This is a genomic window from Streptomyces sp. NPDC058289 (genome assembly GCF_042880975.1).
In the GTDB taxonomy this organism is placed as follows: Bacteria; Actinomycetota; Actinomycetes; order Streptomycetales; family Streptomycetaceae; genus Streptomyces; species Streptomyces stoeckheimensis.
This window is the reverse complement of sequence record NZ_JBHVYI010000058.1, coordinates 1-55,031: the sequence shown is the minus strand read 5'-3', so window position 1 is coordinate 55,031 and position 55,031 is coordinate 1. Positions and strand designations below refer to the sequence as shown.

Genomic DNA, 55,031 nt, shown 5'->3' with positions numbered 1-55,031 from the left:
GCCCCGGGCCGATGGCCCGGGGCGCCCCTCTGTTTTCGTTCCTTCGTCTCAGATCCTGACCTGCACGGCGCGGCTGAGGCGGTCGTGCAGCCCGCGGCCGTCGCGGTCCCAGACGAGGGCCGGGATCAGCAGGGCGAGCAGTGCGGTACGGAGCACCACCCGGCCGAATCCGAGCGGGCCGCCATCCTGTGAGACGACCCGGAGGCCCAGGATCCGCTTCCCGGGGGTAAAGCCCACGGTGCCGACCGTCAGGATCACCAGGGTGACGAAGACCGCCAGCGTCCAGTTCCCCGAGCCGTTCCAGTCACGGCCCGTGATCAGGCCGTACGCGATGAGCTGGCAGGCCACCCAGTCGATGGCCACGGCGCCGAGCCGGCGGCCGAAACGGGCCACCGAGCCGGACCCCTGCTGCGGCAGGCCGAGCTGTTTGCCGGGGTACCCGAAGTCGGCACCCATCTCCTCGGCGGCCTCGCGGGGGCCGGAGAGCCAGGATCCGATTGCTTGCCTCTTGTCCACGCGAACACGGTACCTGTGCCGCTCGACGCCGTTCCGGCGGGACCCTGGTTAACTTGTGCGAAACAAATGGGTCATGCTTGAGAAACCCCGTCTGCTTATGGTCGGGTCAGCGTGCGGCACCGCACTGACGCACCACTAGCTATAAAACCCGCCCCTGCCCCGGGGCCGGGAGTAGGAGGAGTTGGATGTTCAAGAACGCCGACGAAGTGACGCAGTACATCCAGGAGAACGACGTCAAGTTCGTTGACGTCCGCTTCTGCGACCTGCCTGGTGTGATGCAGCACTTCACCATCCCGGGGCGGGCGTTCGACCCGAACGAGGAGCTGGCCTTCGACGGCTCCTCGATCCGCGGCTTCCAGGCGATCCACGAGTCCGACATGGCGCTGCGTGCCGACATCACCACCGCGCGCCTGGACCCGTTCCGCAAGGACAAGACGCTCAACATCAACTTCTTCATCCACGACCCGATCACGGGCGAGGCCTACAGCCGTGACCCGCGCAACGTCGCGAAGAAGGCCGAGGCGTACCTCGCCTCCACCGGCATCGCCGACACCGCGTACTTCGGCCCCGAGGCCGAGTTCTACGTGTTCGACAGCGTGCGCTTCGCGACCTCCGCGAACGAGAGCTTCTACCACATCGACTCCGAGGCCGGCGCCTGGAACACGGGCTCCGAGGAGAACAACCGTGGTTACAAGGTCCGCTACAAGGGTGGTTACTTCCCCGTAGCCCCGGTCGACCACTTCGCCGACCTGCGCGCCGAGATCTCCCTCGAGCTGGACGCCCAGGGCCTCCAGGTCGAGCGTCAGCACCACGAGGTCGGCACCGGTGGCCAGGCCGAGATCAACTACAAGTTCAACACGCTGCTCGCCGCGGCCGACGACCTGATGCTCTTCAAGTACATCGTGAAGAACGTCGCCTGGCGCAACGGCAAGACCGCGACCTTCATGCCGAAGCCGATCTTCGGTGACAACGGCTCGGGCATGCACGTGCACCAGTCGCTGTGGGCGAACGGCGACCCGCTGTTCTACGACGAGGCCGGCTACGCGGGCCTGTCGGACACCGCCCGCTACTACATCGGCGGCATCCTCAAGCACGCCCCGTCGCTGCTCGCCTTCACCAACCCGACGGTGAACTCGTACCACCGCCTGGTCCCGGGCTTCGAGGCGCCGGTCAACATGGTGTACTCGCAGCGCAACCGCTCCGCCGCGATGCGCATCCCGATCACCGGCTCGAACCCGAAGGCCAAGCGCGTCGAGTTCCGCGCCCCGGACCCGTCCTCGAACCCGTACCTGGCGTTCGCGGCGCTGCTGCTCGCGGGCCTCGACGGCGTGAAGAACAAGATCGAGCCGATGGAGCCGATCGACAAGGACCTCTACGAGCTCTCCCCGGACGAGCACGCGAGCGTCCCGCAGGTCCCGACCAGCCTCGAGGACGTCCTCAAGGCCCTCGAGGAGGACCACGAGTACCTCCTGGCCGGCGGTGTCTTCACCCCCGACCTGATCGAGACCTGGATCGACTACAAGCGCACCCACGAGATCGCCCCGATCGCGCTGCGCCCGCACCCGCACGAGTTCGAGCTCTACTTCGACCTCTAAAGATCAACAGGCCTCTGACCTGCTAACTCTCTACGCGGACTGATCGCGAGTCCGCAGAGGGTCCGCAGGAAACGTGATCTTGCGACTCATGAACCGCTCCAGAGCGGTCCGCGTCGTCTCATCCGAGTCGGGCCACAGGTGACCGTAAGTGTCCAGCGTCGTCTTTGCCGAGGAATGGCGGAGGCGATGCTGGACCACTTTCACGTCTGCCCCCGACGCGATGAGCAGGGACGCATAGAAGTGCCGCAGGTCATGGAACCTGAATCCCTCCGGCAGCCCCTTCACGTTGGCCCGGATCCGGCGCATCTCCCGCTCGACCTGCCAGGGCCCCACCTGTTCGCCGGCCTCGCTTACGAGGACAGTCGACGTGGCCGCCCTGCCAGCCACCACCTGTGACAGCGCCTTCACAAGCGCGTCCGGGATCGGCAGCGTCTCCTGCGACATCTCCGTCTTCAGCGGATCCGCCGGGTACTGGACTGCCGGCTTGATTTCCCGCTGCAGGAAGTGCACGTCGGAGATCCTCAGCCCGCAGGCCTCCGCGGTACGCAGGCCAGCGAACGCACCCAAGAGCAGGGCCGGGCGGTACGCCTCGCCTGCCTCCTCGTACAGCGCCCACAACTGCGCCTCTGTCGCAACGTAGGCCCGCGCCTTACCCGCGCCAGGGGAGGTCCGACGCGAGCAGGGGTTCGTCGCGACCAGACCGTCGATCGCCGCATCGGTCATGACCTGTGACAGCCGGCCATGCAGGGCGAACAGATACGACTGAGCCCGCCCCTGCTCACGGAGGCGGGCCAACCACTGCTTGACCATGCTCGGCCGGATGCCCCCCAGAGGGAGCGGGCCGAACTCATTCCTGATCTGCGCCAGGTGCACCTTCGCCTGCCGCACCGACGATGCGCGCCGGGATCCGTAGCCCTCGATCCACCGGTCGCACCACTCGTCGACCGTCACCTTCCGCGCCTTCGGATCCACGTAGCGGCCAGTCACCAGACTGGCCGTTTCTTCGTCTAGCCACCTCTGCGCGTCGACCTTCCGGTCGAAGTGCCGGGCGTGCTCCTTGTTGGCCTGGTCGCGGTACCGGGCCCGCCACTTACCGTTCGGGCGCTTCGCGATGCTCGCCACTCGTGTCCTCCTCGGACTTCGGGCGGAAGATTTCCTCGATCTCCTCCGGCTTATACCGGAACATGCCGAGGCCGGGCGGCTGCGCCCGCGTCTGGAAGGCGTTGAAGGACTGGTCATCGTCGTGGCCCTCGAGGGGGCTGGCGCCGTTGGCCCAGCGCCAGGCCTTGTAACCGGGGACCGTGAGCGTCTCGGCCAGCTGGATCTCCTTGGCGATCGTCATAGGCAGCAGAAGTGCGTCGGGGCGGGTCTCGAGGGCCAGCGCCAGCGCCACGAGGTCGTCGACGTCTACACGCCGCTGCTTCTTCTCCATCCGCGTGATCGTGTTCGCGTGCATGGGCCGGCCCAGTCCTGTCATGCGCTCTGCCAGCTGCTCCGTCGTCAGGAGCAGAGACGCGCGCAGGGCCTTCAGGTTCGCGGCGACATGGGCGCCGACGGGCCCTAGATCATTCGCCCGGCGCTCCCGCTTGCCCGACTTCTCTCCACTCTCAGTTTCTACCATGACTGGAGAATAACGTCCGTTTCTTGACAGCGCAAGCAAACGTTGCCAGACTTCAGGACTACAGTCACAGCCTCTTTTCTACAGAGATGGAGGAATGGTGAGCGTAGTCACCGTTTCCCTCGGCGAGACCGCATGGCTGACCACTGCCGACGTTGCCGTCCGCTTCCGCACCGTGCCCGGAACCGTCCGCTACTGGCGCCACATCGGCTACGGGCCCAAGAGCGTCAAGGTAGGCCGGAAGGTGCTGTACACCGCCGCCGAGATCGCGCGCTTCGAGGCCGAGCTGCTCGCCACTGCCGCCTGAAACGCAAGCGGCCCCCACCTGGACGCCAATCCAGACAGGGGCCTGAACCACCCACCGTCAACCGGACAGCAAAACGGCCGCGCGGGAGTGCAATCCCATATGCGCGGCCGTGAAGGGGTTCCCTTGCAGCCTACGGCCACACCACCAGAGATCGCCACCCACGACCCCAACGAGATCGCCGGCCTCTGGGCCGACGCCAAACGCCTGTACCTCGCCGAGGAATACCCGCCCTACGCCAGCCCCGCCTGGCAGGCACTCCACCCCGACGACCCCCGCCGCCTCGCCAGCGTCCTCGAGGCCGCCGAACTGTGGCGCAAGCAGTGGGACGCCCTCGAGCACCTGCCCACCGCCGACTGGTACGCCCACGTCTACGGCGACGCACGCCGCCTCACCTCACAGGTCATCGCCGCCACCAACCGACTCCGCGCCTACCGCGAGATCCAAGCCGCGCGAGCCAAGCGAGAGCCCTACACCCTCGAGGCCACCCCCGGGTGGCCGCCCATCGCCATCCCCGGACAGCCCGGACGCTGGCTCACCCACCGTCAGGAGATGGCGGCTTGACCACCTTCCATGAAGCAGGCGCGCCGCCGGGGATTCACGTCCCGGCGGTCCGTCTGCCGTTCCAGTCGATGCCGCCTGACACCAGCCCGTGGCCGCCGGAGCCGCCCGAAGACGCCCCTCCGGCCCGCGCGATCGTGCTGCAGCCCGCATCGAAGATCCGCATCCGGCCCGTTCGGTGGCTGTGGGACACCACTCCCGAAGGGGCGCCGCCCACCTCGCATGGCCGAGTCCCCATGGACTCGCTCGTCATTGCGGCCGGCGGGCCTGGTATCGGGAAGTCGCAGTTTGCGGTGTGGGCGACTGCCCGTATCACCACGGGCACGCTGCCCGGCGAGCTGTGGGGGAAGCCTCGCGGAGTCATCTATGCGGCCAGTGAGGACTCCTGGTGCTACACGATCGCACCGCGTCTCATCGCGGCTGGGGCAGACCTTGACCTCGTCTACCACATCACCGTGAAGGACGACGGCCAGCTCAGCGCCCGGCTCACCCTGCCCACGGATACGTCGATGCTCGGCAAGGTGGCCGAGGAGTACAGCATCGGCCTGCTGGTCGCGGATCCCCTGCTCTCGCTCATCGACAAGGGCATCAACGACTACCGGGCTGCGGAAGTACGCCAAGCCCTCGAGCCGTTGGTCGCGGCGGCGGAGCGGCACCGCTTCACCATCCTCGGCCTGGCCCACTTCACCAAGAGCGGCGTGGCCGACCCGCTCGCCCGCGTCGCCGGTTCCGGCGCCTTCGGTCAGCTCATCCGCTCGCTGATCGCGTTCGCGCCCGACGAGGACAGCGGTAAGGACCAGTTCATCCTCTCCCTCGAGAAGAACAACCTCGGCCGCGTAGGTCTGCCGTCGTACCGGTACACGATTCAGCCCTTCACGGTGAAGACGCCCGAAGGCCCGTCCTACGTCTCCCGGTTCGTCCTCGGGCCAGAGACGGACACGTCTGTTCGCGATGTCATGCGCGAGGAGATGGCCGCTGGAGGAGTCGACCGCACCGAGCGGACCGAAGCAGCTGAGTGGCTCTACGACTACCTCACCGACGAGGACCGCGGCGGGGAAGGCCAACCGAAGGAGACTCAGGCGGCAGCAGCGCAGGCCGGCATCAGTCCGAACGCGCTGAAGGCAGCCAAGAAGGAGCTCGGGGTTCGCAGCGTCAAGCCCAAGGGTGTCAAGAACGCCCAGTGGAGCTGGCAGTTGCCCGCAGCAGAACAGGAGGAGCCCGAGGGGTAGCCCCTCCACACACGAGAGCCTCCCCTTCCTCCTCTTCTGCCTGACCTGCACTTATACCCCCCTCTTCTTCTCCTCCTCTTCTCCCTCCACTTCAAAAGAAGCCTCCCCTTCTCCGAGAAGGGGAGGGGAAGGGGAGGCGGAAGGAGAGGGGAAGGGGAGGGCGCATAACCGCAGGTCAGCCGGAAGGCGTGGAAGGGGAGGCGTGTACACGCGCATAGTCGGGCGATCACTCACTGAACGGAGACCAACATGACCGACCTCATCCCCGCCCAACCCGGCTGGTACCTCCAGGAGATCGACGATGGCGGCATCTACCTCGACCCGATCATCGCCTGGACGCCAAGCGTCGACAGCGACGGTGACGGCATCCTCCTGCCCTACGTCGCCGGCGGGCCCGGAATGCCGCCCATGTTGATGACCACCGACTCGTTCAAGCACTGCTTCCGCAACGTCGTCTACCAGCCCGACCACCGGCCTGAGCCCATCGATCTCAACGCCAAGGCGCCGGTCGACAGCTGACGGCCCCGGGGCTGGACGTGTGTAACGCACGTCCAGCCCCCGTGTACACCCAGCCGTTACACCGAGCCCTCTGGAGAGGCCGTGAACGTCGACGACATAGTCCAAGCCAAGATCGAAGCCGCACGGCGCAAAGCAGCAGCAGAGAAGGAAGCCCGTGCCGCTTTTGCTGCTGCCCGTTCTAAGGGTCTGGCCCGCCGGCACGCAGCCAAGCTCCGACACCTGGCCGAGGCGAACCCTTCTGCGGTGAACGCCGAAAAAGCCGCGGACATGACGAAGGCCCCGGAGCTTCCCAGCTCCGGAGCCTCTGACCCGTCGACCACACACCAACCCATAACCCACACCTATGGATCTGAAGATAACGATAGGTCACGCTTATGGAAGTGACAACGTTGTCGCCCCCGGCAACACCTACCACGACAACATCCACCCGCACCCCACCTCGAGGAGCACAGCCCGTGACCGACTACCCCCGCAGCTGGCGCATCAACGCCCGCGCCGGCACCAACGTCCCCGCCCCGCCAACCGGCCGCGACTGGTACCGCATCCGCAACGCCACCAGCACCACCGCAGAGATCCTCATGTACGACGAGATCGGCTACTACGGCGTCACCGCCAAGGACTTCGCCTCAGCCCTGTCCGACGTCACGGCCTCGAGCATCGACATCCGCATCAGCTCCCCCGGCGGAGATGTGATGGATGGGCTGGCCATCTACCAGGCCCTGCTGCGGCACCCCGCGAAGGTGACCGCGTACATCGACGGCATCGCCGCATCGATCGCGTCCGTGATCGCGATGGCAGGGGACCGGCGGGTCATCGGCCGGAACTCCTCGTTCATGATCCATGACGCGTCGGCGCTCTGCGTGGGCCAGTCGAAGGACATGCGGGAGACAGCCCAGCTCCTCGAGAAGATCTCGAACAATATCGCCGACGTATACGCCCACCGCACCGGTGTCGAGGACGCCGAGCACTGGCGCTCCCTCATGAAGGCCGAGACCTGGTGGACCGGCGCCGAAGCCGTCAAGGCCGGCCTGGCCACCGAGGTCGACGACGGCAACAGCGCCCAGACAGAGGACGCGTGGGCCACCGTCACCGCCAAGTACAAGGGCGGCCTGGCCGAGCAGACCGAATGGGCCCGACTGACCGCCCACCTCACCAGCAGCCGCGGCCGTGACCAGGTCGCCCAGCACACCGAGCTCGAGCAGATGACATCCCACCTCTGGAGGAACCAGTGACCACCCTCAACCTCACCGGCTACCCCGCGGAGACCGGCTACTGGATCGAGGTCTCGCAGCCCCGCCTCGACCTGCCCCAGGACCTCATGACGTTCTTCGGCCGGATGGGCAAGTGGCTGGAGTCGCCGCCCGGACGGGTCGTCACCCAGCAGCTCTGGCCCGCCCTCGGCGGTGGCGTCACTGACGCGGGCTGGACGCCTCCCTCGCCGACGGTCTCCATCAACCTGGCCAGTCTCACCCGGCCGGAGAAGGCCACCCTGGCCCGCCACCTCGACGAGTTCGCCCGGTCCTACCCGAACACCGGCATGATCCGCGCTCTAGTCGCCTCGATCGTCGCCGAGGACGAGGCCGCGCGGACCGACCCGCATGCGCCCAGTCTGCTCGGCTGACCCCCCCACCCCAAAGAAGGAGACCTGTCATGGCCACACAGCAGGACATCGCACGCGTCACCCTCGAACTACATGACGCCCAGGCTGCGGTCGAGAAGATGCGGGCGAAGCGGTTCTTCAGCTTCGAAGCCGGCGGCGCCTACTCCGCGGCGAAGCTGCGAATCGAGCTGGCAGAGGAAGAGCTCGCCGAGCTGACCGCCGAGTGGGAGGCCGAGCAGGAGGCGCTGGCCAACCGGCCGGGTGTCGAGAAGTCCGTGGCGAAGGACATCGACGCCGCCGAGAAGCAGCTCGAGGCATCCCGTAAGAAGCTCACCGAAGCAGCCACACGCGCCCAGCAGGCCCTCGTAGACGTTGGGCTGGCAGCCGAGGCCCACAACGCACTCATCGCCCAGCAGAGCGCCGCCCTGGCCGTCCGCGGCCTGCGCTTCGAGGACAAGCACGACCACCAGACCGGCGCCAACCAGGCAGGGGTCAGGATCCGTGGAGCCTGGTGGCTGCCCGTGGACTCCTCCACGCTCCTGGTGTGGGTCATGCACCGCGCCGCCACCGCGTTCCTCCCGTCCCGCCACCGGCTCATCGAGGCCCTCAAGTACGGGTACGGCCGGCACCTGCTGGACCGACGCGGCGACCGGCCGCTCGCAGGCGTGCCGGACCTGCCGCAGCGCGTGCACGTGCGGGGGCTCCGGCCGGAACCTGTCGACCTGCGGGGCCCGTCCTACATCAAGTCCCGACAGGTTGCCGAGGAGCAGATCAGGCGGCAGCTGACGGGCTACACCCGTCCGATCCTGGGCGACGACGGCCTGCTCTACGCCGAGGCCTGCGAGGCCCCGGAGGGCGTGAAGCAGGTGGTCGAGCAGGAGATCCAGACCCTCCGCGAGAACATCAAGTCCGGTCGCATCGTTGCGAAGTACCCGTGAGCGCCGACGAGCCCACGTACAGCGTGGTCCGCATGGCCGCCGGCGTGGGCAAGGGCCTGCCCGTCCTGCTGATGCACGTCACGGACGAGGACGTCGCCGCGGCCCGCGAGCAGGTACGCGTGGGCAACCCCGACCACCTGGCAGTCATCATCGTCGTCGTCTCGTTCCTGCACAGCCTTGACGTGGATCCCGCCGCCCACGACTGGAGCAGCGCCGAGTACATCGAGCTCCTCGAGATGCTGGGCATGCCGCCCTTCGAATGGTCCCCGCTCGACGACGCCGCGCTGACTCGACTCCTCGCCGAGGCGGTGAGCTCCAGTGGCGAATGACATCGAGATCAAAGTCAAGGTCGCGAACCAGACCGGTGCTGGCCTGGCCTCGATCCAGCGGTCAATGGACGGCCTGCGGCAGCACGCCCGGACTGCCAGCACCGCCCTGACCGGGCTGGCCCCCCGGGCGACAGCTACGGCGGCAGCCCTCGAAGTGCTCGCCCACTCGGCTGATGAGGCGGGCGAGGCACTGCGGACCCTGCAAGGCCGGGCATCCCTGGCCGGCGTTGCGCTGGCAGAGGTTCGGACGTCCAGCCAGGGAACCTCGACGTCGCTCCGGAGTGTTTCCCGGAGCGCGGCGAGTGCCGACACACAGATGGAGGCGCTCGCCGGTCGGACGCGGACGGTCCGGGAGAACATGGACGAGCTTGATGGCACGTTCCGGCGGGCCGGGGCCAGCATGGGCGCGCTCCGCGGCAACCTCGGAACGCTCAGCTCTTCAGCGGGAGGGGCCGCAGACGGGCAGACCAGGCTCATCCAGGCCGCCATAGCCCTGGCTCCTGCCCTCATCCCCATCGCTGCCTCGATAGCGCCGGTAGCGGCCGGGCTGGGTGCTGCCGCAGTTGCGGCCGGGGCGTTCGGCGCCGCGCTTGCTCCGCAGCTGCTGGCGATGGGGAAGGTCACCGAAGCGCAGAAGGCGTACAGCGAGTCCCTGGAGGAGAACGGCCGGCACGCCACCCAGACGGCACAGGCTGAAAACGAGTGGCTGAAACAGGTCCAGAGGGCCTCTCCCGAAGTGCGGCGGGCAGCCGAGTCCCTGTCCATCCTGAAGGACCAGTACAAGGCTTGGACGGATGGGCTGGCCACCTCGACGCTGCCCGTCGCCACGAAGTCCTTCGCCGCATTCGGCGCCCTGTTCCCGAAGCTCACCCCCCTCGTACAGGGTGCCTCCGGTCAGCTCAGCCGGTTCGTGACGCTGGCGACGGGCGGCATCCAGTCGGCTGGCTTCGACCGGTTCATGACCACCTTCAGCACCTTCGCGACGGAGACGTTGGCCAAAGCGAACAGCGGTCTCGTCAAGTTCGCGACGAGCATGGACGCGGGGAAGATGTCCAGCGGCATCGCCGAGTTCATGCGGTACGCCAAGGAGAACGGGCCACTCGTCGCCGAGACCCTCGGCAACCTCGGCGAGGTGCTCGTCCGCATCGTGCACGCTGCAGCGGACACGGGTGTCTCGGTCCTCTCGCTGGTCAACGCGTTCGCCGGCCTGGTCAACGCGATACCGATGGGTCTGCTGACGGCGCTCGTGCAGACTGCCGTCGCCCTCAACGCGGTGAAGCTGGCAGCGGCAGGGTTCGCCGTGGTGGGGCCTGCCATGGTTGCCGCGGCAGCCGGGATCCGTACCTTCATCGCGTCCGCCCGGTTCGCCGGCGTCGCGATGGCCATCTCCGGTGTAGCTGCCAGCCTGACGGCGCTGCAGAAGGCGTCCGTCGTCGTGGCCGTGGTCGCCGGTATCGCGCTGGCTGTGAACGCGCTGGCGGAGAAGGCGCGCGGTGCGCCGCCGGACGTCGACAAGCTCACCGTCTCGCTGAAGGAGCTCGGCGCCACCGGGAAGTTCGGCGGCGAACTGAGGAAGTCGTTCGGCGACATGGACGGCCTGGTCCAGAAGATCGGTCAGCTCCAAGAGGCGACGAAGAAGGCCGGCGAGGCAGGGAAGGGAGCGTTCGGTTTCAAGATCCCCGTCCTTGACGACATCGGGAACTGGCTGGGCACCAAGTTCACCGAGATGACGAAGGGGGAGAAGTCCCTCGCGTCGCTGAAGGACTCGTTCAAGGGCGTCGATGCGGCCCTGTCCGACGTCGTGAAGGGCGGCCATGCCGACCTTGCAGCCGCCGCCTTCGACGAGGTCGCCGAAGCGGCGCAGAAGAATGGGCACTCGCTGCAAGAGGTCAAGGACCTGATGCCGTCTTACGGCGAAGCGCTGGCCAACCTAGCCGCCGAGCAGGAGATCACGGCACGCGCGATGGGCATGTTCGGCGAGCAGGCCATCGCTGTCCAGGCCAAGCTTGACCTGCAGAAGCAGTCCGCTGACGGGCTCCGCCAGGCTATTCAGGCCCTCAACGACGTTAACCGGCAGGCTCTCGGCGGGATGATCGGCTTCGAGGCCGCCATCGATGCCGCGGCGGAGGGGGCCGCGAAGAACGCCGGCGCCCTCAACATGGTCAACGGTGTCCTCGACCTCAACGGCGAGAAGGCACGAACCGCCGCGTCACTGCTCTCTGACCTCGCGACCAAGACTGACGAAGCCGCTGCTGCAGCTCGCGACAACGGTGCCGCGTGGTCATCGATCAGCGGTATCTACGACCGTGGCCGCGAGCAGCTACTGGCGAGCGCCCAGGCTATGGGTCTGACCAAGGGTGAGGCGAAGGCTCTGGCGGATCAGATCCTGTCGACGCCCGACAAGACGGCCTACCTGCACGGGGACATCAGCGACTTGCAGGCGAAGCTGAAGGATGCGCAAAGCCGTCTGGCGAGGACTCCGTTGGACAAGCAGGCGGCCATTCGGGCGGAGATCTCCGACCTCCTCGCGAAGATACGGCAGGCGCAGACGGCGGTGAACTCGCTGGACTCCCGCACGGTCTTCATCAACACCGTGTACCGCACCTTCCGGGAGCAGCACCCGGGCGGCCAGGCCCAGGCGCATGGCGGGATCATCGGCGCTGCCGGCGGCGGCCCCAGGTCTCGGATGACGCTCGTCGGCGAGCAGGGTCCTGAGCTCGTGGATCTGGCGCCCGGATCCCGCGTGCGCTCTAACCCGGACAGTAAGCGCATCGCGGCTGGGATGGCCGGAGCCGGCGGCACTGGGGGGCCGATCGTCGTGCAGGTCATGCTCGACGGTCGCCAGCTTGCCGAAGTCCTGATCGATCCGCTGCAGGCCCAGATAGGGACTCGCGGAGGAGACGTGCAGTCGGTACTCGGACGGGGCAGCAGGTAGCCGGTGACGCTGGCATGATGGACACCGTCCGGACATGACGAAGCCCCGCCGCAATTCTCCTGCGGCGGGGCTTCGTGCTGCTCACACCTGGTGCGTCTTGGCCCAGTCGACGAGCTCGTACCAGGCCGCCGGAGCCAGACCGACCCGCGGGCCGGCTGGACGCTTGGAGTCACGTACCAGGATCCCCTCAGCGGGGCTGGCCACCTCGACGCAGTTCCCGGTGTCGGTGTAGCTCGACTTCACCCACACCAGAGGGCGCTCTCCACCTTCTGACACAGCTCTCTCCTTGCCGTATCGATCAGTTCCAACGACGCGGCAGGGCCTTGTGCGTTGGCTTGCAGGTGATCGTATGCGGCGGTGAAGACCGCGATGTCGTCCGGCCTTGTCGAGATCACCGAACCGGCGAGGGTCTCCGTGAACACGGCCCGCTGTCCGGTGACCTGGTACATCGTGAAGCCGCCGGCGAGCCCCGGGTGCATGGCCACCTCGGCGGGCAGTACCTGCAGCGTCACGGACGGCCGGAGCGAGGCGACGTTCAGGAGGTGCTCCAGCTGCTCGAGCAGGACAGCCTCGCCGCCGAGGGGGGACTTGAGAGCCTGCTCCCCGATGATGAACCAGGCCCGCCGGTCGGCCGCGTACCCGAGGCTGTCGATACGCCGCATGCGGAGGTCTGCCCGCTCGGCGACTTCCTCTATGGGCAGGGCCGGCGTCGTGGCTTGGATGGCTGAGATGGCGTACTGGTAGGTCTGCAGCATGCCGGGCACCATGAGCGGCTGCCACGACCGGATGTTGCTGGCTACGCGCTCGAGGTCAACGAGACGCTGGATGTGTTCTTCAAGGGAGTCGGCTGGGGCTGCTCGCCACCAGCCGGCTTTGGATGGGTCTCGTGTGCCGCGCAGGATCTCGGCGGCTTCCTTGCGGGTGGTCATCGGTTCTCCTCCGATGGGACCTTGATTGTCGGGCAACGCTACTCCTCGTGGCTAAGTGATCACAGCTACTCGATCGGGTTGGGTACCCGGCTAACCCCCGCCTATGACCCGACTATTGGCCGTCTATGGCCCGTCTATGGATCTCTGGGCGCCACGCGGTAGCCGGGCGATAGTCGGCCCATAGACGGGGGCTAGTCGGGTCATAGACGGGCGACAAGACGGGGCATATGGCACGGATCGGTGACTGATCGGCGCTGCTCACGACTGCTCCGTCGCAGGTCACAGCCGCTCAGGTTGCTGCTCAGGCCCTGCTCGCCGATCTTCCTGAGCAGCCCGTGAGCAGAACTCTGAGCGGCTGTGACCTGCAGTCGAGCAGTGGTGAGCAGCCCTGAGCAGCGCTTGAGCAGCGGACATATAGGCCGGAATCACCCCGGACACTGTCCCACTTTGCCCCGGAACGCGGGGCGGACAGAGGGCGGAAAAGCCTGGACAGCGCCCGGACACTACCGCCCCCATTCCGACCCCTTTCCGGGGTCTGTCCGGGGTGCAGTCCAGGACATACCGGGACACTGTCCGGCCCGTTTCCGCCCCATTTGAGGGTCACACCCGGGTTACGCGTGGACACGCAGGTCAGCAGCCTGCAAGCCCCTAGGGGTCACGTTCGGGCCCGCGATGGCCACGCAGGTCACGCCCTCGACCCCGGGCTGTCTAGGGTCCGTCTTCACCCCGTCTATGACCCGTCTCGGGCCCGTCTATCTGACGCCAGGCCCCCGCCCCGCAGACGGGCGAAAGACGGGCCCTAGACGGGGCCAAGACGCCCCATAGACGGGTTCGTTCACTCGTTCATTCACTCGGGGTAGACGTGAACGTCGTCCTCTACTACGCGCGCACGTGCGCGCAGGCGCGCGGCGGCGCGTTGGAGGTGAACGGCTCACCCCGGACGGCTTGAGCCGAGCCGTTGAGCCGTCCCCTCGGTACCGGTACTGAGGGCGAAGTGGGGGCGCCCTGAGAGCGCCTCCCGGGGCGCCCCGGGACGTGACGACGACGACGCTCTCGGGGCGCCCTCATGACGACGACGAGAGCGCCACCAGGACGGATGTCGGGGCGCCTTCGTCGTCGTCATCGTCGTCGTCATCAGGGCGCCCTGCCTACCGTCCCCGGTGGAGTGCGGGGGCGGGCGACAGGGCGCCATGGTGGAGCGTCAGCGCCGGTTGCGCAGCTCGGTGTCGACGGCCGCGAGCAGGCCGCGCATCTTCGCCAGGCCATCCCGGTACCGGTCGAGCTCGGCGAGCAGGCTGTCGACGCCGGCCACGTCCAGCTCGAGGCCGTCGGCCTTGTACTCCGAGAGCTGCAACCACACGCTGGCCGCGGACGGGATGACGCAGGTCGAGTGAAGGCTCAGCTCGGCGCCCAGCAGAGGCGGCGTAACGGGCGCCGGGTAGTTCGCCCGGTCTCGCGGCAAGGCCACCTCGAGAACGGCGCTCTTGTGGAAGCAGTCGTCTGCCTTGTCGTCCCAGTAGGCGTGGTCGACCACGCACCAGTCGGGGCAGGCGATGGTCATGCTGCCGCCGAAGACGGTCGGGCCGGTGTACGTCTTCATCGGGCTTCCTCCGGGGTGACGCGGTTGGCGGCGATCCACTGGTTGCGTTCCTCGTTCACGGCGCCGAGCAGACCGGCCTCCTCGCAGGGCACGTAGGTGGCGCGGTCGCCGTAGTCGGTGCAGCAGAGCAGGCAGTAGCTGGGGGTGAGGGGTTCGTCGGAGCTGTAGGTCCAGGAGTGGCCGCGGCTGTCGGCGATCCGGGGGGTGGGGTCGATCCAGATGTACGGGCGGCCGGGGACGTGTGACCGGACCAGGACGGGCGGCAGGGGCAACGCGCTCTGCGGGTGGATGATGTCCATGGTTCTACCTCTCCAGGGTGGGAACCGGGGCCGGTCCGGGGTGCGATCCCGGGCCGGCCGTTCTCGTCTTGCGATGCCGCCCCGAGCCCTTGGGAGGCTTGGGCGGGAAGGGCTCTGAGGCCTTGCGAATATTGGGCGCGGAGCCCTACGGGGGATTGGGGCCGGAGCCCTTTACCCCCAACGGTTCGGGGCGCCCCGAAGGGTGGGGAGCATTTGCCATGCACGCTGGCATGACAGCCGCTCCGCACCCTCTGGGCATTAGGGATTCGACCTGCGGTTCGGTACCCCTCTAGGGGCCTTGATTTGGATCGCACGCTGCACCGTTCCCCCCTCCTCGAGGAGGGGGGATAGATCGGTAACGACCTGCGGTGTTACTCGCCGACGCGACCGTCCCGTGCAACGCGCTGAACGAGCCGCCGGCAGAGCAGGGCGCCGTACTGGTCGCCCGCGCGTTCGGCGACCGCCAGGCCGTTGAACGCCGCCCCGAGGGACGGGAGCTTCACCGTGACGCGCCCCAACGCGGCGGCCTCCGTGGGCCTGCGAACGACCGCGGTCCCCATCACTGGCCACCCTCCTGCAGCGACTGCAGGCGAGCCCGCAGCGGCAGCAGCCCGTACAAGGCGTGCGCGGTGATCGAAGCGGCCAGGTCTCCGAGGCCGGCCGCGTCGAACTCCGGGTGTTCCCCGTCGATCTCGACCACGACCTTCACGTCCCGGCTGCCGGACTCGGAGAACGGGAACTGCGTCAGGTTCGCCCGCAGCAGCTCCACCCGCCGGCCGTCGACGTCGACCACCGCGGTGTGCTGTACGCCGTCGTGGCGGATCCCGGACCGGTGGTTGCCCGCCGGGTGGTCCACCACGCACCACGAGGGCTCCTCGAGGACGATCGGGCCGTAGTCGAGCGTCTCCACCGCGACCGTGCGCGGGGTGCTCACAGCTGCACCCGGCCCTGCTCGCGCAGCTCGGTCAGCTGGGCGTGCACGTCACGGAACTTCGCGAGCTGGGCCTCAAGCGTGAGGATGACCGTGGCCAGCCCGTCCGGGTCGAGGCTCTCCATCCAGTGGTCATCGACGATCTCAACCTGGGCGTGCGGGACGCGCTCGTGCAGGTGGCGGGAGAACGGCTCCTGCCGGATGAACGCGCCCAGCACCCGGAACTCCTCGACCTTGTTCGCGCCTTCGGTGACGGGCAGGTACACGTCGGTGCTGGTGGTGGCGCACCAGATGTCTTCGGGGTGCTGCGGCGTCTCGCGGTCCTGCGTGTGGTCGACGGTGCAGCCCTGCAGGCAGGTGACTTCCTGCAGCTTGCTGGTCGTGCGGTCCAGGAACGACCACGTGCGGGGGGCGGGGATGGTCTCGCGGGTCGCGGCGGTCGGCTGGACCGGCATCGCGGCGAGCTTGGCAGGTACGGTGGTCCTCATGGTCTGCTCCCTCTAGTCAGGGTTCGGATCCAGGCCCCGTCTGGTGTTAGAGCACCGGGCGGGGCTGCTTGCGTTTTAGGCGGCGTCGTACTCGGGGTCGTAGCCGTAGCGGTCCGACCAGTACTCGCGGTCCTCACGGGCCAGCTCACGGGCCTCGACGGTCGGGACGTTCACGGCGACCCGCAGGCCCAGCTCGTTCACGGCCGGCGGCTCCGGCAGAACGAACGCCGTCCGGTGGACCGTGTACGCCTCGACGCGGTCGAGACGGAAGGTGCGGGACTCGCCCGACTCCCGGTCCATCGCCTTCAGCACGATGTCGCCGGCCTTCGTGATCTGCGTGTCGTACACCTCGATGGTGCGGACCGTCACCGAGCCATCGGCCTTCGTGTAGGTGATGGTCACCGGGTGCTTCGCGTCCATCGCCTTGAGGAAGCGGACCATCGTCCGGTCGAGCTCCTCGTTCGCGGTGCGGTACATCGTGGCCCCCTACCCGAAACCCCGTCTTGTTGGGGTTTCTGCAATGACTGTAGTCTCCCAGCGTTGGGAGGCGTTTGTCAATGACTGTAGAAAAACCCGCAAGACTGGATAGTGGGTGGCGATGTGGAGCTCACGCGGAGTGAGTCCGCAGACAGTCCGCAGAGTGATCTAGCCGTGCCAACGCTGACCAACATCCACAACGGGGGAATGGCCAGGTCAAAGGGGGTCCCGCTGCGTTTCCGCAGGTGGCCGGGACCCCCTCTAAGTTCGAGCTCTACTTCGACCTCTAAGCCGTGCCGTGCTGATGCACAGATCGCACTGATCACCGGAAGCCCCGCCCCCTTCGCCGAGAGGGGGGCGGGGCTTCCGCGTTATCGGGATGACCCGGCGCGGGCACGCCCGCCACGGTCCGGGCGGGGGCTCGGCACCTGTACGGCTTCCGCCCGAAGGCCGTGTACACGCCCCGGGTGCTGGAACGGCTGCGCGGGTCGCGCTACCCGGAGCGGTTCGACCCGGACCGGTGCCTGTGCCACGCGTGCCTCACCGGGGAGTCGGAGTCGGCCTAGGCTCGGGGGATGGACGACACGTGGAAGACCATCGCTGCGCTCGTGGCCCGGTTCGACGAGTACGACCGGGAGCGCGGGGTGGGGCGTGAGGAGAGCGTGACGCTGCAGATCCTGAAGATCGGGGAGGAGTTCGGCGAAGCCGCGCAGGCCGTGATCGGGGCGAAGGGCACGAATCCCCGGAAGGGCAACTCGCACACCTGGGGCGACGTGGAGGCGGAGGTCGCCGACGTCATCGTCACGGCGATGGTCGCGCTGGCCCGGATGCGGCCCGACGCCCCCGCCTTCTTCGCGGAGCACCTGCGGGAGAAGTCCGCGCGGTTCCTCTGACGGGCGCGGGACGCGGGGCGCGGCACGCGGAGCGCGAGGCGCGGGGCGCCGGCCGGGCCCGGCTGCGGGGATGGCTCAGCGCACCAGGGGCATGGCGCCCGTGAGGTCGCGCAGGCAGCGGATCGCGAGTTCCGCGGGGGAGCCGGGGCCCGCGGGCGGGGTGTCGGTGGTGGACCAGAGTTCCAGGGCGATGCGGATCGCGTCCGTCGCCGCCGCGGCCAGGAGGCGTACGGCGAGGGGTTCGGCGTCCGGGCCCGCGAGCCGGGCCACGACCGGGACCAGGCGCTCCTCGGATTCCTGGTTGACCCGGTACCAGACGGCCCGCAGCGCCTCGTCGCTCGCGGCGGCGCGCAGCAGGCCGCGGGTGACCTCCAGCCCCTCGTCGAGCGCCTGGGGGCCCGTGAGGGAGCGGGTCACGGCACGCTCCAGGGCCTCGGTGAGCGGGGTGCCGGGGTCCTCCTCGGCGAGCAGTGCGCGCCAGGCGTCGCCGCCGCCCGCGAGCAGGGGGGCGACGGCCTCCTGCTTGTTGCGGAAGTAGCGGTAGAACGTGCGCAGCGCCACGCCCGCGCGGTGGGCGATGTCCTCGGCGGTGGTGCCGTCGGGGCCGTGCTCGGCGAAGAGTTCGCAGGCCGCGCGGGCGATGTCGAGCTGGGTGGCCGCCTTGCGGCGCTCGTTCAGCGACTGGGCTCCGGGGCCGGCCTGGGGAGAGTACGGACGAGGGGATCTCACCGGGGAAGGATACCTCGGCCCCGCGAGGTAAATGCATGTTTTGACAGGGTGGCAAAACGTGTCATCGCGAGAGTACGCTCCCCCCATGAACCGTTACGAAGGACGTCGCGTCCTCATCACCGGCGGCGGCTCCGGCATCGGCCAGGCCACCGTCCACCGCATCCTCTCCGAGGGCGGCCGCGTCCACACCGTGGACGTCAACGAGGCCGGCCTGAAGGCCACCTCCGACCAGGCGGCAGCCGACGGGCACGCGGACCGCCTCACCACCGCGGTCCTCGACATATCCGACGAGGCCGCCGTCACGGCGGGCGTGGCCGCCGCCGTCGACGCCCTCACCGGGATCGACGTGCTGGTCAACGCGGCGGGGATCCTGCGCTCGGCGCACACCCACCAGACCACGCTCGAGTTCTGGAACAAGATCATCTCGGTGAACCTGACCGGTACGTTCCTGGTCATCCGCGAGTCGCTCCCGGCGCTGCTGGCGGGCGACCAGCCGGTCGTCGTCAACTTCAGCTCCACCTCGGCGTCCTTCGCCCACCCCTACATGTCCGCCTACGCGGCCAGCAAGGGCGGCATCCAGTCCATGACCCACGCGCTCGCCGCCGAGTACAGCAAGCAGGGCCTGCGCTTCGTCGCGGTCGCGCCCGGCTCCATCGAGAGCGGCATGACGACCGGCACCGGCCCCGGCCTGCCCGAGGACACCGACTGGAGCCTGTTCGCCAAGCTCGCCCCGGCCCTCGGCCAGGGCTTCGCCGGCCCGCAGACGGTCGCCGGCGTCGTCGCCATGCTGGGCTCCGAGGACGGCGCCTTCATCACCGGTACGGAGATCCGCATCGACGGCGGCACGCACTACTAGGTCCTGTCGTCAAACTCCCTTCTGCCTCGGGCGACGACGGGAGTTTGACGACAGGCCCTAGGACGTACGCCGGGGCTCAGCCCCTGAAGCGGTCCCACAGCCGGGGGAAGCGCTCCGCGAGCACGGCTTCGTTCTCGAAGTCCAGCGCGGCGCCCTCCGGCTCGGCCGGCTGCAGCGGGATCCCCAGATCCGGCGCGACCGACCCGGTCAGCTGCTCGTACGCCTCGTCCGCCGCGTACCCCAGCTCCTCGCCGTCCCCGTCGATCTCCTCGTCGAACTCGTCGAGCAGCTCCGCGAGCTGGTCGGGATCGTGCACCCCGCCCTCGAAGACCTCCCGGCCCTGGCCGATCAGCCAGCACCGGAAGTAGTCGAACGCGTCGTCGCTGGCCCCGTCGAGCAGCACCCACGCCGCGCCCCACAGGTCCCAGGTGTACGCCCGGTTGTACCGCGACTCGAAGTGCCGCGCGAAGTCCAGGACGGAGTCCGGGTCGAGCTGCGCCAGCCGCTCCACGAGCAGCTCGGCGTGTTCCTCGGGGTCGCCCTCGGCGGCCTCGCGGGTACGGTCGACCATCTCCCAGAACTCCGTCTCGTCCATCACCGCTCAAGCATCACGGGTACGCCCCCTCGCCGCCACCGCGCGTGCCGCGAAAGGCCGGTCCGGGCCCCCGCACGGCCGCATACTCGGACCGGAGGAGTCGGCGGGGAAGGGGAACGGGGTATGCGGGGGGAATTGCTCGAAGGCCGCTACCGGCTGGAGGAGCGTCTCGGCGGGGGCGGCATGGGCGAGGTCTGGGCGGCGGTGGACGTGCGGATGCGGCGGCCGGTCGCCGCGAAACTCGTCCACGCGGTGCCCGGCATGGCCGCGGCGGAGGTCGAGCAGAGGTTCACGCACGAGGTGCGCTCGGCCGCCAACCTCCCGCACCGGCACACGGTCACCGTCCACGACTGCGGTGAGGCCGTGGTCGGGGGACGCAGAACGCTCTACCTGGTGATGGAGCGGCTCGACGGCCGCACCCTCGCCCAGGTCTTCCGGGACGCCGCGCCCCTGCCCTGGTACGACGTCGTCGACTGGGCCGGCCAGATCGCGACCGCCCTGGCCGCCGCCCACGAGCGCGGCATCATCCACCGGGACGTCAAACCGCAGAACGTGATGCTCACCGGCACCGGCGTCATCAAGGTCCTGGACTTCGGTCTCGCCAAGTTCCTGGGCGAGACCCTGCGCGTGGCCGACCTCACCGCCACGGGCACCGCCATGGGCACCCTCGCCTACATGTCCCCCGAGCAGTGCCGGGGCGACGCCGGGATCGACCACCGCAGCGACCTCTACAGCCTGGGCTGCCTGCTCTACGAGGGCCTCGCGGGCCGCACGCCCTTCACGAGCCCGGCGCCCCACGCCCTCCTCTACCAGCAGGTGCACGAGCCGCCGCGCCCGCTCCGACCCGGCGCGGCCCCCGCTCCCGTCGCCGACCTCGTGATGCGCCTCCTCGCCAAGGACCCGGCACATCGGCCGCGTGACGCGGCGAGCGTGGTGACGGAGCTGGGCCGGCACCTGGCCGCCCACGGACAGCCGGCCGTCCCGGCCCGGGCCCCGGCCGCGGCCCCGGCGGGCGACGGCGCGGCCGTGGTGGCCCGCATGCGTGCGGACGCCGAACGGGAGATCGCGGAGCTGCGCGAGCTGGTCGAGCGCGACGTACGGGAGGTACGGGAGCAGGCGGATCGGGACGCGGCCTCCGTACGCGCCGCCGCGCAGCGGCACGTAGCCGCCAGGCGACAGGAGGCCGACGACCTCTTCGAGGAGACCCGGGCCAAGGCCGCCGAAGCCGCCGGGCTCTTCGAGGCGAACCTGAAGGAGCGGCGCGAACGGTCCGAGCGTGCGCTGGCCGCACGGCAGTCCGCGGCCGCGCACCTCCTCGCACAGATCGAGCAGCGGGCCGAGGACCTGCGTCTGGAGGCGGAGAAGCTCCGTACGGACGCCGAGCAGAGCGCCGGTCGGACGGTCCTGGCCGCGCGGCGCCGGGCCGAGGAGATCGTGGCCGAAGCCACGGCCAGGGCCGAGCGGATCCGGGTCGAGGTCCGGCGCGAACTCGCCGAGCTGATCAACGAGACCACCCCGGGAGCGGAGACCACCCCGGGAACGCCGTGAGGCGGCCCGCCCCCGAAGGGGTGGGCCGCCTCACGGACGGACGTGCGGGGCCTTACAGGCCGTAGCGCTCCCGTGCTTCCTTGATGGAGGACGCCGGTACCTCGCCGCGGCGGGCGAGCTGGGCCAGCGCGGCCACCACGATCGACTGGGCGTCGACACCGAAGTGGCGACGGGCGCCCTCACGGGTGTCGGAGAGGCCGAAGCCGTCCGTACCCAGCGAGGTGTAGTCCTGCTCGACCCACTGGCTGATCTGGTCCGGGACCTGACGCATCCAGTCGGAGACGGCGAGCACCGGGCTGGTGACGCCCTCCAGGGCGCGGGTGACGAACGGGGTGCGCATCTCCCCGCGCAGCAGCGCCTCGTCGCACTCCAGCGCGTCGCGGCGCAGCTCGCCCCAGGAGGTGGCGGACCAGACGTCGGCGGCCACGTTCCAGTCGGCGGCGAGCAGCTTCTGCGCGTCGAGGGCCCAGTGGATGGCCGTACCGGAGGCCATCAGCTGGATCTTCGGGGCGTCGGCGGCCGGGGCCGCATCCGCCAGGTCCGCCGCCGTGTTGAAGCGGTAGAGACCGCGCAGGATGCCCTCTTCCACGCCCTCGGGCATGGCCGGCTGCGGCTTCGGCTCGTTGTAGACCGTCAGGTAGTAGAAGACGTCTTCCGGCTTCTCGCCGTACATCCGGCGCAGACCGTCCTTGACGATCACCGCGATCTCGTACGCGAAGGCCGGGTCGTAGTTGAGCGACGCCGGGTTCGTGGACGCGATCAGGTGCGAGTGGCCGTCCGCGTGCTGCAGGCCCTCACCCGTCAGGGTGGTGCGACCGGCGGTGGCGCCGACGATGAAGCCCTTGCCGAGCTGGTCGGCGAGCTGCCACATCTGGTCGGCGGTGCGCTGCCAGCCGAACATCGAGTAGAAGATGTAGAACGGGATCATCGGCTCGCCGTGCGTCGCGTACGACGTGCAGGCGGCGATGAAGTCGGCCATGGCGCCGGCCTCGGTGATCCCCTCGTTGAGGATCTGGCCGTCCTTGGCTTCCTTGTAGTACATCAGCTGGTCGCGGTCGACCGGCTCGTACGTCTGGCCCAGCGGCGAGTAGATGCCGGCCGACGGGAAGAGGGACTCCATACCGAAGGTGCGGGCCTCGTCCGGGACGATCGGAACCCAGCGCTTGCCGGTCTCCTTGTCCCGCATCAGGTCCTTGACGAGCCGGACGAAGGCCATGGTGGTGGCCATCTCCTGCTTGCCGGAGCCCTTGAGCAGCGGGGCGAAGGAACGGTCCGCCGGAGCCGGCAGGGCCACGTGCTTGACCTTGCGGGCCGGGGCCGGGCCGCCGAGCGCCGCGCGGCGCTCGTTCAGGTACTGGATCTCGGGGCTGTTCGCGCCCGGGTGTCCGTACGGGACCTGGCCGTCCGCGAAGGCGCTGTCCGGGATCGGGAGGCCAAGGAGGTCACGCATGTCCTTGAACTCGTCGATCGTCAGCTTCTTCATCTGGTGGTTCGCGTTCTTCGACTCGAACCCGGCGCCCAGCGTGTAGCCCTTGACGGTCTGCGCGAGGATGACCGTCGGAGCACCCTTGTGCTCCAGGGCGGCCTTGTACGCGGCGTAGACCTTGCGGGGCTCGTGGCCGCCGCGGGAGGTGTGGAAGCACTCGGCGATCTTCGCGTCGGAGAGCACACCGGCCAGCTGCACGAGCTCGGCGTTGGCGCCGAAGAAGTGCTGGCGGATGTAGGCCACGTCGCGGGTCGCGTACGTCTGGAACTGCGCGTCGGGTACCTCGCGCAGGCGGCGTACCAGGGCGCCCGTGGTGTCGAGCTGGAACAGCTCGTCCCAGGCGGAGCCCCACAGCGACTTGATGACGTTCCAGCCGGCGCCGCGGAACTGGGCTTCCAGCTCCTGCACCACGCGGAAGTTCGCGCGGACCGGACCGTCGAGGCGCTGCAGGTTGCAGTTGATGACGAAGGTCAGGTTGTCGAGCTGCTCGCGGGAGGCCAGGGCCAGGGCGGCGGTCGACTCGGGCTCGTCCATCTCGCCGTCGCCCAGGAAGGCCCAGACGTGCGAGTTGGCGGTGTCCTTGATGCTCCGGTTCTGCAGGTAGCGGTTGAAGCGCGCCTGGTAGATCGCGGAGAGCGGGCCGAGGCCCATGGAGACCGTCGGGAACTCCCACAGCCACGGCAGGCGCCGCGGGTGGGGGTAGGACGGGAGGCCGTTGCCGCCGGCCTCCTGGCGGAAGTTGTCGAGCTGCTGCTCGGAGATCCGGCCGTCGAGGAAGGCGCGGGCGTAGATGCCGGGGGAGGCGTGGCCCTGGATGTAGAGCTGGTCGCCCGATCCGTCGGCCTCCTTCCCGCGGAAGAAGTGCTGGAAGCCGGTCTCGTACAGCCACGCGGCGGAGGCGAAGGTGGCGATGTGGCCGCCGACGCCGTACTTGGAACCGCGGGTCACCATGGCGGCCGCGTTCCAGCGGTTCCAGGCGGTGATCTTGGCTTCCATCGCCTCGTCGCCGGGGAACTCCGGCTCCGCGGCGGTGGGGATGGTGTTGACGTAGTCCGTCTCGAGCAGCTTCGGCAGTGCGAGACCGGCGGCCTCGGCGTGCTGAAGGGTGCGACGGAGCAGGTATTCGGCGCGGCGCGTACCGGCGGCCTTGGCGACGGCGTCGAGGGAGGCCGCCCATTCGGCGGTCTCCTCGGTGTCGCGGTCCGGGAGCTGGTCGAGCTCGCTCGGAAGCTTTCCTACGGGGTCGGACATCGGTGTGCGCCGCCTTCCGGACAAAGGAGAGGTGGTGAAGAAATCCCTGACGGGCAGGACAGGGTCGTTGGACCCGGGTGGGGTCCGCGGATGACTGTAAGGCGCTGATCGATGATCGATCAAATGAAAGTGACGAAGAAACGTCAATCTGACAAAAGTCGGCACCGGGTGCCATGAAAATGGGCACCCAGTGCCGGGTAAATCGGGACGAGACGGGCGGCCGAGCGAGTCTCGAAGGGCGAGATCAAGCCCGCGGCGCGCACCCCAGAACGTGCCGCTTCACGAGCAGCCCGATCTCCGGATCCTGATTGCGGAAGGCGTCCACAAGGGCTTCGTGCTCTTCGGCGTAGGACTTCTGGACGGTTCCCAGCCACCGGATGGACAGGGCCGTGAACACCTCGATGCCCAGGGACTCCCAGGTGTGCAGCAGCACGCTGTTCCCGGCGGCCCGCACCATCTCCCGGTGGAAGCCCACGGTGTGCCGCACCTGGGCCGTGCCGTCCGCGCTGCGGTCGGCCTCCCACAGGGCCGCCACGTGCGGTTCCAGGGCCGAGCAGTCGGCCGCCAGCCGGGGCGCGGCCAGCTCGGCCGCGATCTGCTCCAGGCCCGCCCGGACCGGATAGATCTCCTCCAGGTCCGCCGCCGACAGGTTCCGTACGCGCACGCCCTTGTTCGGCGCGGACTCGATCAGCCGCAGCGTCTCCAGCTCGCGCAGGGCCTCGCGCACGGGCGTCTGGCTGACCTCCAGCTCCACCGCGATCCGGCGCTCCACGATCCGCTCACCGGGCTTCCAGCGCCCGCTGACGATCCCCTCCACGATGTGCTCGCGGATCTGCTCGCGCAGCGAGTGCACGACGGGTGGGGTGATCATCGGGGCTTCATCTCCTGAGGGGTGTGCAGGGGCATGCGGGGCCTTGATGCGTAGACAATACGGCGGAGCCGCTCGTCGCGATGCGTTCCTGGTCAGGGGCGCAGCGTGAGGCTGGTTACAGCCGTCGACCGGAGGGGGCCAGGGTACGACGACGGCGCCCCCGCCCGGGACCTGCATCCCGGGCGGGGGCGCCGTGCGCGACAGTCGTGAACCGCTGCCGCAGAGAGCCTTACAGGCCGAGCTCGACCTCGAACTCGCCGGCCTCGAGGATCGCCTTGACGGCCGAGAGGTACCGGGCCGCGTCCGCGCCGTCCACCAGGCGGTGGTCGTAGGACAGGGTCAGGTACGTCATGTCGCGGATGCCGATGTTCGTGCCCTCGGCGGTCTCGATGACCACCGGGCGCTTGACCGTCGCGCCGATGCCCAGGATGGCGACCTGGTTCGGGGGCACGATGACCGTGTCGAACAGCGCGCCGCGCGAGCCGGTGTTGCTGATGGTGAAGGTCGCACCCGACAGCTCGTCCGGCGTGATCTTGTTGCCGCGGACCTTGGAGGCCAGGTCGGCGGTCGCCTTGGAGATGCCCGCCAGGTTGAGGTCACCGGCACCCTTGATGACCGGGGTCATCAGGCCCTTCTCGGAGTCCACGGCGATGCCGATGTTCTCCGAGTCGAAGTAGGTGATGGTGCTCTCGTCCTCGTTGATCCGGGCGTTGACGACCGCGTGGGCCTTCAGCGCCTGGGCCGCGGCCTTGACGAAGAACGGCATCGGGGACAGCTTGACGCCCTCGCGGGCGAGGAAGCCGGCCTTGGCCTTCTCGCGCAGCTTCATGATCTTGGTGATGTCCACCTCGACCACGGAGCTGAGCTGCGCCTGCGAGTGCAGGGCCTTCATCATGTTGTCGCCGATGACCTTGCGCATGCGGGTCATCTTGACGGTCTGACCGCGCAGCTCGGACACCGCGGCGGCCGGAGCCTTCGCGGCCGGAGCGGCAGCAGCCGGCGCCGGGGCGGCAGCCGCCGCCTTGGCGGCCTCGGCGGCGGCCAGGACGTCCTGCTTGCGGATGCGGCCACCGACACCGGTGCCCGAGACCGCGGACAGGTCGACGCCGGACTCCGTGGCGAGCTTGCGCACCAGCGGGGTCACGTAGGCACCCTCGTCACCGGCGGAAACCGGGGCGGCGGCGGCCGGAGCGACCGGAGCCGGGGCGGCGACCGGAGCCGGAGCGGCCACGGGAGCCGGAGCGGCCACCGGGGCGGCGACGGGAGCCGGGGCGGCAGCGACCGGAGCCGGGGCGGCCACGGGAGCCGGAGCGGCGACCGGGGCGGCAACCGGAGCCGGAGCGGCAGCCGGAGCCGGAGCGGCGGCGGCCGGAGCGGCCGCGGGAGCCGCGCCCGCCGCGCCGATGACGGCCAGACGCGCGCCGACCTCGGCGTTCTCGTCCTCGGCGACCAGGATCTCCAGCAGGACGCCGGCGACCGGGGCGGGGATCTCGGTGTCGACCTTGTCGGTCGAGACCTCGAGCAGCGGCTCGTCGGCCTCGACCGACTCGCCGACCTGCTTCAGCCAGCGGGTGACGGTGCCCTCGGTGACGGACTCGCCCAGGGCGGGGAGCACGACATCGGTACCGGCGGCAGCCGGAGCGGCGGCGGCCGGAGCCGCCGGGGCCTCGGCGACGGGTGCCGGAGCGGCCGGAGCCTCGGCGGCCGGAGCCTGCGGAGCCTCGGCGGCCGGGGCCGCGGGGGCCTCGGCGGCAGGGGCTTCGGCGGCCGGAGCCGACGCGCCCGAGCCGTCGTCGATGACGGCCAGCTCGGCGCCGACCTCGACGGTCTCGTCCTCGGCGACCTTGATGGAGGCCAGGATGCCCGACACGGGGGAGGGGATCTCGGTGTCGACCTTGTCGGTCGAGACCTCGAGCAGCGGCTCGTCGGCCTCGACGCGCTCGCCCTCGGCCTTCAGCCAACGGGTGACAGTGCCCTCAGTGACGCTCTCACCGAGCGCCGGAAGGGTTACGGAAACCGACATGGTTTCAGTTGCTCCTAACGAATGTGCGGAAGTGGTCGTCGCGCCCAGTGACGATTAGTCGTGTGCGTGCAGCGGCTTGCCGGCGAGTGCCAGGTGGGCCTCGCCCATCGCCTCGTTCTGCGTCGGGTGCGCGTGGATGAGCTGCGCGACCTCGGCCGGCAGGGCTTCCCAGTTGTAGATCAGCTGGGCCTCGCCGACCTGCTCGCCCATCCGGTCACCGACCATGTGGACGCCGACCACGGCACCGTCCTTGACCTGGACGAGCTTGATCTCGCCCGCGGTCTTAAGGATCTTGCTCTTGCCGTTGCCCGCCAGGTTGTACTTGAGGGCCACGACCTTGTCCGCGCCGTAGATCTCCTTGGCCTTGGCCTCGGTGATGCCGACGGAGGCGACCTCGGGGTGGCAGTACGTGACGCGCGGGACGCCGTCGTAGTCGATCGGGACGGCCTTGAGGCCGGCCAGACGCTCCGCGACCAGGATGCCCTCGGCGAAGCCGACGTGCGCGAGCTGGAGGGTCGGGGCGAGGTCGCCGACGGCCGAGATGGTCGGCACGTTGGTCTGCATGTACTCGTCGACCACGACGTAGCCGCGGTCCATCGCGACGCCCTGCTCCTCGTAGCCGAGGCCCTGGGAGACGGGGCCGCGGCCGATCGCGACCAGCAGCACCTCCGCCTCGAAGGTCTTGCCGTCGGCCAGGGTGACCCGCACGCCGTTCTCGGTGTACTCGGCCTTGTCGAAGAAGGTGCCGAGGTTGAACTTGATGCCCCGCTTGCGGAACGCGCGCTCCAGCAGCTTGGAGCTGTTCTCGTCCTCGACCGGCACGAGGTGCTTGAGGCCCTCGACGATCGTGACGTCGGTGCCGAAGGACTTCCACGCCGAGGCGAACTCGACGCCGATGACGCCGCCGCCCAGGACGATGGCGGACTCGGGCACGCGGTCCAGGACCAGCGCGTGGTCCGAGGAGATGATGCGGTTGCCGTCGATGTTCAGGCCCGGCAGCGAGCGCGGCACGGAGCCGGTCGCCAGGAGCACGTGGCGGCCCTGGATGCGCTGGCCGTTCACGTCGACGGACGTCGGCGAGGAGAGGCGGCCCTCACCCTCGATGTAGGTCAGCTTGCGGGAGGCGACCAGACCCTGCAGACCCTTGTACAGGCCCGCGATGATGTCGTCCTTGTACTTGTGCACACCCGCGATGTCGATGCCCTCGAAGGTGGCCTTGACACCGAACTGGGCGGCCTCGCGAGCCTGGTCCGCGATCTCGCCCGCGTGCAGCAGAGCCTTCGTGGGGATGCAGCCGTTGTGCAGGCAGGTGCCGCCGAGCTTGTTCTTCTCGATCAGGGCAACGTCCAGACCCAGCTGGGATGCGCGCAGTGCCGCGGCGTAACCGCCACTGCCGCCACCGAGGATCACTAGGTCGAAAACGGTGCTGGCGTCGTTCGCCACGTCACGTCCTCCATGCATGTGCGCCGAGCACCGGTCCTCTGTGACCGGGCGGCGGCTGGTATACGGCCGCTTTTTCTTCGGCCCTGTGGTGGGGGCCCTGTCCTGCCGAGAACCCATCTTCGCATTTGTCGGCGGAACGCGGGACGCCGGGCCTGCCCTGGGGCAGGTCGTTCTGCCCGAACCGGGGGTTACCGCAGCGTAGAAACCTACGGATTTCGTTGGCAGCGAACGGACCCCGGCCGTGATCAGAAAATCTGATCACGGCCGGGGTCCGTGTGGAGCTCGGCTGCCAGGCGTCAGCCCAGGTCGCCCGTGGCCGTGCGCTCGGCCAGTCGGACCAGGGTCCGGACGGCGGAGCCGGTGCCGCCCTTGGGGGTGTAGCCGTACGGGGCGCCCTCGTGGAAGGCGGGGCCCGCGATGTCGAGGTGGGCCCAGGTGATGCCCTCGCCGACGAACTCCTGGAGGAAGAGGCCGGCCACCAGGCCGCCGCCCATCCGGACACCCATGTTGGCGATGTCGGCGGTGGGGGAGTCCATGGACTTGCGCAGGTCCTCGGGGAGCGGCATCGGCCAGGAGGCCTCGCCGACCTCTTCGGCGATCTCGTGGATGGAGGTGCGGAAGGCGTCGTCGTTGGCCATGATGCCGAAGGTGCGGTCACCCAGGGCCATCACCATGGCGCCGGTCAGGGTCGCCACGTCGACGATCGCGTCCGGGTTCTCCTCGGAGGCCTTGGTCAGCGCGTCGCCCAGGACCAGACGGCCCTCGGCGTCCGTGTTGAGCACCTCGACCGTCTTGCCGCTGTACATGCGCAGCACGTCGCCGGGCTTGGTGGCCGAGCCCGAGGGCATGTTCTCGGCGAGCGCGAGCCAGCCGGTGACGTTGACCTGGAGGCCGAGCTTGGCGGCCGCGACGACGGAGGCGAAGACGGCGGCGGCGCCGGCCATGTCGCACTTCATCGTCTCGTTGTGGCCGGCCGGCTTCAGGGAGATGCCGCCGGAGTCGTAGGTGATGCCCTTGCCGACGAAGGCGAGGGTCTTCTCCGCCTTGGCGTGGGTGTAGGAGAGCTTCACCAGGCGCGGCGGGTTCTCGGAGCCCTTGCCGACGCCCATGATGCCGCCGTAGCCACCCTTGATCAGGGCCTTCTCGTCCAGGACCTGGACCTTGATGCCGTTCTCCTTCGCGGTCGCACCGGCGACTGCTGCGAAGGCCTCGGGGGTGAGGTCGTTCGGCGGGGTGTTGACCAGGTCACGGGCGATGTTGATCTCGGTCGCGACGATCGTGGCGCGCTCGGCCGCGGCCTTGTGCTCCTTGTCGCGCGGCTTGGCGCCGAGCAGGGCGATCTCGGCGAGCGGCTGCTTCGGGCCGCCGTTCTTGGCGCCGGCCTTCTTCTCGCCGCCCTGGTATGCGGTGAAGGCGTACGCGCCCAGCAGCGCGCCCTCGGCCACGGCCGTCACGGCGGAGGCGTCGTCCAGGGGGAGTGCGAAGGCGGCCTTCTTGGTGCCGTGCAGGGCACGGGCGGCGGCGCCGGCGGCGCGGCGCAGCGCCTCCTCGTCGTAGGACTCGTCCGTGTCGGGAAGGGCGCCCAGCCCGACCGCCAGCACGACCGGGACCTTGAGGCCGTCCGGTGCCGGCAGCTTGGTGGTCTCGCCTTCGGCGCCCGAGGCACCGAGCGCGTCGAGCACGGCGGCGAGCTTGCCGTCGTACGCCTTGTCCACGGCCTCGGCGCCCGCGGCGACGACGGGGCCCTTGGGGCCCTTCGCCACGCCGACGACGAGGGCGTCGGCGCGCAGCGTCGCCGGTCCGGCAGTGCTGAGAGTCAGAGCAGTCACGGTGGTGAATTCTCGCTTCCGTTTTGGTGGTGTGGGCCGAGTGGGTGGACGGCCGTCCGTAGCGATCGTATTCGGGCCCGATGGCCGCCGGAAACGAGCCTACGCGCACGTACTCGTCCGCACGCCACTCGAAGGTTTGGCAAGTTGTTCGATCTAGAGGTCGCCAGGTTCACCCATCTGTGGACTCTGTTCCACGTTTGCCTCTTAGACCTGACGAGGTCCGAAACACTCGGACCACTCTCGCAAGGGGACGCGGGGTTCCTTTGCATCATTTCCACAGAAGCCTCCCCGGTCTGGCCCCATGCCACAGGCCGAAGTCGAGGATCTGCGGGGGGAAAGGCCGAAATGGTCCACAAGAACCGGATGAACAGGCTCGCCGCCGTCTGCCTCGCGGCCGCCATAGCATCCGTCGCAGTACCCGGAGCAGCCGCGCAGGCCGCGGTGACTCCGAGGATCGACCTGCGGGTGCTCGTCGTCGACGACGGCGGGAGCTCGGTCGAGGCGATCACGGCGGAGCTCCGCGACACGGGGGTTCCGTACACCCGCATCGACCTGGGCAGCGGGAGCCGTCCGGTCGTCAACGCGGCGTTCCTCGCCGACACGGTCGACGGCCGGCCGCGCGCCAAGTTCCAGAGCGTGGTGCTGCCGAACGAGGATCCGTTCGGTGCGGGTTCGGCCGAGATGGCCGCACTCGCCGCGTACGAGACGACGTACGGGATCCGCCAGGTCGACGCGTACACCTGGGCGCACCCGGGCGTCGGCCTGGAGTACACCGACAACGGCGGCTACAGCGGGACCCTCGACGGCACCCGGGCCGCCGTCACCCCCGCCGGCAAGGCGGGCCCCTTCGCCTACCTCGGGGGGCAGGTGGACTTCGAGGACAACTCGCCGCTGATCCCCGAGAGCTACGGGTTCATGGCCAAGCCGCGGACGGGCTACACCAGCTACCTCGACGCCCCGGTCGGCTCCGGCCGGGCCTCGCTCGTCGGCGAGTACGCCCACGACGGCCGCAGCGAACTGGTCGTCACCTTCGGCTACAACCAGTACCAGCAGCAATTCCGGCTGCTGGCCCGGGGCATCGTCGAGTGGATGACCCAGGGCGTCCACCTCGGCCAGGAGCGCAACTACTTCGCGGTCCACGTGGACGACGTCTTCGCCCCCGACGCCCGCTGGAACAAAGACCTGAACTGCACCCCCGGCGACTACGCCTGCGCCGGCGGCGAGGGCCAGGAGTCCACGATCCGGATGACGGCCGCCGACGCCGTGTACGCGGCGCAGTGGCAGACGTCCAAGAACTTCAAGCTCGACATGCTCTTCAACGGCGGCGCCGGTGAGGAGTGGAAGGCTTCGAGCGGCGGCGTCGACGCCCTGACCGCCCAGCTCGTCGCCGACCGGGCGAAGTACCGGTGGATGAACCACACCTACACCCACCCGTTCCTCGGCTGCGTCCAGGACACCACCACCATCCCGTGGACCTGTACGAAGAACAGCGCCGGCGCGATCAACTACATGAGCCGCGCCGAGATCTCGGCCCAGATCCGGGACAACAACAACTGGGCCGCCGCCAAGGGCATCACCACCGACCGCACCGAACTGGTCACCGGTGAGCACTCCGGCCTCAAGACCCTCCCGCAGCAGCCCCAGGACAACCCCAACCTGGCCGGCGCGCTCGCCGACAACGGCGTGAAGTGGGCGGGCAGCGACAACTCCCGCGAGTCCGTGCAGCGCCCCGTGGGCGCCGCGCTGACCGTCCCCCGGTACCCGATGAACGTGTACTACAACACGGGCACCAACTCCGAGATGGCCGACGAGTACAACTGGATCTACACCAGCCGGGCCCACGGCGGCAGCGGCATCTGCGAGGACAACCCCGGCACCTCCACCTGCCTGCCGGCCCCGCTGGACGCGAACACCGGCTACCTGGACTACATCGTCCCGGCCGAGGCCAGGACCGCCATGCGGCACGTCCTGAACAACGACCCGCGCCCGCACTACGTGCACCAGTCCAACCTCGCCGAGGACCGCACCCTCTACCCGGTGCTCAACCAGGTCCTCGACACCTACCGCACCCTCTACGCGCCCTCCGCGCCGATCGTGAACCAGAGCATGAAGGACACCGGCGTCGAGCTCCAGCGCCGCGCGGCCTGGAACGCGGCGGTCGCCGCCAACCAGGTCACCGCCTACCGCATCGGCAAGGTCGTCACCGTCAAGGCGCCCTCCGGAGTCGTGGCCCCGGTCACGGCGCCCACCGGCACCAAGAAGCAGCTCCTGCTGGGCACCGCGGACTTCGGCACCGCCTACGCCGGCTCCCGCTCCACTTGGACGGCTCCCGAGCTGCTCCAGAGCGCCGTCACGCTGAACACGCCCTGACGCTCCACCTGCCCTGACCGTCCGGGCACGCACGTAACAAGACAGCCACGCGTACCACCTAGCGCCGGCGCTCCGCGAACCACGGGCGCCGGCCCCTTTTCCGTCCTGGGGGGACACACCGCATGAGCCATGGGCGCCATGTCACCATGCTCACCGAAGGCACCTACCCGCACGTCCACGGGGGCGTCAGCACATGGTGCGACCAACTGGTCCGCGGCATGCCGGAGGTCGACTTCAACGTCATAGCCCTGACCGGCTCCGGACGTGAGCCGGTCACCTGGGAGCTGCCGCGCAACGTCTACCGCCACACCAGCGTCCCCCTCTGGGGCGCCCCGCCGGCCCGCAGACTGCGCTCCGGCCTGCGGGGCAAGACCAAACGCGGTTTCGCCGAAACCTACGAGACCTTCCTCCTCTCCCTGCTCGACCCCGCTCGCGGCGGATTCTCCGAATCGCTGCGCGAGCTGGCCCTGCTGGCCCGCTCCGGGCGGCTCGCCGCGGCCCTGCGCTCCGAATCGGTCCTGCGCCTGCTGATGACCGTCTGGACCCGCCCCGGCCTGGTCACCGCCGCCGCCGAGCCCACCATCCACGACGCGCTCACCGCCACCGACCTGCTGGAACACGCGCTGCGCCCGCTGTCCGTGCGGATCCCGCCCGACAGCGTCGCGCACGCCGTCAGCAGCGGACTGGCCACCCTCCCCGCGCTCGCCGCCAAGTACCTCGACCAGGTGCCCTTCCTCCTCACCGAGCACGGCATCTACCTCCGCGAGCGCTACCTCGGCTACCGCAGCGCCGAACAGCGCTGGCCCGTCAAGGCGCTCATGCTCGGCTTCTACCGCGAGCTCAACACCGAGGGCTACCGGCAGGCCGACCTGATCACCCCGTGCAACCAGTACAACCGCCGCTGGGAGGAGCGCGGGGGCGCCGACTCCGAGCGGATCCGCACCGTCTACAACGGCGTCGACCCGCACGCCTTCCCCGAGGCCGGTCCCGAACCCGAGGTCCCCACCCTCAGTTGGTGCGGCCGCATCGACCCCATCAAGGACCTCGAAACCCTGGTCCGCGCCTACGCGTTCATGCGCGAGGAGCTCCCCGCCCTGCGGCTGCGCCTCTTCGGCCCGGTCCCGGCGGGCTGCGAGGACTACAAGCTCAAGCTGGAGAAGCTCGCCGCCGAACTGGGCGTGAGCGACGGGATCACGTACGAGGGCCGCATCGACGACGTGGCCCGGGCCTACGGAGCCGGATCCATCGTGATGCTCTCCTCCATCAGCGAGGGCTTCCCCTTCTCCATCATCGAGGCCATGTCCTGCGGCCGCACCACCGTCTCCACCGACGTGGGCGGGGTCCGCGAAGCCGTCGGCGACACCGGGCTCGTCGTCCCGCCGCGCGAGCCCGAGACCATGGCCCGCGCCACCCTCGCCCTGCTCCGCGACGACGAACGCCGCGCGGAACTGGGCCGGATGTCCCGCAAGCGCGTGGTGGAGAAGTTCACGCTCCACCAGTCCGTGGACGGCTTCCGCCACATCTACCGCGAGCTCGCCGGCCAGCCCGTCCTGCCCGTCCACGTGGGCGACGAATGGACCCAGCGCCTCGCCGACCCCTGGTACAAGGAACTCGCCGCCGACGGGAGCCTGTGGTGAGCGGATCCCTCTGGCTCAAGCCGCCCGGCCCCGACGGGACCTGGGTGCCCGTCGGCCACGCCGCGGCCGCCGGGCGCGGTACGGCGCCCGCCGCCGACGCGGCCGACGCCCTGCCCGGCATCCCCCGGCCGCGCCGCGAAGGACCGGCCGCCGACCCGATGGACGAACTCGCCGAGCGCCTCGACGTGTTCATCGCCGCCGCCGTCCACCCCGACGAGATCGCCGCCGTCCTGGAATCCGACGGCATGACCGACGAGCACATCCGCCTCGCCTACGGGCGCCAGGACTCCTTCGGCCTCGCCGAGGAGCTCTACGCCCGGGTGCCGCGCTCCTTCCCGGAGCCCGACCGGGTCCCCGACCCCTGGAAGGTGCCCCTCAGCGCCTGCCTCCTGCGCGGGGTGATCTTCGCCCTGCCCGGGCTCGCCTACCTGCTGGGCGCGCCGCTGCTGGACGGCCCCAAGGACCGGCTGGGGCTGCCCGCCGGGACGCTCACCCTGCTCGCCGGGGCGCTCATCGGCTGGGTCTGGGACCAGACCCTGTCCCACCGGGCGTACTCCTGGCTCGGCCTCGGCGACCGGGCCGCCGCAGGGCGGACCCTGCTCGCTGGAGCCCCCGCGGGGGCCCTCCTGGGTACCGCCGCCGCGCTGGCGGTACCCGGCGGGCCCCCCTTCTCCTACGCCTTCGCCGCCGGTCAGGCCCTGTACGTCGGGGCCGCCACCGTGCTGCTCGTCCTCGGACGGGAGCGGCTGCTGCTGGCCGCGCTCGCACCGATGGCCGCCGGGGCTCTGCTCACGCTCCTCGTGGAACTGCCCGTCCCGGTCCGGGTGTTCCTGCTGACGGCCTCCCTCCTGGCCGCCTGCGCCCTGGCCGTACGGGAACTGCCGCTGGCCGACGGCGTACGGGCCCTCGTGCTCCGCGTCCGCGGCTGGACGGAGCGCCGGCCGGGCGAACGGGGTCCGGTGCGCTGGCAGATGCTGCGCGGCGCCGAGGAGGAGTACGGGCCGCGCGGACCCCGGCTCGGGGACTCCGTCCCGTACGGGGTGTTCGGCCTGGGCACCGGCCTGCTCGTGCTGTACGCCGCCCTGGGGGAGGTGCTCGCCGGCGGCCCCGCCGAGGCGGTCGCGGCCCCCTCGGCGGTGGCGCTCACCCTCAGCATGGGCCCCGCCGAATGGCTGCTCCACCGGTTCCGCAGCGGCAGCCTCGCCGGGCTGCGCGCGGCCCGCTCGCCCCGGCAGTTCTGGCTGCGGATGCTCTCCACCCTGGCCCGGTGCCTCGCCACCTACCTGGCGGTGCTGCTGGCCCTCGGCCTCACCGGAACCCTGCTCTGGCCCGGCGCGCCCGGCCTGACCGGGCTCCGCGTCGCCACCCTGCTGCTGCTCGGCGCCGTGATGTGGACCGGGCTGCTCCTGCAGTCCTTCGGGGCGGTCCGGCCCGCCGCGGTGGTCTGCGCCTCGGCCGCCGTCGCGCAGAGCCTGGCCCTGCTCCTGGGGCTGGGCCAGCCGCGCGCCGTACAACTGGCCGTCGCCGGAGCCGCGGCGCTCGCCCTGGGCACCCTGGTCTGCCTGCTCCTCGGCCGCGCCACGGCCCACCGCTGACTTCCGCCCCTCATCGCCGATGCACGTGAACCCGTACGAGAAGAAGGACCTCATGCTCCTGGTGCCCCTCTACGAGCACCCCGCCGACCGCCCCGAGTACTGGGAGCGGCTCATCCGCTCCGCGGGCCGGCTGCACTCCGTGGTGCTCAACCCCGCCAGCGGGCCGGGCGAAGCCCCCGACGAACGGTTCGCCGCCGTCGCGGAAAGGCTGCGCGGGGCCGGGGTGCCCGTCCTGGGGTACGCCGACACCGACTACGGGCGGCGCCCGCACGCCGCCGTGGTCCAGGACCTGCTGCGCCACCGCGACTGGTACGGCACCGACGGGACCTTCCTGGACCAGGCGGCGGCCGGCCCGGAGTTCCTGCCGCACTACCGGCGGCTCGGCGTCGCGGCGCGGGCCGCCGGGGCCCGTACCGTCGTCCTCAACCACGGAGTGCACCCGCACCCGGGCTACGCCGAACTCGCCGACCTGCTCGTCACCTTCGAGGGGCCCTGGGACGCCTACCGGGACGCGGCCGCCGTTCCCCCGTGGACCGCGGACCACCCCGCCCACCGGTTCTGCCACCTCGTCTACGCCGTCCCGCCGGGCGCCCCGGCCGCCGAACTCGCCGAGCGACTGGCGGCCCAGCGGGGGGCGGGGGTGCACTGCGCGGTCCCGGGGACCGGCGCGCACCCGTGGGGGACCCTGCCGTACGCCTTGGAGGCCGCCGGATGAGACGCCCGCCCACCCGCCCGGCGGGCCGCCGCCTGCTGCTGGTCCTCGTTCCCCTGCTGTTGCTCGCGGCCTGCACTTCCGGACCGGACGCGGACGAGGGCGAGGAAGCCCGGCCCGACGACCTCTCGCCCGCCCCGGCGCCGGGGGAGCGCTGGCAGCCGGCCCCCGGGGTCAGCTGGCAGTGGCAGATCACCGGGAAGCTCGACACCTCGGTGAAGGCGGCGGTCTACGACATCGACGGGTTCACCACCACCAAGGAGCAGGTCGCCGAGCTGAAGGCGGCCGGCCGGCGGACCATCTGCTACCTCTCCACCGGCGCTTGGGAGGACTTCCGGCCGGACGCCGGGGCCTTCCCGCCGTCGATGCGCGGAGAGGGCAACGGCTGGGAGGGCGAGCGCTGGCTCGACATCCGGCGGCTCGCGGAACTGGAACCGCTGATCGCCAAGCGGTTCGACATGTGCCGGGACAAGGGCTTCGACGCGGTGGAGCCGGACAACATGGACGCCTACCGCAACAGGTCGGGCTTCCCGCTCACCGCCGGCGACCAGCTGAACTACAACCGGCTGATCGTGCGCCTCGCGCACGACCGGGGGCTGTCGGTCGGTCTGAAGAACGACCTGGACCAGATCCCGGAGCTGGTGGGGGACTTCGACTTCGCGGTCAACGAGCAGTGCGCCCAGTACGACGAATGCGAACGGCTGACCCCGTTCATCGCGGCGGGCAAGGCGGTCTTCCACGTGGAGTACGAACTCCCGGCGAGCCGGTTCTGCGCGGCCTCGCGCGAGCTGAAGCTCAGCTCGCTGGAGAAGAAGTACGACCTCGGCGCCTGGCGGAAGGCCTGCTGAGCTCCGGCCGCCGGGGGCAGGGCCGGGCCGCTCAGCCCGCCGGGAGGATCGCGTGCACCCGGTAGCCGCCCCCGAAGCGGGGCCCCGCGAAGCAGGAGCCGCCCAGGGCCACGGCTCGCTCGCGCATGCCGAGCAGGCCGTGCCCGCCGCCGGGGTCGCGGGGCTCCGGCGAGGGATCCGGCGCGCAGCCGCCGTCGTCCAGCACGGTGACCTCCACCGAGCCGCCCACCCGCACCACGCTGACCTCGGCACCGGCCCCCGGACCCGCGTGCTTGCGGACGTTGGTCAGCGCCTCCTGGATCACCCGGTAGGCCGCCAGGTCCACGGCGGCGGGCAGGGGGACCGCGGCGGCCGGGCCCAGCTGGACCATCACCTTCACCGGGAGCCCGGCGTGCCGGAAGGTGTCCACCAGGTCGTCGAGGACGGCCAGGCCGGGCGCCGGTTCGGTCGGCGCCTCCGGGTCGCCGGACTGCCGCAGCAGTCCGACGGTCGCCCGCAGCTCGTTCAGGGCCGACCGGCTGGCGTCCCGTACGTGGGCCAGGGCCTCCTTGGCCTGGTCCGGACGCTTGTCCATGACGTGCGCGGCCACCCCCGCCTGCACGTTGACCAGGGCGATGTGATGGGCCACCACGTCGTGGAGGTCCCGGGCGATCCGCAACCGCTCCTCGGCGACCCGGCGCCGGGCTTCCTCCTCGCGGGTCCGCTCGGCGCGCTCGGCCCGCTCCTGGATGGCGTCGATGAACGCCCGCCGGCTGCGCACCGCGTCCCCGGCGGCCGCGGCCATGCCGGTCCAGGCGAAGATGCCGAGGTTCTCCTGCGCGTACCAGGGCAGGGGGCCGGCCAGCATGGCCACGCCCGTCAGCCCGGCCATGGTGAGCAGACCGAGCTTCCAGGTGGTGGGCCGGTCGGTGCGGGAGGCCACCGTGTACAGGGCGATCACCGTGCACATGGCGACGGGCGCCCGCGGCTCCCCGGTGGTCAGTTCCAGCAGCGAGAGCCCGATGGTCACGGCCAGCACCGAGCGCGGCCGCCGGCGCCGCAGCACCAGGGCGCCCGCGCCGAGCACCATGAGGACGAGCGAGAACGGCTCGGGGGTGCGGGTCCCGAAGGTCGGCCCGTGCTCCCCGTGCGGGTCGGCGAAGGATCCGACGACCATGGCGACGAGCGCCCCGAGCGCCAGTGCGGCGTCGGTGGCCAGCGGATGGTCCCGCATCCACTGCCGCGTGGGGGCGAGCGGCCCGAGGTGTGTCGTCACCCCGATACGGTACGGCCCCGCGCGCGTTCATCAGACCCGGGGCGGCGGGACGGGAGGCGTCCCGGGCGGGGCCGGGGGCGGAGCCGCGGCCGGGGGCCGCCCGAGCGGGGCGCGGGAACGCTCCGGTCCCCACTTGGCGCGGACCAGGCAGATCAGCATCACCGAGGCGATGGCGGCCAGGTGTTCCTTGCCCGCCAGGTTGTCCTTGAAGAGCAGCTCGCCGATCATCACCAGGATCACGACCGAGCCGGTCAGGTAGGCCCGGTAGCGCCAGCAGACGTAGACGGCGAGGCCGACCACCGCCGCCGAGGGCCCCGTGTCGTTGACGATCTTGTCCGACACGGGCAGGCCGAAGGGGTGGTCCGGACCGAGCGAGAGCCCGATCCGCGCGTACGTGGTCCCGGCCAGGGTGGCCACGTAGCCGATGACCAGCGTGCGCCACCAGCCGATGCAGATCTCCGAGATCCCGAAGACGAGCAGGATCTGCGCGAGCGCACCCCACACCGGCAGGTCCAGCGCCGGGACGAACAGCGACAGCGGGGTCCGCAGCAGGGCCAGCCAGAGCGGGTCGACGGCTTTGACCGACCCGAGGTCCTGCACCGGCTGGAAGCCCCATGACGTCTGCTGCACGATCTGGAAGACGGCGGTCAGGCAGACCGCGCCGAGGGTCATCGGGATCGCCCGCCACGTGTCGCGGACGAGCGCATCCCGGACCGTCCGGTACAGGGGCCCCCACTCGCGGCGGGCGAACCGCCGCAGTGAGGCAGTGGTCAACGCTTGCTCTCCAGATGTCTGCGGTGCATCCACTTCGGCAGCCCGGGTGCTTCCAGGAAGCCCTCGGCCCGGCCCGCGGCGATCCCGATCCGCAGCAGGTCCGAACTCTTCTCGAAGAGCATGAACCGCGGTTCCCAGATCGGCCGGTATTTGGCGTTGGCCCGGTAGAGGGACTCGATCTGCCACCAGCGCGAGAAGAAGCTCAGCAGCGAACGCCACAGGCGCAGCACCGGACCGGCGCCGAGCTTCGACCCGCGCTCGAAGACGGACCGGAACATCGCGAAGTTCAGCGAGACCTGTGCGACCCCGATCTCCTTTGACCGCTCCAGGAGTTCGATGACCATGAACTCCATCAGACCGTTCTCGGAATCCCGGTCACGGCGCATCAGGTCCAGCGACAGACCCTTGGGTCCCCAGGGGACGAAGGACAGCACGGCGCGCAGCTCGCCCTCGCCGTCGAAGCACTCCAGCATCACGCACTGGCCGTCGTCGGGATCGCCCAGCCGGCCCAGTGCCATGGAGAAGCCGCGCTCGGTCGCGCCGTCGCGCCAGTCGTCGGCGCGCAGCAGGAGCACGTCCATCTCCTCGGCCGGGATGTCGGCGTGGCGGCGGATGCGGACGGTGTACCCGGCGCGCTTGACGCGGTTGTACGCCTGGCGGACGGTGCGCATGGCGCGGCCCTCCAGGGTGAACTCGTCGGTCTCGACGATGGCCTCGTCGCCCAGCTCCAGCGCGTCCAGTCCGTGCCGGGCGTAGATCTGCCCGGCCTCCTCGCTCGCGCCCATCACGGCGGGCACCCAGCCGTGCTCGCGGGCCTCGGCCAGCCAGGGCTCGATGGCGCCGGGCCAGGCTTCGGGGTCGCCGATCGGGTCGCCGGAGGCCAGGGAGACCCCGCCGACGACGCGGTAGGTGACCGCGGCCTTGCCGGTGGGGGACCAGATGACGGACTTCTCGCGGCGCAGCGCGAAGTAGCCCAGCGAGTCGCGGTCGCCGTGCCGGGCGAGCAGCAGGCGCAGCTTCTCCTCGTCCTCCTCGCCGAGCGGGTCCACGGCGCGGCGCGAGCGGAAGGCCGCGAACAGGACGGCGAGCAGCAGCAGCGTGGACATGACGTTGATCGTCACGTCCACCCAGCCCGGGGTGGTGATCGCGTTGTACGCCTTGTCGTCCGGTGCCAGGGTGACCAGCCGCATCACGCCGTACCGCCAGCGGGCCAGGAACGTGGCGTCCGCGGCGTCCGGGTCGGTGTTGGTCGCGCCGACGAGCAGGGCGGCGACCAGCGAGGTCACCAGCAGGCCGACGGAGGCGACCAGGCTGGCCAGCAGCGGGTTGGAGCGGTCGCCCTTGGCGTAGAACTCCCGGCGGCCCAGCAGCAGGGCGCCGACGAAGAGCGCGGTCAGCCCGAAGGCCACCCAGTTCTGCGGGTGGACGCGGAACTCCGGGTAGCAGAACTCGTACGAGCCTCCCGAGCACGGGGTGAAGGAGGCGACGGCGGCCATCGCGAAGGCCGCCAGCAGCAGCCCGCTGAGCACGAGGTTCAGGATCCAGGCCGCGCGCTTGCGGCGGCCCATGGTGACGGTGAGCAGCAGCGAGAACGCCGCGGAGGCGAAGCCCGCCGTGAGCAGGTACGGGGTGTAGAAATCGGCGGTGCTGTGCCGGCGCAGGTCCTGGCCGAGCGAGAACCACACCGCGCTGAGCAGGTTGACGAAGGTGACGGCGCGCAAGTACCACACCGCGAAGGTGGCGCTGCGCCGGGAGCGGACGCTTCCGCGGCCGTTCTCCCGGCCGGGCGATGCGGCTCCCTGGCCGTTTCCCTGGACGTTCGCCGGGGTGTTGGCCTGGGCGTTCCCCCGCCCGCCCCCCGGATTGTTTCTGCCGTTCGGGTCCCCACCGGTTCCTCGGTCGGTCTTCCGATCGGTCTCTGCGCTGGTCAAACGGACCTCTCCCATAAAAAGCGATGATATGGGGCATCGCGGTCCGTGCTGGGGTCCCTGAGGGCCGCGGCCTGGTCAGGACCGCGGGCCCCGGTGACTCATTCGGTGGGTTCTACCGCCCGCTCGGGAAGTTCCGCCGCGAGTGCGGCGGCCGCCTGGACGAGGGGAAGAGCCAGCAGCGCCCCGGTTCCTTCTCCCACAGTGACGCCGTGGTCGAGCACGGGGTTGAGTGCCATCCGGTCCAGTGCCTTCGCCTGGCCGGGCTCCCCGCTGGCCTGTCCGGCCAGCCACCAGTCCGGGGCCCGGAAAGCGGCCCGCTGGGCCACCAGCCCGCAGGCCGCCGAGACGACCCCGTCGAGGATCACGGGGGTGCGGCGCACCGCGCACTGGAGCAGGAAGCCGGTGATCGCCGCGACATCGGCGCCGCCGACGGTGGCGAGCAGCGCGACTTGATCCCCGAGGACGGGCCGGGCGCGTCGCAGCGCGTCGCGGATCGCCGCGCACTTGCGCATCCAGGTCAGGTCGTCGATCGGCATGCCGCCGCGGCCGGTGACCACGGAGGCGTCGGTGCCGCACAGGGCGGCGACGAGGGTCGCGGCGACGGTGGTCCCGCCGACGCTCAGGTCGCCGAGGACGACCAGGTCGGTCCCGGAGTCGGCTTCCTCGTCGGCGATCTGGATGCCGAGGAGCAGTGCGGCCTCGGCCTCCTCGGTCGTCAGCGCGTCCTCCACGTCGATCCGGCCGCTGCCGCGCCGGACGCGGTGCTTGGTGATCTCCTGGGGCAGCAGGTCGAGATGACAGTCCAGGCCGGCATCGACGATCCGTACGGAGGCGCCGAGCCGCCCGGCCAGGATCGACACCGGGCTCCGGCCGTCCAGGACGGCCCGTACCAGCTCGTGGGCGCTGCCGGCGGGACGTACGGAGACCCCCTCGGAGGCCACCCCGTGGTCGGCGGCGAACAGCACGACGCGCGGCCGCTCGATCGGCTTGACCGGCACCCGCCCCTGGGCGGCGGCGAGCCACTCGGCGAGTTCGTCGAGCCGCCCCAGCGACCCGACCGGCACGGCCAGCCGTTCACGGCGTTCCTCGGCGTCACGCCGGACGCCCCCGTCGGGGCGCTCGATCAGATCGGAGAAGTCGTCGAGATTCAGCGTGGTCATTTGCCAGAGGGTACAGCGGCCCTCCGCGGTGCCCGAACGGTCCGAGCGCCGCGTTCCGTTGCCGGTGCCCGCGGCTACTGCTTCAGGACCAGGGCCTGCCCCGCCACCACGAGGAGGACGTGCTCGCACTCCCCGGCGACCCCCGCGTTCAGCCGCCCCAGCTCGTCGCGGAACCGGCGCCCCGACGCCGTCGCGGGGACCACGCCCGAACCGACCTCGTTGCTGACCAGCACCACCGGCCTGCGGGTCGCACGGACGGCGGCCACGAGCGATGCGGTCCGTTCCCGCAGCTCCGCGGCGCCCTTGTCCGCCCACACCGCGTCGTCCCAGGCGCCGGCCCGGTCCATGGCGTCCGTGAGCCACAGCGCCAGGCAGTCGATGAGCAGCGCCGGCCCCTCCTGCGCCAGCAGCGGCACCAGATCGCAGGTCTCCACCGTCCGCCAGGACGCGGCCCTGCGCTCGCGGTGGAGCCCGACCCGCGCCGCCCATTCCGCGTCGCCCTCGCGCGTACCGCCCGTGGCCACGTAGACGACCTCCGGGTAGCCGGTCAGTCGGCGCTCGGCCTCGTACGACTTGCCGGACCGGGCTCCGCCCAGGACCAGGGTCCGCCGCGGCACCTCGGGCGCCGGGCGGTACTCCCCGGCCGCCACCGTGGTCCCGTCCGCCACCGTCCGCGCGCCCGCGGCGGCGCACCGGCGCTCCAGTTCCGCGCCCGGCGGGGTGTCGTGGTCCAGGTGGACGGCGATCACGTCCGTCGCCGGGCCCACCGCCCCGCTGGCCCGCAGGCGCGCCAGCGCCTCCGGCCGGCCGAGCACGTCCGCGAGGACCACGTCGTACGGGCGCCGCCCGCTGGTGCCCGAGGTCCCGGCCGGGGCGCCGCCCGGCGGCAGGTACAGCATCCGGGCACCGTCCGGCCCGGTCACCTCGTACCCGGTGCCCGGCGCGTCCATCGGCACGGCCCGCACCCGGTGCCCGGAGATCACCGCGAGCTCCCGTCCGTCCGGCACCCGCCCGGCCGCCGGCAGCCCCGGCGGCAGCTCGACGGCGGGGCCGTCGTGCGGGTGGGTCAACAGGACCTGCCGTACGGCGGCCAGCGAATGCCCCGCCCGGGCGCCCGCGAGCACCGCCCCGGGGGTCAGGTCCAGCAGCAGCGCCCCGTCCACGAGCACGGAGGTGGCGGCGCGCGCCCGGGGCCCCACGGAGAGCGCGCACGCGGCGCAGGGACAGCCGGGGCGGGGCAGTCCTTCGGGTGTGCCGGTGCCGAGCAGAGTGAGTTCCACAGGATGATCCTCCCGCGTCGCCGGGACTGCTGCGCGCCCGGTTAGTCTGCGGGCACACTCAAGGCGAGAAGCGTGTGAGAAGCGGACGAGCAACGGAGGCGGACATGGCGTGGACGTGGCGGTTCGAGACGGCCGACGGCAGTGAGACGAGCCCGTCGGTGGTGCCGGAGGAGTTCACCACGCAGGGGGACGCCGAATCCTGGATCGGCGAGTACTGGAAGGACCTGCTGGAGGGCGGTACCGAACAGGTGAAGCTGTCCGACGACAACGGGGTCCAGCTCTACACGATGAGCCTGCGCGAGGCCGCGGAACTCTGACCGGCATCGCCCGCCGACCTGCCGCGGCAGGGTACGCGAGAGCCCGGACCCCCTCAGGGGGTCCGGGCTCTGCCGTGCAAAGGGGGGCGGGCGCTCAGCCCCGTACGCCGCACAGGTGCAGCAGCGCGGCGACCCCGCGGTAGGGGTCGGTCCGCCCGGCGCGGTCCTCGGCGGCGAGCAGCCGCTCCAGTTCCGCGTCGGCGGGGAGCTTGTCCGCGGCCTCGGTGCCGTCGGTGAAGACGCGCACCCCGTACCAGGTCTGCAGCGGGGCGCCGATCCCCGACAGGGTCGCGGTCAGCGTGGTCAGCCGGTCGGCGCGCACGTCCAGGCCCAGCCGGTTCGTGTAGTCGACGCCGTCGAAGGCCGCCAGTGCGCCCGTCCAGTCACCGTGCAGGCCCGGCCGCATGGCGAGGGCGTCGCCGTTGCGCACCAGCAGGGACAGCAGCCCGCCGGGGGCCAGCATCCGGGCGAGCCCGGCGAGCATGGCGTCCGGCTCGGGCACGTACATGAGGACGCCGTGGCAGAGCACGACGTCGAAGCTGCCCGGCAGGAAGTGCGCGCCGGTCTCCCGGCCGTCGCCCTCCATGAGGCGGACGCGGTCCCGGATCCCGGGGGGCTCGGCGGCCAGCACCTCACGGGCGACGGCCAGCATGGCCGGATCCTGCTCCAGCCCGGTCACTATGTGCCCGGCGCGGGCCAGGCGCAGCGCCTGGGTGCCCTGGCCCATGCCGACGTCGAGGACGCGCAGCCGCTGCCCCACGGGGAAGCGGTGCGCGATCTGCTCGTCGACCTGACGGCCGACGAGCTCTTGGCGCACCGCGTTGCGCAGCCCGCCCAGGCCTTCCAGCCAAAGCCGGGCCCCGTCCGCGAAGCCACCCCCGCCGAACGCTCCGGGCGTCCCTGGGCTCAGGGCCGTTCCCCGCGCTTGACCTGCGGCTTCGGCAGACGCAGCCGGCGCATCTGGAGGGTGCGCATCAGGCCGTACGCGACGGCGCCGCGCTTGGGCTCGTCCGGGAAGCGCTGGTTCAGGGCCTTGCGCAGGCGGATGAACATGCCGACGGAGTCGACGATGATCAGCGCGATCACGCCGAGCCACAGCAGGAGCGCGATGTTCTGGATGGACGGCACCCGCACCATGCTCAGCACCAGGATGATCACGGCCAGCGGCAGGAACATCTCGGCGACGGAGAAGCGGGAGTCCACGAAGTCGCGGACGTACCGGCGCACGGGACCCTTGTCGCGGTTGGGCAGATAACGCTCGTCGCCATTGGCGAGGGCCTCGCGCTGCTTGGTCATCTCGACCCGGCGGCGCTCACGAGCTCGCTTGGCATCCTCCTTGCGGTTGCCGGTCGAGGCCACCACGGCCTTGCGCTGCGACTGGGCCACAGCACGCTTCGGCGTCGGGCGGCCCTTCGGGGCCTGAGGGTCACGGGACTGCGAGAGGTCGGCGCTCACCTTGTCGGTGGCGGCGTCCTTCTCTTCCTTGGAGGATCGGCTACCAAACACAAAACCCAAGGGTACGTGGTTGTGGCCACGGGCCCCATCCCGGCGGGGAACGATCCGGCAACGGCGGGCGTCCTACCTGAGGGAAGCACCTACTCCTTACGCCTGACACGGCGGACGAGCAGTCGTCCTGGAGGAGGAGCGCATCCCCGCTCGAACAGTGCGGTAATAGAGGCAGGGCCCGTACTGTGGGTCTTGTTGGTGACCTGGAGCACAGTCCGTCTAGAAGGGGGCGCGCGAAGCCCATGAGCGGTGTCATGAAGCGTATGGGGATGATCTTCCGCGCGAAGGCGAACAAGGCCCTGGACCGGGCCGAGGACCCGCGCGAGACCCTCGACTACTCGTACCAGAAGCAGCTCGAGCTGCTTCAGAAGGTGCGCCGCGGCGTTGCCGACGTGGCGACCTCCCGCAAGCGGCTGGAGCTGCAGCTCAACCAGCTCCAGGGCCAGTCCAGCAAGCTGGAGGACCAGGGCCGCAAGGCGCTGGCCCTGGGCCGCGAGGACCTGGCCCGTGAGGCCCTGTCCCGCCGCGCATCGCTGCAGCAGCAGGTCAGCGACCTGGAGGTGCAGCACCAGACCCTGCAGGGCGAGGAGGAGAAGCTGACCCTCGCCGCGCAGCGGCTCCAGGCCAAGGTGGACGCCTTCCGTACGAAGAAGGAGACCATCAAGGCCACGTACACGGCCGCCCAGGCGCAGACGCGGATCGCCGAGTCCTTCTCCGGCATCTCCGAGGAGATGAGCGACGTCGGCCTCGCCATCCAGCGTGCCGAGGACAAGACGGCGCAGCTCCAGGCCCGCGCCGGCGCGATCGACGAGCTGCTCGCCTCCGGCGCGCTCGACGACCGGAGCGGCCTCGGCTCCAAGGACGACATTCAGGCCGAGCTCGACCGCCTCTCCGGCGGGACGGACGTGGAGCTGGAGCTCCAGCGCATGAAGGCCGAGCTGGCGGGCGGCCCCTCCGCCCAGCAGTCGGCCATCGAGGGCGGCGCCCCGGGCGCCGGCCAGCAGTCGCAGACCCAGCACCGGTTCGACAAGCAGTAGGACGGGGCCCGTCATGATTGTCCGCATCATGGGGGAAGGTCAGGTGGAGCTGGCGGACAGCCACTTCACCGAGCTCAACAAGTTGGACGACGAACTGCTCGCGGAGATGGAGAGCGGCGACGAGGAGGGCTTCCGGCGCACGCTGGGCGAGCTGCTCGAAGCCGTACGGCGGCTCGGCGAGCCGCTGCCCGACGAGGCGCTGGAGCCGTCCGAGTTGATCCTGCCCGGCCCCGATGCCTCACTGGACGAGGTGCGGGAGATGCTCAGCGACGACGGGCTGATCCCGGGCTGAGACGTGAAGGAAGGGCCCACCCCCATCGGGGTGGGCCCTTCCTTCGTTCCGGCCGCGTCAGTGCTTCTCGCTCTTGGAGACCCTCCGCTCCGGGTCCGGGGTCCCGCCGATGAAGTTCTCGAAGCGGCGCCGCGGCGAGGCCCACCGCCGGTCGTGGTGGAAGGCGCGCAGCTGGGCCTTGGCACGGGCCTTCGGCCGGTTCGCGTAGAACTTCTTCGCATACGGGGAACCGGGCCGGGCGAGGCGGATCGACCCGATCAGCGCGACGAAGGGGATGACCGTGCCGAAGAACGCGGTGCGCGGTTTGCCCTTCCACAGGGCGATCAGGGCGAGGAAGAAATTGGTCGCCGTGTTCATGGCGACCAGGCCGCGGTTGTGCCGCTCGTCGTCGGTGAGGTCGTTGACCCCGAACGGCAGGAAGCCGCCCAGCACCAGCGCCACGATCGCCGCCGTCAGGACCACGATCTCCACGCTCTTGCGGCCCTGCTCGCTCCAGTAGACGTCGTCCAGGTGCAGGATCAGCGCGAACTCGTCCAGCACCAGGCCCGCGCCCAGCCCGAAGATCACGGCAGACAGGCCCGCCCCGAAGCTGTGCCGGGCGCTCCCGATCGCCCCGAAGCCGCCGATGATCACGAGGATCACCCCCGGGACCACGTGGTGGATGTGCATCCCGCCCGGGGTGACGTTCTTGAAGGGCCCCCGCCCCGCCCGGATCATCCGGGTGATCACGCGGGTGACCAGGAAGGACAGGACGAAGGAGACCAGCGCGAGGAGCAGTGGGAGCTTCCCCGGCTCCACGATGTTGCGATACCACCAGTGACCCATGCCACCACCTCCCGATTTGGGGTGTATTGGGTAACTTACCGGTCCGGTCGAGCAGGTAGCGTTCGCGCCGATGACAGATTCGTACGACGGCCCGTCCCCGACGCCACCCCCGGAGCGCGCCTCGCTGCTCGACGGGGTCCGCTTCGCCTTCGGCACGCTCACCGTGCTGCCCACCCGCATCACCCGCTGGGACCGTCCCGCCGCCCGCACCGGCATGGCCTGCGCCCCGCTCGCCGGGCTCGTCGTGGGGCTCCTCGCGGCCGCGCCCGGCGTGCTCCTCCTGGTCTGCGGCGGCGGGCCGCTGCTCGCCGCGGCCGTCACCGTCGCCGTGCCGGCGGCCCTGACCCGCGCCCTGCACCTGGACGGCCTCGCCGACACGGTGGACGGACTGGGCAGCGCCAAGCCGGCGGACGCCGCGCTGCGCATCATGAAGCAGTCCGACATCGGCCCCTTCGGCGTGGTGGCGCTGGTGTTCGTGCTGCTGGTCCAGGTCGCGGCCCTGGCGAACGTGTACGCCGACAGCTGGATCCGGGGCGCCCTGGCCGCCGTGCTCGCCGCCGTCACCGCCCGGCTCGCCATGACCCTGGCCTCCCGCGACGGGGTCCCCGCAGCCCGGCCCGAGGGACTGGGCGCGGCCGTCGCCGGAGTCGTCCCGCGCGAGGCGGCCGTCGCCGTCGCCGGGCTCGTGGTGGTCCTGGCCGCCGCCGCCGCGCTGCCGCTGGGCCTGCCTGCCGCCGCGCAGCACGCGGTGGCGGTCCTGGCCGCCCTGCTGGCGGCCGAGGCCCTGCTCCGCCGCTGCGTGCGCCGCTTCGACGGGGTCACCGGTGACGTGTTCGGAGCCCTGGCCGAGGTCTCGGCGACGACGGCCCTGGTGGTACTGGCCCTGGGCTAGGGCCTGTCGTCAAGCTCCCTGTCTTGGGCCGTCCCTTCCGGATCTTGCCGGGCCCCCGCCGCGCGGGGCGACGTAGGGTCAGGGCGTGGAAAAGACCCCGAACCAGGACCCGACGCCCATCCGGGTGCTCCTCGCCGACGACCAGGCCCTGCTGCGCAGCGCGTTCAAGGTGCTCGTCGACTCCGAGGCCGACATGTGCGTCGTCGGGGAGGCCTCCGACGGGGCGCAGGCCTTCGAGATGGCGCGCACGGTCCGGCCCGACGTCGTGCTCATGGACATCCGGATGCCCGGCACCGACGGCCTCGCCGCCACCCGGCTGATCAGCGCCGACCCCGAACTGACAGGCGTGCGCGTGGTGATGCTGACGACCTTCGAGGTGGACGAGTACGTGGCGGCGGCCCTGCGGGCGGGCGCCTCCGGGTTCCTCGGCAAGGGCGCCGAGCCCGAGGAACTGCTCAACGCCATCCGCGTCGCGGCCGCCGGCGACGCGCTGCTCTCCCCGGCCGCCACCAAGGGGCTCATCGCCACCTTCCTCGCGCAGGGCGGCGGCGCCGGGGACACCCCCGCCGGGGGCGCCGCCCACGTACAGCGCCTGGCCGCGCTGACCGGACGCGAGCGCGAGGTCCTCGTCCTCGTGGCCGCGGGCCTGTCCAACGACGAGATCGCCCGCCGGCTGGAAGTCAGCCCGCTCACCGTCAAGACCCACGTGAACCGGGCCATGTCCAAGCTCGGTGCCCGCGACAGGGCGCAATTGGTGGTCATCGCGTACGAATCGGGACTGGTCCGGCCCAGGGCCGAGTAGATCGGAGGCGTCCGGAGCGGTCCGGAGTAGTCCCGCCTACTGCGGACGCGGTATGCCCCGGATAAGGACGAGACCTGGGGGCGACGTCGGCGTGCCCGTGTGCACGAGAGGCTGAAGGGCCCCGCGCGTGCCCGAAGGCACGGCTGCCCGTCATGCCTCGAAGACGTCACCGCGTCCCTGCAGAGAGATCCCCATAGCCATGTTCCGGCTGTCCCGCTTCAGCCTCGCCCAAAGGGCGCTGATCGGCCTCGTGTCGCTCGTCGCGCTCCTCTTCGGCGCCATTGCCATCCCACAGCTCAAGCAGCAGCTGCTGCCCTCCATCGACCTGCCGATGGTGTCCGTGCTCGCGCCGTACCAGGGCGCCTCGCCCGACGTGGTGGAGAAGCAGGTCGTCGAACCGATCGAAGCCATGCTCAAGGGCGTCGACGGCATCACCGGCATCACGTCCACCGCCAGCGAGGGCAACGCCCTGATCATGGCGACCTTCGACTACGGCGACGACGGCACCAAGCAGCTCGTCGCCGACGTCCAGCAGGCCGTCAACCGGGCCCGCGTACGGCTGCCCGCCGAGGTGGACCCGCAGGTGATCGCCGGTTCCACCGACGACATGCCGACCGTGGTCCTCGCCGTCACCTCCGACAAGGACCAGCAGGCGCTGGCCGACCAGCTGAACAAGTCCGTGGTCCCCGCTCTGGAGGACATCGCGGGCGTCGGCCAGGTCACCGTCGACGGGGTCCGGGACCTCCAGGTCACCGTCACCCCCGACGACGCCAAGCTCGCCGCCGCCGGCCTCGACGGCGCGGCCCTGGCCCAGGGCCTCCAGGCGGGCGGCGCCACCGTCCCCGCAGGCTCCTTCGACGAGGCGGGCAAGAACCGCACCGTGCGCGTCGGTTCGGGCTACACCTCGCTCGCCCAGCTGGAGGACCTGCGCCTCACCGCCGGACCGGGCAAGCCCGCCGTCCGCCTCGGCGACTTGGCGAGCGTGAAGCAGGAGCCGGCCAAGGCCGACTCCCTCACCCGCACCAACGGCAAGCCCAGCCTCGCCCTCGTCCTCACCATGGACAAGGACGGCAGCGCCGTCGCCATCTCGGACGCGGTCAAGGACAAAATGCCCGAGCTCCGCTCCACCCTCGGCTCCGGCGCCGACCTGACCGTGGTCAGCGACCAGGGCCCGGCCGTCGCCAAGTCCATCTCGGGCCTGACCACCGAGGGCCTGCTCGGCCTGGCCTTCGCGGTCATCGTGATCCTGGTCTTCCTCGGCTCGCTGCGCTCGACGCTGGTCACCGCGGTCTCCATCCCGCTGTCCGTCGTCCTCGCGCTGATCGTGCTGTGGACCCGCGACCTCTCCCTCAACATGCTGACGCTGGGCGCGCTCACCATCGCCATCGGCCGGGTCGTCGACGACTCGATCGTGGTCCTGGAGAACATCAAGCGCCACCTCGGCTACGGCGAGGAGCGCCGGAGCGCGATCATCACCGCGGTCAAGGAGGTGGCCGGCGCGGTCACCTCCTCCACGCTCACCACCGTCGCCGTCTTCCTGCCGATCGCTTTCGTCGGCGGCATGGTCGGCCAGTTCTTCGGCCCGTTCTCCATCACCGTCACCGCGGCCCTGCTGGCCTCGCTGCTCGTCTCCCTGACGGTCGTGCCGGTGCTCTCGTACTGGTTCCTGCGCGCGCCGAAGGGCGTCAGCGAAGGGGACGCCGCGAGCATCGAGAAGGCCCGCCGCGAAGCCGAGGAGAAGGAGTCCCGCAGCAAGCTCCAGCAGTTCTACGTACGGGCGCTGGGCCTGGTCACCCGCCGCCGGATCTCCACCCTGGTGGTCGCCGTCGTGGTGTTCGTCGCGACGCTGGGCATGACCCCGCTGCTCAAGACGAACTTCTTCGACCAGGGCGAGCAGGAAGTCCTGAGCATCAAGCAGCAGTTGCCGCCCGGCACCTCGCTGGCCGCCGCCGACGAGGCGAGCCGCAAGGTCGAGAAGGTCTTGGACGGGACGGACGGGGTCAAGGACTACCAGGTCACCGTCGGTTCCTCCGGCTTCATGGCCGCCTTCGGCGGCGGTACGGGCTCCAACCAGGCCTCGTACCAGGTCACGCTGGAGGACTCGGGGAAGACCGAGTCCGCCAAGAAGCACATCGAGACGGCCCTCAAGGGGCTCGACGGCGTGGGCGAGACCACCATCGCGGCCGGCGACGGCTTCGGCAGCCAGAACCTCAGCGTCGTCGTCAAGGCGGGCGACGGGGCCGTCCTGGCCCAGGCCGCCGAGCAGGTCCGCGCCGAGGTGGCGAAGATCGAGGACGTCACCGACGTCCAGAGCGACCTGTCCCAGTCCGTACCCCGGATCTCGGTCACCGCCACCCCCAAGGCGGCGGAATTCGGCCTGAACCAGGCGGCGCTCGGCGCCATCGTCGGCCAGGCCGTACGCGGCAACCCGGCGGGCAAGGCCGTACTGGACGACACCGAGCGGGACATCGTCATCAAGTCCGCGCAGCCGGCCACCACCCTGGCCCAGCTGCAGGCGCTGCCCGTCGGCCCGGTCAGGCTCGGCGACATCGCCGAGGTCAAGGAGGTCCCCGGCCCCGTCGCGATGACCCGGATCGACGGCGCCCGCGCCGCGACCATCAGCGCGAAGCCGGTCGGCGACAACACCGGCGCCGTCAGCTCCACCCTGCAGTCGAAGATCAAGGCCCTGGACCTGCCCGAGGGCGCCACGGCCACCATCGGCGGCGTCGGACAGGACCAGAGCGAGGCCTTCGGCCAGCTGGGCCTGGCCATGCTCGCGGCCATCGCGATCGTGTTCATGCTGCTCGTCGCGACGTTCCGCTCGCTCGTCCAGCCGCTGATCCTGCTGGTCTCCATCCCGTTCGCCGCTACCGGCGCGCTCGGACTGCTCCTGGTCACCGGCACCCCGCTCGGCGTCCCGGCGCTGATCGGCATGCTGATGCTCATCGGCATCGTCGTGACCAACGCGATCGTCCTGATCGACCTGGTCAACCAGTACCGGGCCCAGGGCTACGGCGTGATCGAGGCGGTCGTCGAGGGCGGCCGCCACCGTCTGCGCCCGATCCTGATGACGGCACTGGCGACGATCTTCGCTCTGCTCCCGATGGCGCTGGGCGTCACCGGGGAGGGCGGCTTCATCTCGCAGCCGCTCGCGGTGGTCGTCATCGGCGGCCTCATCAGCTCCACCCTGCTGACCCTGCTCCTGGTGCCGACCCTCTACACGATGCTGGAGCTCCGCAAGGAGCGCCGCAGCGCGAAGAAGAGGGCCCGCCTGACCGTGGTCCCGGCCCCGGCCGCTCCGGCGGAGGACGAGAGCCCGGTCAAGGTCTGAGGACCGAGGTCCGTACGGACGCACACGCCGAAGGGCCGCCCCTCACAGGAGGGGCGGCCCTTCGGTCGTCGTGCTGCCGGACCGGGCTACGGAAGCGCGAGCATCCGCTCCAGGGCGAGCTTGGCGAAGCTCTCGGTCTCCTTGTCGACCTGGATCTGGTTGACGAGGTTGCCCTCGGCCAGGGACTCCAGGGTCCACACCAGGTGGGGGAGGTCGATGCGGTTCATCGTCGAGCAGAAGCAGACCGTCTTGTCGAGGAAGACGACCTCCTTGTCCTCCGCGGCGAATCGGTTCGCCAGACGCTGGACGAGGTTCAGCTCGGTACCGATGGCCCACTTGGAGCCGGCCGGGGCCGCCTCCAGCGCCTTGATGATGTATTCGGTGGAGCCGACGTAGTCCGCGGCCGCCACGACCTCGTGCTTGCACTCCGGGTGGACCAGGACGTTCACGCCGGGGATGCGGGCGCGCACGTCGTTGACCGAGTCGACCGAGAAGCGGCCGTGCACCGAGCAGTGACCGCGCCACAGGATCATCTTGGCGTTGCGCAGCTGCTCGACGGTCAGGCCGCCGTTCGGCTTGTGCGGGTTGTACAGCACGCAGTCGTCGAGGGACATGCCCATGTCGCGGACGGCGGTGTTGCGGCCCAGGTGCTGGTCCGGGAGGAACAGGATCTTCTCGCCCTGCTCGAACGCCCACTCCAGGGCCTTCTTGGCGTTGGACGAGGTGCAGATCGTGCCGCCGTGCTTGCCGGTGAAGGCCTTGATGTCGGCCGAGGAGTTCATGTACGAGACGGGGACCGTGACTCCGGCGATGCCGGCCTCGGTCAGCACGTCCCAGCACTCCGCGACCTGCTCGGCGGTGGCCATGTCGGCCATCGAGCAACCCGCGGCCAGGTCCGGCAGGACCACCTTCTGGTCGTCCGAGGTGAGGATGTCCGCGGACTCGGCCATGAAGTGGACGCCGCAGAAGACGATGTACTCGGCCTCCGGCTTGGCGGCCGCGTCCTTGGCGAGCTTGAAGGAGTCACCGGTGACGTCGGCGAACTCGATGACCTCGTCACGCTGGTAGTGGTGGCCGAGGATGAAGACCTTGTCCCCGAGCCTCTCCTTGGCGGCGCGGGCGCGCGCCACGAGGTCCGGGTCCGACGGCGAGGGCAGGTCGCCGGGGCACTCCACCCCGCGCTCGCTCTTGGGGTCGGCTTCGCGGCCGAGCAGCAGCAAGGCAAGGGGCGTCGGCTGGACGTCCAAGGGCTGGTTGTCCAAAGGCTGGGCGGTGGTCACGACACGCACCCTTTCTGTTCTTCGACAAGGGACTTCTGAAGCCACTCTGAAGCCTTCGCTTCGACTTCTCGTCTATTTGACGCTATCTATCATAACTGCTTCACGTCACTTTGACGATGCCGATAGTGTCGATGTGACGAATTCGCCCGCCGGTCGCGGCTGCCTCGCGGGACCCCCCACCGCGCGGCGGTGTGCGAGCATGGAATTTCTGAAACACGCGTCGGGTCCCGGAATGAATCCGCGGTCCCGCTCGTTGCCACCGACGGCAAGAGTCCGACGTTTCCCCGCTCCCGGCGGGGAGCCGCCCACTTCGGGAGTGAATGCAGATGTCCGTACAGGACGAAAAGACCACCGTGAGCGACGGCATCCTCCTGTCCGACGCCGCCGCCGAAAAGGTCAGGACCCTCCTGGAGCAGGAAGGCCGCGATGACCTGGCGCTGCGCGTCGCCGTCCAGCCCGGCGGCTGCTCCGGCCTGCGCTACCAGCTCTTCTTCGACGAGCGCTCCCTCGACGGCGACGTCGTGAAGGACTTCGACGGTGTGAAGGTCGTCACCGACCGGATGAGCTCCCCGTACCTGCACGGCGCGTCGATCGACTTCGTCGACACCATCGAGAAGCAGGGCTTCACGATCGACAACCCGAACGCCACGGGCTCCTGCGCCTGCGGCGACTCCTTCAACTAAGCCCTGAAGGGCCTGGCGGCCCGACTGGGCTCGTAGGGCACACGAGAGGGGCCCCGCCCCCGCCGGCCGCGGGGCGGGCCCCCGGCCCCCGCCCCGCGCCGACAAGCAGGGG

At 70.5% G+C, this 55,031-nt stretch carries 53 protein-coding genes; 26 read left to right on the top strand and 27 right to left on the bottom strand.

Translation table 11 applies throughout. The annotated features are described in order from the left end of the window. Positions 1-48: 48 nt before the first annotated feature. Positions 49-516: an RDD family protein gene (locus ACFVX6_RS26985; protein WP_389695653.1), complete on the bottom strand. Its 468-nt coding sequence runs from the start codon at positions 514-516 to the stop codon at positions 49-51. Positions 517-701: 185 nt separating this feature from the next. On the opposite strand from ACFVX6_RS26985, the gene glnA reads away from it, so the two are divergent. Continuing rightward, positions 702-2,111, top strand: a complete 1,410-nt coding sequence (gene glnA / locus ACFVX6_RS26980) for a type I glutamate--ammonia ligase (RefSeq protein WP_389695651.1) — start codon at positions 702-704, stop codon at positions 2,109-2,111. Between the two features lie 30 nt (positions 2,112-2,141). On the opposite strand, the gene xerC is transcribed toward glnA, so the two are convergent. Next, positions 2,142-3,233: a tyrosine recombinase XerC gene (gene xerC / locus ACFVX6_RS26975; RefSeq protein WP_389695649.1), complete on the bottom strand. Its 1,092-nt coding sequence runs from the start codon at positions 3,231-3,233 to the stop codon at positions 2,142-2,144. Beyond that, entirely contained in the window at positions 3,202-3,732 is a 531-nt protein-coding gene (locus tag ACFVX6_RS26970; protein ID WP_389695647.1) for a helix-turn-helix domain-containing protein, read from the bottom strand. The genes xerC and ACFVX6_RS26970 overlap by 32 nt, the downstream gene beginning before the upstream one ends. 97 nt (positions 3,733-3,829) lie before the next feature. Between ACFVX6_RS26970 and ACFVX6_RS26965 the strand changes: the two genes are divergently transcribed. The 10 genes from ACFVX6_RS26965 (at position 3,830) to ACFVX6_RS26920 (ending at position 12,144) form a co-directional block, all read left to right on the top strand. Beyond that, positions 3,830-4,036, top strand: coding sequence for a helix-turn-helix domain-containing protein (locus tag ACFVX6_RS26965; protein ID WP_389695645.1), 207 nt, complete (start codon positions 3,830-3,832; stop codon positions 4,034-4,036). A gap of 123 nt (positions 4,037-4,159) precedes the next feature. Continuing rightward, positions 4,160-4,597 carry a hypothetical protein gene (locus ACFVX6_RS26960; protein WP_389695643.1) on the top strand — a complete coding sequence of 146 codons (438 nt, stop codon included), beginning with the start codon at positions 4,160-4,162 and terminating at the stop codon, positions 4,595-4,597. Beyond that, on the top strand, positions 4,594-5,823 hold the full coding sequence (locus tag ACFVX6_RS26955) for an AAA family ATPase (protein ID WP_389695641.1): 1,230 nt from the start codon (positions 4,594-4,596) through the stop codon (positions 5,821-5,823). The genes ACFVX6_RS26960 and ACFVX6_RS26955 overlap by 4 nt, the downstream gene beginning before the upstream one ends. A 249-nt stretch (positions 5,824-6,072) precedes the next feature. Next, positions 6,073-6,342 (top strand): hypothetical protein, encoded by a 270-nt coding sequence (locus ACFVX6_RS26950; RefSeq protein WP_389695639.1) that lies wholly within the window; start codon positions 6,073-6,075, stop codon positions 6,340-6,342. Between the two features lie 81 nt (positions 6,343-6,423). After that, positions 6,424-6,726: a hypothetical protein gene (locus ACFVX6_RS26945; RefSeq protein ID WP_389695637.1), complete on the top strand. Its 303-nt coding sequence runs from the start codon at positions 6,424-6,426 to the stop codon at positions 6,724-6,726. Between the two features lie 71 nt (positions 6,727-6,797). Then, complete coding sequence (locus tag ACFVX6_RS26940; RefSeq protein ID WP_389695635.1) at positions 6,798-7,574, top strand: head maturation protease, ClpP-related; 777 nt, start codon at positions 6,798-6,800, stop codon at positions 7,572-7,574. Beyond that, positions 7,571-7,963 carry a hypothetical protein gene (locus ACFVX6_RS26935; RefSeq protein WP_389695633.1) on the top strand — a complete coding sequence of 131 codons (393 nt, stop codon included), beginning with the start codon at positions 7,571-7,573 and terminating at the stop codon, positions 7,961-7,963. The genes ACFVX6_RS26940 and ACFVX6_RS26935 overlap by 4 nt, the downstream gene beginning before the upstream one ends. A 29-nt stretch (positions 7,964-7,992) precedes the next feature. Further along, the gene (locus ACFVX6_RS26930) at positions 7,993-8,880 is read left to right on the top strand and encodes a hypothetical protein (RefSeq protein WP_389695631.1); all 888 of its coding nucleotides are present in this window, start codon (positions 7,993-7,995) and stop codon (positions 8,878-8,880) included. Continuing rightward, positions 8,877-9,209, top strand: a complete 333-nt coding sequence (locus ACFVX6_RS26925) for a hypothetical protein (protein ID WP_389695629.1) — start codon at positions 8,877-8,879, stop codon at positions 9,207-9,209. The genes ACFVX6_RS26930 and ACFVX6_RS26925 overlap by 4 nt, the downstream gene beginning before the upstream one ends. Next, entirely contained in the window at positions 9,199-12,144 is a 2,946-nt protein-coding gene (locus tag ACFVX6_RS26920; RefSeq protein ID WP_389695627.1) for a hypothetical protein, read from the top strand. The genes ACFVX6_RS26925 and ACFVX6_RS26920 overlap by 11 nt, the downstream gene beginning before the upstream one ends. Positions 12,145-12,225: 81 nt before the next feature. Here ACFVX6_RS26920 and ACFVX6_RS26915 read toward each other — a convergent pair whose 3' ends face one another. From ACFVX6_RS26915 to ACFVX6_RS26880, 8 genes are all read right to left on the bottom strand, one after another. Beyond that, a complete protein-coding gene (locus ACFVX6_RS26915) occupies positions 12,226-12,420 on the bottom strand; it encodes a DUF397 domain-containing protein (protein WP_389695625.1) in 195 nt (64 codons plus the stop codon). Continuing rightward, a complete protein-coding gene (locus ACFVX6_RS26910) occupies positions 12,384-13,073 on the bottom strand; it encodes a DUF5753 domain-containing protein (protein WP_389695623.1) in 690 nt (229 codons plus the stop codon). Before ACFVX6_RS26910 ends, ACFVX6_RS26915 begins: the two co-directional genes overlap by 37 nt. A 1,201-nt stretch (positions 13,074-14,274) precedes the next feature. Next, on the bottom strand, positions 14,275-14,673 hold the full coding sequence (locus ACFVX6_RS26905) for a DUF6907 domain-containing protein (RefSeq protein WP_389695621.1): 399 nt from the start codon (positions 14,671-14,673) through the stop codon (positions 14,275-14,277). Further along, positions 14,670-14,972 (bottom strand): hypothetical protein, encoded by a 303-nt coding sequence (locus ACFVX6_RS26900; protein ID WP_389695619.1) that lies wholly within the window; start codon positions 14,970-14,972, stop codon positions 14,670-14,672. The genes ACFVX6_RS26905 and ACFVX6_RS26900 overlap by 4 nt, the downstream gene beginning before the upstream one ends. 371 nt (positions 14,973-15,343) lie before the next feature. Then, positions 15,344-15,532, bottom strand: coding sequence for a hypothetical protein (locus ACFVX6_RS26895; RefSeq protein ID WP_389695617.1), 189 nt, complete (start codon positions 15,530-15,532; stop codon positions 15,344-15,346). Beyond that, positions 15,532-15,906 (bottom strand): DUF6907 domain-containing protein, encoded by a 375-nt coding sequence (locus tag ACFVX6_RS26890; RefSeq protein WP_389695615.1) that lies wholly within the window; start codon positions 15,904-15,906, stop codon positions 15,532-15,534. The genes ACFVX6_RS26895 and ACFVX6_RS26890 overlap by 1 nt, the downstream gene beginning before the upstream one ends. Beyond that, on the bottom strand, positions 15,903-16,391 hold the full coding sequence (locus tag ACFVX6_RS26885) for a DUF6907 domain-containing protein (RefSeq protein WP_389695613.1): 489 nt from the start codon (positions 16,389-16,391) through the stop codon (positions 15,903-15,905). The genes ACFVX6_RS26890 and ACFVX6_RS26885 overlap by 4 nt, the downstream gene beginning before the upstream one ends. Positions 16,392-16,466: 75 nt before the next feature. Then, positions 16,467-16,868 (bottom strand): WYL domain-containing protein, encoded by a 402-nt coding sequence (locus ACFVX6_RS26880; RefSeq protein ID WP_389695611.1) that lies wholly within the window; start codon positions 16,866-16,868, stop codon positions 16,467-16,469. 575 nt (positions 16,869-17,443) lie between these two features. Here ACFVX6_RS26880 and ACFVX6_RS26875 point away from each other — a divergent pair. Next, on the top strand, positions 17,444-17,761 hold the full coding sequence (locus tag ACFVX6_RS26875; protein ID WP_389695609.1) for a MazG-like family protein: 318 nt from the start codon (positions 17,444-17,446) through the stop codon (positions 17,759-17,761). Positions 17,762-17,836: 75 nt separating this feature from the next. On the opposite strand, the gene ACFVX6_RS26870 is transcribed toward ACFVX6_RS26875, so the two are convergent. After that, complete coding sequence (locus ACFVX6_RS26870; protein ID WP_389695607.1) at positions 17,837-18,490, bottom strand: TetR/AcrR family transcriptional regulator; 654 nt, start codon at positions 18,488-18,490, stop codon at positions 17,837-17,839. A gap of 85 nt (positions 18,491-18,575) precedes the next feature. On the opposite strand from ACFVX6_RS26870, the gene ACFVX6_RS26865 reads away from it, so the two are divergent. Beyond that, positions 18,576-19,346 carry an SDR family NAD(P)-dependent oxidoreductase gene (locus ACFVX6_RS26865; protein WP_389695605.1) on the top strand — a complete coding sequence of 257 codons (771 nt, stop codon included), beginning with the start codon at positions 18,576-18,578 and terminating at the stop codon, positions 19,344-19,346. 76 nt (positions 19,347-19,422) lie between these two features. Here ACFVX6_RS26865 and ACFVX6_RS26860 read toward each other — a convergent pair whose 3' ends face one another. Next, a complete protein-coding gene (locus tag ACFVX6_RS26860) occupies positions 19,423-19,941 on the bottom strand; it encodes a DUF4240 domain-containing protein (RefSeq protein ID WP_266881731.1) in 519 nt (172 codons plus the stop codon). A gap of 123 nt (positions 19,942-20,064) precedes the next feature. Here ACFVX6_RS26860 and ACFVX6_RS26855 point away from each other — a divergent pair, with 123 nt between their 5' ends. Further along, positions 20,065-21,489, top strand: a complete 1,425-nt coding sequence (locus ACFVX6_RS26855; RefSeq protein WP_389695603.1) for a protein kinase — start codon at positions 20,065-20,067, stop codon at positions 21,487-21,489. A gap of 52 nt (positions 21,490-21,541) precedes the next feature. Here ACFVX6_RS26855 and aceE read toward each other — a convergent pair whose 3' ends face one another. The 5 genes from aceE to ACFVX6_RS26830 all read right to left on the bottom strand — a co-directional run bounded on the left by aceE (position 21,542) and on the right by ACFVX6_RS26830 (position 30,392). Further along, positions 21,542-24,226 carry a pyruvate dehydrogenase (acetyl-transferring), homodimeric type gene (aceE, locus tag ACFVX6_RS26850; RefSeq protein ID WP_389695601.1) on the bottom strand — a complete coding sequence of 895 codons (2,685 nt, stop codon included), beginning with the start codon at positions 24,224-24,226 and terminating at the stop codon, positions 21,542-21,544. 244 nt (positions 24,227-24,470) lie between these two features. Beyond that, a complete protein-coding gene (locus ACFVX6_RS26845; protein WP_250742568.1) occupies positions 24,471-25,094 on the bottom strand; it encodes a GntR family transcriptional regulator in 624 nt (207 codons plus the stop codon). A 232-nt stretch (positions 25,095-25,326) separates the two neighbouring features. Next, on the bottom strand, positions 25,327-27,120 hold the full coding sequence (gene sucB / locus ACFVX6_RS26840) for a 2-oxoglutarate dehydrogenase, E2 component, dihydrolipoamide succinyltransferase (protein ID WP_389695599.1): 1,794 nt from the start codon (positions 27,118-27,120) through the stop codon (positions 25,327-25,329). Between the two features lie 54 nt (positions 27,121-27,174). Further along, positions 27,175-28,563 carry a dihydrolipoyl dehydrogenase gene (lpdA, locus tag ACFVX6_RS26835; protein WP_250742547.1) on the bottom strand — a complete coding sequence of 463 codons (1,389 nt, stop codon included), beginning with the start codon at positions 28,561-28,563 and terminating at the stop codon, positions 27,175-27,177. A gap of 296 nt (positions 28,564-28,859) precedes the next feature. Next, a complete protein-coding gene (locus ACFVX6_RS26830; protein ID WP_389695597.1) occupies positions 28,860-30,392 on the bottom strand; it encodes a leucyl aminopeptidase in 1,533 nt (510 codons plus the stop codon). A gap of 345 nt (positions 30,393-30,737) precedes the next feature. Between ACFVX6_RS26830 and ACFVX6_RS26825 the strand changes: the two genes are divergently transcribed. The 5 genes from ACFVX6_RS26825 (at position 30,738) to ACFVX6_RS26805 (ending at position 37,554) form a co-directional block, all read left to right on the top strand. Next, a complete protein-coding gene (locus ACFVX6_RS26825; protein WP_389695595.1) occupies positions 30,738-32,762 on the top strand; it encodes a hypothetical protein in 2,025 nt (674 codons plus the stop codon). A 122-nt stretch (positions 32,763-32,884) separates the two neighbouring features. Then, complete coding sequence (gene pelF / locus ACFVX6_RS26820; RefSeq protein WP_389695593.1) at positions 32,885-34,399, top strand: GT4 family glycosyltransferase PelF; 1,515 nt, start codon at positions 32,885-32,887, stop codon at positions 34,397-34,399. Next, complete coding sequence (locus tag ACFVX6_RS26815) at positions 34,396-35,994, top strand: hypothetical protein (protein WP_389695591.1); 1,599 nt, start codon at positions 34,396-34,398, stop codon at positions 35,992-35,994. Before pelF ends, ACFVX6_RS26815 begins: the two co-directional genes overlap by 4 nt. Positions 35,995-36,013: 19 nt before the next feature. Beyond that, positions 36,014-36,709: a spherulation-specific family 4 protein gene (locus ACFVX6_RS26810; protein ID WP_389695589.1), complete on the top strand. Its 696-nt coding sequence runs from the start codon at positions 36,014-36,016 to the stop codon at positions 36,707-36,709. Then, a complete protein-coding gene (locus ACFVX6_RS26805; RefSeq protein WP_389695587.1) occupies positions 36,706-37,554 on the top strand; it encodes an endo alpha-1,4 polygalactosaminidase in 849 nt (282 codons plus the stop codon). Before ACFVX6_RS26810 ends, ACFVX6_RS26805 begins: the two co-directional genes overlap by 4 nt. A gap of 31 nt (positions 37,555-37,585) precedes the next feature. Here the strand turns inward: ACFVX6_RS26805 and ACFVX6_RS26800 are convergent, their stop codons facing one another. The 5 genes from ACFVX6_RS26800 to ACFVX6_RS26780 all read right to left on the bottom strand — a co-directional run bounded on the left by ACFVX6_RS26800 (position 37,586) and on the right by ACFVX6_RS26780 (position 43,954). Next, positions 37,586-38,767: a sensor histidine kinase gene (locus ACFVX6_RS26800; RefSeq protein ID WP_389695657.1), complete on the bottom strand. Its 1,182-nt coding sequence runs from the start codon at positions 38,765-38,767 to the stop codon at positions 37,586-37,588. 72 nt (positions 38,768-38,839) lie between these two features. Further along, positions 38,840-39,583, bottom strand: a complete 744-nt coding sequence (locus ACFVX6_RS26795; RefSeq protein ID WP_351441906.1) for a hypothetical protein — start codon at positions 39,581-39,583, stop codon at positions 38,840-38,842. Then, complete coding sequence (locus ACFVX6_RS26790) at positions 39,580-41,313, bottom strand: phosphatidylglycerol lysyltransferase domain-containing protein (RefSeq protein ID WP_389695655.1); 1,734 nt, start codon at positions 41,311-41,313, stop codon at positions 39,580-39,582. Before ACFVX6_RS26790 ends, ACFVX6_RS26795 begins: the two co-directional genes overlap by 4 nt. 299 nt (positions 41,314-41,612) lie before the next feature. Next, complete coding sequence (gene cobT, locus ACFVX6_RS26785; protein ID WP_389695585.1) at positions 41,613-42,674, bottom strand: nicotinate-nucleotide--dimethylbenzimidazole phosphoribosyltransferase; 1,062 nt, start codon at positions 42,672-42,674, stop codon at positions 41,613-41,615. 74 nt (positions 42,675-42,748) lie between these two features. Continuing rightward, positions 42,749-43,954, bottom strand: a complete 1,206-nt coding sequence (locus tag ACFVX6_RS26780; protein ID WP_389695583.1) for a bifunctional adenosylcobinamide kinase/adenosylcobinamide-phosphate guanylyltransferase — start codon at positions 43,952-43,954, stop codon at positions 42,749-42,751. A 104-nt stretch (positions 43,955-44,058) separates the two neighbouring features. Between ACFVX6_RS26780 and ACFVX6_RS26775 the strand changes: the two genes are divergently transcribed. Next, positions 44,059-44,271: a hypothetical protein gene (locus tag ACFVX6_RS26775; RefSeq protein WP_250742535.1), complete on the top strand. Its 213-nt coding sequence runs from the start codon at positions 44,059-44,061 to the stop codon at positions 44,269-44,271. A gap of 94 nt (positions 44,272-44,365) precedes the next feature. On the opposite strand, the gene ACFVX6_RS26770 is transcribed toward ACFVX6_RS26775, so the two are convergent. Beyond that, positions 44,366-45,088, bottom strand: a complete 723-nt coding sequence (locus ACFVX6_RS26770) for a class I SAM-dependent methyltransferase (RefSeq protein WP_389695581.1) — start codon at positions 45,086-45,088, stop codon at positions 44,366-44,368. An 89-nt stretch (positions 45,089-45,177) separates the two neighbouring features. After that, positions 45,178-45,786, bottom strand: a complete 609-nt coding sequence (locus ACFVX6_RS26765) for a DUF3043 domain-containing protein (RefSeq protein ID WP_389695579.1) — start codon at positions 45,784-45,786, stop codon at positions 45,178-45,180. 233 nt (positions 45,787-46,019) lie between these two features. Between ACFVX6_RS26765 and ACFVX6_RS26760 the strand changes: the two genes are divergently transcribed. Continuing rightward, positions 46,020-46,814: a PspA/IM30 family protein gene (locus ACFVX6_RS26760; protein ID WP_389695577.1), complete on the top strand. Its 795-nt coding sequence runs from the start codon at positions 46,020-46,022 to the stop codon at positions 46,812-46,814. Positions 46,815-46,827: 13 nt separating this feature from the next. Beyond that, positions 46,828-47,106 carry a hypothetical protein gene (locus ACFVX6_RS26755; RefSeq protein WP_389695575.1) on the top strand — a complete coding sequence of 93 codons (279 nt, stop codon included), beginning with the start codon at positions 46,828-46,830 and terminating at the stop codon, positions 47,104-47,106. A 57-nt stretch (positions 47,107-47,163) separates the two neighbouring features. On the opposite strand, the gene ACFVX6_RS26750 is transcribed toward ACFVX6_RS26755, so the two are convergent. Further along, a complete protein-coding gene (locus ACFVX6_RS26750; RefSeq protein WP_389695573.1) occupies positions 47,164-47,931 on the bottom strand; it encodes a hypothetical protein in 768 nt (255 codons plus the stop codon). A 70-nt stretch (positions 47,932-48,001) separates the two neighbouring features. Between ACFVX6_RS26750 and ACFVX6_RS26745 the strand changes: the two genes are divergently transcribed. The 3 genes from ACFVX6_RS26745 (at position 48,002) to ACFVX6_RS26735 (ending at position 52,956) form a co-directional block, all read left to right on the top strand. Continuing rightward, positions 48,002-48,823, top strand: coding sequence for an adenosylcobinamide-GDP ribazoletransferase (locus tag ACFVX6_RS26745; protein WP_389695571.1), 822 nt, complete (start codon positions 48,002-48,004; stop codon positions 48,821-48,823). 85 nt (positions 48,824-48,908) lie between these two features. Then, on the top strand, positions 48,909-49,625 hold the full coding sequence (locus tag ACFVX6_RS26740) for a response regulator (protein WP_389695569.1): 717 nt from the start codon (positions 48,909-48,911) through the stop codon (positions 49,623-49,625). 199 nt (positions 49,626-49,824) lie between these two features. Beyond that, complete coding sequence (locus tag ACFVX6_RS26735; RefSeq protein ID WP_389695567.1) at positions 49,825-52,956, top strand: efflux RND transporter permease subunit; 3,132 nt, start codon at positions 49,825-49,827, stop codon at positions 52,954-52,956. Positions 52,957-53,042: 86 nt separating this feature from the next. Here ACFVX6_RS26735 and nadA read toward each other — a convergent pair whose 3' ends face one another. Next, on the bottom strand, positions 53,043-54,245 hold the full coding sequence (gene nadA / locus ACFVX6_RS26730; protein ID WP_389695565.1) for a quinolinate synthase NadA: 1,203 nt from the start codon (positions 54,243-54,245) through the stop codon (positions 53,043-53,045). A gap of 317 nt (positions 54,246-54,562) precedes the next feature. Between nadA and erpA the strand changes: the two genes are divergently transcribed. After that, positions 54,563-54,919 carry an iron-sulfur cluster insertion protein ErpA gene (erpA, locus tag ACFVX6_RS26725; RefSeq protein ID WP_243330017.1) on the top strand — a complete coding sequence of 119 codons (357 nt, stop codon included), beginning with the start codon at positions 54,563-54,565 and terminating at the stop codon, positions 54,917-54,919. Positions 54,920-55,031 lie beyond the last annotated feature (112 nt).

What these genes read in the sequence shown, in the direction of transcription:
- glnA (WP_389695651.1), top strand. Translation starts at nt 702, where the DNA reads ATGTTCAAGAACGCCGACGAAGTGACGCAGTACATCCAGGAGAACGAC.
- ACFVX6_RS26970 (WP_389695647.1), bottom strand. Translation starts at nt 3,732, where the DNA reads ATGGTAGAAACTGAGAGTGGAGAGAAGTCGGGCAAGCGGGAGCGCCGG.
- ACFVX6_RS26950 (WP_389695639.1), top strand. Translation starts at nt 6,073, where the DNA reads ATGACCGACCTCATCCCCGCCCAACCCGGCTGGTACCTCCAGGAGATC.
- ACFVX6_RS26930 (WP_389695631.1), top strand. Translation starts at nt 7,993, where the DNA reads ATGGCCACACAGCAGGACATCGCACGCGTCACCCTCGAACTACATGAC.
- ACFVX6_RS26910 (WP_389695623.1), bottom strand. Translation starts at nt 13,073, where the DNA reads ATGACCACCCGCAAGGAAGCCGCCGAGATCCTGCGCGGCACACGAGAC.
- ACFVX6_RS26905 (WP_389695621.1), bottom strand. Translation starts at nt 14,673, where the DNA reads ATGAAGACGTACACCGGCCCGACCGTCTTCGGCGGCAGCATGACCATC.
- ACFVX6_RS26900 (WP_389695619.1), bottom strand. Translation starts at nt 14,972, where the DNA reads ATGGACATCATCCACCCGCAGAGCGCGTTGCCCCTGCCGCCCGTCCTG.
- ACFVX6_RS26895 (WP_389695617.1), bottom strand. Translation starts at nt 15,532, where the DNA reads ATGGGGACCGCGGTCGTTCGCAGGCCCACGGAGGCCGCCGCGTTGGGG.
- ACFVX6_RS26885 (WP_389695613.1), bottom strand. Translation starts at nt 16,391, where the DNA reads ATGAGGACCACCGTACCTGCCAAGCTCGCCGCGATGCCGGTCCAGCCG.
- ACFVX6_RS26880 (WP_389695611.1), bottom strand. Translation starts at nt 16,868, where the DNA reads ATGTACCGCACCGCGAACGAGGAGCTCGACCGGACGATGGTCCGCTTC.
- ACFVX6_RS26875 (WP_389695609.1), top strand. Translation starts at nt 17,444, where the DNA reads ATGGACGACACGTGGAAGACCATCGCTGCGCTCGTGGCCCGGTTCGAC.
- ACFVX6_RS26865 (WP_389695605.1), top strand. Translation starts at nt 18,576, where the DNA reads ATGAACCGTTACGAAGGACGTCGCGTCCTCATCACCGGCGGCGGCTCC.
- ACFVX6_RS26860 (WP_266881731.1), bottom strand. Translation starts at nt 19,941, where the DNA reads ATGGACGAGACGGAGTTCTGGGAGATGGTCGACCGTACCCGCGAGGCC.
- ACFVX6_RS26855 (WP_389695603.1), top strand. Translation starts at nt 20,065, where the DNA reads ATGCGGGGGGAATTGCTCGAAGGCCGCTACCGGCTGGAGGAGCGTCTC.
- aceE (WP_389695601.1), bottom strand. Translation starts at nt 24,226, where the DNA reads ATGTCCGACCCCGTAGGAAAGCTTCCGAGCGAGCTCGACCAGCTCCCG.
- sucB (WP_389695599.1), bottom strand. Translation starts at nt 27,120, where the DNA reads ATGTCGGTTTCCGTAACCCTTCCGGCGCTCGGTGAGAGCGTCACTGAG.
- ACFVX6_RS26825 (WP_389695595.1), top strand. Translation starts at nt 30,738, where the DNA reads ATGGTCCACAAGAACCGGATGAACAGGCTCGCCGCCGTCTGCCTCGCG.
- pelF (WP_389695593.1), top strand. Translation starts at nt 32,885, where the DNA reads ATGAGCCATGGGCGCCATGTCACCATGCTCACCGAAGGCACCTACCCG.
- ACFVX6_RS26810 (WP_389695589.1), top strand. Translation starts at nt 36,014, where the DNA reads ATGCACGTGAACCCGTACGAGAAGAAGGACCTCATGCTCCTGGTGCCC.
- ACFVX6_RS26805 (WP_389695587.1), top strand. Translation starts at nt 36,706, where the DNA reads ATGAGACGCCCGCCCACCCGCCCGGCGGGCCGCCGCCTGCTGCTGGTC.
- ACFVX6_RS26800 (WP_389695657.1), bottom strand. Translation starts at nt 38,767, where the DNA reads ATGCGGGACCATCCGCTGGCCACCGACGCCGCACTGGCGCTCGGGGCG.
- cobT (WP_389695585.1), bottom strand. Translation starts at nt 42,674, where the DNA reads ATGACCACGCTGAATCTCGACGACTTCTCCGATCTGATCGAGCGCCCC.
- ACFVX6_RS26775 (WP_250742535.1), top strand. Translation starts at nt 44,059, where the DNA reads ATGGCGTGGACGTGGCGGTTCGAGACGGCCGACGGCAGTGAGACGAGC.
- ACFVX6_RS26760 (WP_389695577.1), top strand. Translation starts at nt 46,020, where the DNA reads ATGAGCGGTGTCATGAAGCGTATGGGGATGATCTTCCGCGCGAAGGCG.
- ACFVX6_RS26755 (WP_389695575.1), top strand. Translation starts at nt 46,828, where the DNA reads ATGATTGTCCGCATCATGGGGGAAGGTCAGGTGGAGCTGGCGGACAGC.
- ACFVX6_RS26750 (WP_389695573.1), bottom strand. Translation starts at nt 47,931, where the DNA reads ATGGGTCACTGGTGGTATCGCAACATCGTGGAGCCGGGGAAGCTCCCA.
- ACFVX6_RS26745 (WP_389695571.1), top strand. Translation starts at nt 48,002, where the DNA reads ATGACAGATTCGTACGACGGCCCGTCCCCGACGCCACCCCCGGAGCGC.
- ACFVX6_RS26735 (WP_389695567.1), top strand. Translation starts at nt 49,825, where the DNA reads ATGTTCCGGCTGTCCCGCTTCAGCCTCGCCCAAAGGGCGCTGATCGGC.
- erpA (WP_243330017.1), top strand. Translation starts at nt 54,563, where the DNA reads ATGTCCGTACAGGACGAAAAGACCACCGTGAGCGACGGCATCCTCCTG.